Below are 56,986 nucleotides of genomic sequence, written 5' to 3'. Positions count from 1 at the left end.
GGTGACGGCAGCGGCGCTGCGGGCGGTCATCAGCGGCAGCGGGTCGAAGGGGGCGACCGGGTCGTGGCGCAGCCGCCGGGCGTAGTCGGCCTCGGCGGCCAGGGCGTCGGCGAGCGCGTCACGCTGGGCGCCCCATCTCCGTACCGGAAAGAGGACGATCAGCGCCGCCTGGACCACGCCGCCGACCAGGATCATCCCGGCATGGGCGGCGGCGTCCGCCACGGAGGTCGGCAGGGTGATCGTCACCAGCATGATCGCGACGTTGGACGAGGCGATGATCCCGCCGGTCGGCCCCGCCGCCCAGGCCAGGCCGGCGAGGAACGTCCAGGCGCCGAGCAGGCAGAGGAAGAGGACGGGCTGCGAGGCGGAGACGTAACCGACGAACGTCGACACGGCGAGGCTGGCGCCGGAGACCAGCGCGAGCACGGGACGCGGACGCCAGCTGCGCTGGAAGGTGGCGATGGCCGCCTGGAAGGCGCCGAACGCCGAACTCGCCGCGATCTCCGGACCGAAGAGGACCAGGCTCGTGCCGACGACGAGGGCGAGACCGGCCGCACCGCGGAAGGCGATGAGCGGTTCGAGTCTCTGCCGCTCGATCTCCAGCCCCGAGCGGGCGGTCTCCTTCAGCGCCCGGAGCCAGCTCATGGGCCGAGCCTAGCCCGGAACATGGGCAAATCAGACTTACGCCATGATTTCGCCGTCACGCGGGCCGCTGCGGGAGCCGCCCGCGCCACCTACGCGGGCCCGGTCGGCGGCCTCGGTGCCGTGGTTCCAGCCATCCAGGTCGGTGGCGCCACGGACGCGGGTGGTGGTGGTCCGGGGGAACATCCGCTCGGCGGTCTCGGTGACGGCGACGTCCCGGGCGGCGAGGACGGGGAGCAGTCCGGAGGTGCCTCCAGCCGTGCCCGTGCCCGCGCCCGTTTCCGCAGCCGCCGTGGCCCGCTCTGTGGTGTCGGCCAGCCGGGAGCCGAGCCGCTGCGCGTACGCCATCAGGAACGACTGGCGGAAGGTCTTGGTCCGCTTACGGCCGGAGGCCCGCTGTCCGGCCTCCGCCCGGGTCATCGCGGCCGTGCCCTGGACGAGGAGGGAGGTGAAGAGCAGTTCCACGGCCTCCAGGTCAGGTTCGAAGCCGACGACCGTGCTGAAGCCGAGGTCGCCGTTCCACACGGCCTGGCAGCGGTTGGCGGAGGAGACGGCGTCGAGCAGGATCGCCTTCGCGCTCTCGTACGGCGGTTCCACCCCGATCCGGCAGGCTCCGGGCGTCTCGGTGCTGTGGCCGCGGGCGGCGATGAGGGCCTCGTCGATGCTGTGCCGGGCCATCAGCTCCTGCGCCTTGGCCGTCAGCGCCTCGGCCTCCTCCGGAAAGCCGGTCGCCTCCGCCTTCGCCAGCAGCGCCCGGATCCGGGTGAGCATGCGGGGTTCGTCGGGGGCGGGCGGCCGGTGGAGGTGGCCGGCGGCGGTGCCGGGCGCCGGGCCGACGGGCTCGATGGCGGGGAGCCGGAGCAGCAGCCGGTAGAGCTCCAGGAGGTCGGAGGCGTAACTGAAACGGTCGGGCTTGTTGCGCGGTACAGGTAGGGCCCCTGGCAGCTCGGCGAGCTGGGCGCGCCAGCGGGGCGGCAGCTGCGCGTACCGGGCGGTCTCGGCGGCGATCAGCGTGGCCGCCAGCACCGCCCGCCGCTCGTCCAGCTCCAGCCGCACGAACCGGACCAGGTCGGCGGGGTGCCAGCCGCGCTCCCAGGCCCGGGTCACGAACTCCTCGCCGCGCCGGTGCAGGTCGTCGTCCGCGTCGGGGGCGGCGGCGAGCAGGGAGGCCCCGGTGTCCAGGGCCGCGTCGCCCTCCGCGTACAGCGCCGCCGCGCATGCCTGGTCGATCACCGGTTCCATCCGACCAGGGTAGGCGGGTGGCCGGGTCGCCGTTTCGGCGTGGGCCCGGGGTCGCGGCCGGTGTCAGTGGCGGGTGCCAGACTCGCCTCCATGACCGGACGGTGGGCGGTGGCGGCGGTGGAAGGGGGCGGGGCGCTGCTCGCTCCGCTCGGGCGGGACGGTGCGGCCGCCGGGCCCGTCCTGGCCGAGCCCGATCTCGTGGCGGCCGTCCGCTCCCGGCCCGAGGTGGAGCGCTGGGTCTGGCGGTCCACCGCCGAGCTCTACCCCCGGCTGCTCGCCGCCGGGGTCCGCGTCGAGCGGTGTTACGACATCGAGTGCGCCGAGCTCCTGCTGCTCGGCCACGCGGGCCGGCTCGGCGAGCCCCGGTCCGCCGCCGCCGCGCTGGCCCGGCTGGAGAACGCGCCCGTACCGCCGGATCCGCCCGCCCGCTCCGCCGAACCCGGCTCGCAGTCCTCGCTCTTCGAGCCGCAGTCGGGCCCCGAGGTCCCGTTCGAAGGGCTGCTGCGGGTCTACGCGGACCAGGTGCGCCGCCACGACACGGCCCAACACCCGGACCGGATGCGGCTGCTGACCGCGTCGGAGTCGGCCGGGATGCTCGTCGCGGCGGAGATGCACCGGGCCGGGCTGCCCTGGCGGGCCGATGTCCACCGGGAGGTGCTGCACGGGCTGCTGGGCGAGCGGTACGCGGGCGGCGGCGAGCCCCGCAGACTCGCCGAGCTGGCGGAGGAGGTGTCGGCGGCCTTCGGCAGACGGGTCCGCCCGGACCTGCCGGCCGATGTGGTGAAGGCGTTCGCGCAGGCCGGGATCGCGGTGAAGTCGACCCGGCGGTGGGAGCTGGCGGAGCTGGACCACCCGGCGGTCGAGCCGCTGATCGCGTACAAGAAGCTCTACCGGATCTGGACGGCCCACGGCTGGAGCTGGCTCCAGGACTGGGTGCGCGAGGGCCGCTTCCGCCCGGAGTACCAGCCGGGCGGCACGGTCAGCGGCCGCTGGACGACCAACGGCGGCGGTGCCCTCCAGATCCCCAAGGTCATCCGGCAGGCCGTCGTCGCCGACGCGGGGTGGCGGCTGGTCGTCGCGGACGCCGACCAGATGGAGCCGCGGGTGCTGGCGGCGATCTCCCGCGACCGGGGTCTGATGGAGGTGGCCGGTCATGACGGCGACCTCTACAAGGCCCTCTCCGACAAGGCGTTCCACGGTGACCGCGAGCACGCGAAGCTGGCGCTGCTCGGCGCGGTCTACGGCCAGACCTCCGGCGACGGCCTGAAGAACCTGGCCGCCCTGCGCCGCCGCTTCCCGCTCGCCGTCGCCTATGTGGACGACGCGGCGCGGGCCGGTGAGGAGGGCCGGACGGTGCGGACCTGGCTGGGCCGCACCAGCCCGCCGGTGGCGCTGGCGGGCCAGGACGAGGAGGCGGGCCTTCCACAGGAGGGCGGCGAGAGCGCGTCCGACGGCGGCCTGTCCCGGGCCAGGGGCCGCTTCACCCGGAACTTCGTGGTCCAGGGCAGCGCCGCCGACTGGGCGCTCCTCCTCCTCGCCGCGCTGCGCCGCACCCTCCACGAACAGGGGCTCCGCGCCGAGCTGGTCTTCTTCCAGCACGACGAGGTGGTCGTGCACTGCCCGGCCGAGGAGGCCGACGCCGTGACCGAGGCGATCCGGGCGGCCGGCGAGCTGGCCGGCCGCATCGCCTTCGGAGAGACGCCGGTGCGGTTCCCGTTCACCACGGCGGTGGTGGAGCGGTACTCGGACGCGAAGTGACCGGGCCCACCGCCGGACCCACGGCCAGGCCCACCCACGGAACCCACCGCCGGGCACACGGCCGAAAGCGCCCCGTTCACGCGCCGGACGGCGTGAACGGGGCGCGGGGCGGTGATGCGCCTCTCGCTGCTGCCGTCGCTACCCGCGTTCCCACAGCGCGGGGACGTTCGGCGGCTCCCAGCCCCTCGTGGACTGATGTGCCTGCCGGCAGCGGTAGGCGACCCCGCCGTAGGTGACGCGGTCTCCCGCGCGGTAGGAGGTTCCGGGCGTCCAGGCGGAGCCCGGCGGGTCGGTCGGTGGAACGGTGGGCGGATCGGTCGGGCCGGGCGACTGGGCGACGTCCAGCACGAAGTCGAAGGTGCCCTGGCGCCCGTTGCCGACGGTACGGACGTTCATCAGCAGCTCCGGGTCGAACAGCGCGTCGGTGTTGTTGCGCGGCTCGCCCGGGAAGTACAGCTGCGTGGTGAGGATGCGGCCTCCGGGGGCCTGGGCCTTCACATGGATGTGGCGGGTCCGCCCCGGATAGAGCCCCGGCACGATGGTGGTGAGCGTGAACGACCCGTCGGCGCCGGTGAACTGGTGCCCCCGGAAGGCGTACTGGGCCATGTCGTAGGACCCGTTGGTGTCCGCCTGCCAGAAGTCGAGCAGCGCTCCGGAGATCGGCCGGCAGGCCCGGCCGAAGACGTAGCCGCTCACGGTGAGCGGGACGCCCGGGGTGCCGGACGTCACCAGGCTGGTGCGCCGCGGGGAGTTGGGCTTGAAGTACGGGCCCTCCATCTGCGGCGGTGTCGTGTCGTCGCCGTCGTCGCACTGCGGGGTGGGGGCCAGGAGAGCGCCCCCGCCCGACGACGCGGCGTCCCGGGCGAGCGCGACGCCTCCTCCGGCGAGCAGAGGAGCCGCGCCCGCGACGATCGCGGCCTTCAGGAGGCCTTTGCGGCTGATCCGCCGCGGATCGGCCGACGTCGCGTCAGAGGTTCCGACCTCGTCGGAAGCGTTCGGCTCGTGGGGGGTTGCGTTGTCCATTTGTGGGGTCATGACGGTTTCCTCGGAGTCCTCGGTGCGGGGAGGCGGAGAGGTTCAGGAGGTTCGGTGACGCCGGGCCGGTGGGGTGAAGGCCGCCGGAGCGGCGGTCAGACGCGCTGCCAGAGGGCCGGGACGGCCGCCGGGGTCCAGCCGGCCTGGGCCGTGTGCCCCTGGAGGCAGCGGTAGGTGGCCCCGCCGTACGTCACGGTGGCGCCGACGGCGTAGGTCGTGCCCGCCGCCCAGGTGCCGCCCGGCTGGTCGGTGGGCGGCGGGGTGGTGGGCGGAGTGGTCGGCGGAGTGCCGCCGCTGGTGACGAGCGTCAGCCCGTAGGCCTGGAGCGCCGGGAGGAGCGGCTGGAAGTACGTCGTACCGCCGGAGGAGCAGTTGCCGGAGCCGCCGGAGGTGACGCCCTGCGCCTGGCTGCCGGAGATGTACGCGCCGCCGGAGTCGCCCGGCTCCGCGCAGACGCTGGTGCGGGTCACCCCGGAGATGGTGCCCTCCGGGTAGGTGACGCTGGTGTTGAGCTGCTGGATCGTGCCGCAGTGCCAGCCGGTGGTGGAGCCGGAGCGGCAGACCGAGGCGCCGACGACGGACGGGGTGGAGCCGGTGACGGTCACATCGCCGCGGCCGTACCCGTTGACCAGGGGCTTCGGCACCCAGTTGGCGTTGGTGGCGACCCAGGCGTAGTCACGGCCCGGGAAGGTCGAGCCCTGGAAGGTGCCCTGGGCCTGCTGGTTGACGCCGTTGGTGGTGGTGCCCACCCGGCCGCAGTGGCCGGCGGTGACGAAGCCGTTCTGGGTGGAGCCGCGCGTCACGGAGAAGCCGACGGAACAGCGGCCGCCGCCGCCCATGTAGTACGCGTCGCCGCCCCGGATGTCCGCGAGGGCGCGGGGCCGCTCGGTGGAGCGGGCCACGGTGACCAGTTGGCCGCCGACCCCGGCGGCCTTCACGAACGCCTCGGCGGCCGAGGTGCTCGCGCCGTTCACGACGACCCGGTTGGCCGCGACGTCGACGTACCAGACGGGCACGTTCTTCGGGGCCTTGGCCAGCGCCGCCTTGTCGAGGGCGTCCTTGGCCGCTTCGAGGCGGTCCAGGCTGTGGCCGACGACCTCGGCCGTGGCGCCCGCCCTCGTGATGAGGGCGGCCTCGGAGGCGTCGGTCGTGGAGACGGTCAGGTCCGCCGTGTCCCCGCTGACCCGGGCCCCGGCGAAGCTGGTGCCGAGGGACTTCTCCAGGCCTGCGGCGATGGCGGCGGCGCGGTACTCGCCGGCTATCCGGGTCTTGGCAGCATCGGCGTCGAGGCCGAGGTCGCGTTCCATGGCGGCCAGCAGGCCGGGTGAGAGGCTGTCCGCGGAGACGGCCGGGGCGGTGGTGCCCGGCGGGCCGGCGGACGCCACTGAAGTCAGTCCCGCGAGGGCGAGCGCACCCATGGCCACCGTGGCGGTCGCGGTGGTGAGCACGCGTCTGCGGAGCTTGGTTTTCTCCACGTAACTCTCCTTGTTTCAGGGGGGTGTCCGGGTCCGGTGGGGGGTTGGTCCGGACCAGGGAACTGCCGACACCGTAGCCGCGCCCGGAGCCGGCGCAGGAGATCCCGTTCGCCCCCTCCTCCCGCGTTATGGGGCCTGGTAGGCGTCCGCGCGCGAAGCCGCCCGGCGTCTCCCCTTCACCGGTACGCCCGGGTAGGTTCGGCGCCATGCACACAGGGCAACTGCTGGGCTCGGGACGCACCGCCGACGTATACGAACTCGACGGCTCCTGGGTCCTTCGCCGCTACCGCGACCGCGCCGGCACCACGGAGGAGCTGGCCGTGATGTCGTACGTCCGCGCCTTCGGGTATCCGGTGCCGCGCATCGGCCCGCCCGCCGACGGGGCCCGCCCGACCGACCTGGTGCTCCAGCGGCTGTCCGGCCCGACCATGGCCGAGGCCCTGCTGGCCGGGGACCTGGACGCCGCAGAGGGAGGCGCGCTGCTGGCCCGGCTACTGCGCGACCTGCATGCGATCCCGCCCCGGATCTCGGCCGATCCGCGGGACCGCATCCTCCATCTCGACCTGCATCCGCAGAACGTGATGCTGACGGAGCGGGGTCCGGTGGTGATCGACTGGTCCACCGCAGAGGAGGGCCCGCCCGGTTTCGACCGGGCGATGTCGGCGCTGACGCTGGCCCGGGTGGCGCTCGACCCGGAGTTCCCGGCGCCGGAGGCGGAAGCCCGTGCGCTGCTGGCCGCGCTCCTGGCGGAGCTGGCCGCCGACGGCGGCACCGAACCCGCCGACCTGGCCCGCGCCCGGACCCGCCAGCACGAGAACCCGCTCCTGACGGCCCCCGAACGCGGCTGCCTGGACGCGGCGGTGGAGATGGTGCGGGGCTGCGCGCCCTGACGGACACGCCGGCTGACTGACCGGCGCGCGGCTCCGGCCGTGCGCTTGACAGGCATTCCCCCAGAACACCATGATTCCATTAATTGACTAATGGAATCGAGGCGAGGCGCGTGGCAGACACGAGCACTCCGAACGGAACCGCGGGCAGCTGGGCCCTGGAAGCCCGCGGCCTGGGCAAGCGTTATCTCGGCAACTGGGCGCTACGCGACTGCTCCTTCCGCATCCCGGCCGGACGCATCTGCGGACTGGTCGGCCCGAACGGTGCGGGCAAGAGCACCCTGCTGGGCCTGGCGACCCGTCAGGTGCAGCGCACCACAGGTGAGTTGCGGATCTTCGGCGTCCCCGTCGACGACCCCGCCGTGTTGCCGAGGTTCGCCTTCCTCGGCCAGGACAAGCCGCTGTTCAAGCGGTTCACCGTGGCCGACACCCTGCGGATGGGCGCCGAACTCAACCCCGGCTGGGACGCGGCGGCGGCCGAGCGGATCGTGCGCTCGGGCAACGTGTCGGCGCACGCCCGGATCGGCACGCTCTCCGGCGGCCAGCGCACCCGCGTCGCCTTCGCGCTCGCCTTCGGCAAGCGCCCCGACCTGCTGCTCCTGGACGAGCCGATGTCCGACCTGGACCCGCTGGCCCGCGACGAGATGAGCACGCTGCTGATGGCGGAGGCCGTCGAGCGCGGCACCACGGTGGTGATGTCCTCCCACATGCTGACCGAGCTGGAGGACATGTGCGACTACCTCCTGGTCGTCGCGGAGGGCCGGATCCGGATGGCCGGGGACGCCGACGCGCTCGTACCCGCCCACACCCTGGTGACGGGCGTGACCCGGGACGGCGCCCTGCCGGCCGGGCTGGACCGGCACACCGTGGTCGAATCCCGCGTCCAGGGACGGCAGTTCCAGGCGATGATCCGGCCGAAGGGGCCGCTGCCCGCCGACTGGGAGAGCGTCGAGCCCTCCCTGGAGGAAGTCCTGCTCGCCCATCTCCGCTCCCCGGACGCACCCTCGCTCTATACCCAGGGCGCCCGCGTCGACGCCGAAGGGACCCAGGCCGCATGAGCACCACCACCACCAACCTCACCGAGGCCCCCACCGGACTCCGGCCCCGGCGCCGCCTGCTGCGCGGGCTGCCCTGGCTCATCGTGCGCCAGCACCGCACCGCGCTGGCCTGTGTCCTCGGCATCGCCGTGCTCGGCACGCTCTGGATCGTGTACCAGCGCTTCGAGACGGTCCAGCTCCTCGACGCGCGCGGCTGGCCGGAGAAGGAGGTCCGGTACTCGGTCGAGGAAAGCCGGGGCTTCGACTACATCTCCTCCCTCCTCTCGGGCCTCCCGTTGATCCTCGCCGTCTTCGTCGGCGCCCCGCTGATCGCGGGCGACCGGGAGAACGGCACCGCTCAGCTGGTCACCACCCAGTCCGTGACCCGCCGCCAGTGGCTGATCGCCAAGCTGGGCTTCGCCTACACCCTGGCCCTGGTCTGCGGCCTGATGCTCTCGGCCGCGTTCACCTGGTGGTGGCGGCCGCACCGCTCCCTCTTCTTCACCAAGTGGGTCGAGGGCCCCCTCTTCGACAACACGGGGCCGGTTTTGCCCGCGATGCTGCTCTTCATGACCGCCGCGGGCATCACCATCGGCGTCCTGCTGCGCCGTCTGGTGCCCGCCATGGCGGTGGCGCTCGCCTTCACCGCCGTCTCCTCGTACGCCTGGGACGAGATCCGGATCCGGCTCGGCTCCACCCAGATGTTCACCTACCCGATGGACAGCGAGCTCCCGGCCCGCTTCGACGAGGCGTACGAGGTCGACCGCTGGGTCGGCAACGCCAAGGGCGATCTCTTCGGCTGGGGCACCTGCGCCGAGGCCACCGACGAGGCGCAGAACGCGTGCATCGCGAAGCACGGCATCATCAACGACGTCATCGAGTACCTCGACTACGACCAGATGGCGACGATGCAGTGGACCGCGGCAGGCCTCCTGCTCGCCGGGACGGCGCTCCTCACGGGGTTCGTCCTGTGGCGGGTCTCGCGCCGACCGCTGTAGGGGCGGTGCGCATCCCCTACGTAAAGTGTCGGCAAACGAGCGGAAGGTGAAGTCGGTGGTCGTGTTCCGCATCGACCGGCGCAGCGGGGTTTCGACGTACCTCCAGATCGTCCGTCAGGTCGAGCAGGCGCTGCGCATGGGAGCGCTGGAGGAGGGCGACCGGCTGCCCACCGCCGCGCAGGTCGCCGCCACGACCAAGGTCAATCCGAACACCACGCTGAAGGCCTACCGCGAACTGGAACGGGCCGGTCTCGCCGAGGTGCGCCAGGGAGCCGGCACGTTCATCACCCGCACCCTCGCCCAGCCCCAGTCCGGCCCCGACTCCCCGCTCCGCGCGTCCCTGGCAGCGTGGATGGACGAGGCCCGGACGGAGGGGCTCACGGGCGAGGACGTGACGGCCCTGTTCCGCTCGGCGTTCGAGGTGGCGTACCCGGACGAGGCGGCGGGCTGAGGTCCTGCCGCGGCCCTGTCGTCCGGTCGGCTCAGGCGCGGTGGCAGCGGTAGCCGCTGCCGGGGGCCGGGGCCGGGGTGATCGACAGGTTCAACTGACCTCCGGCAGACGTACGTTCCAGGCGCAGCCGACCGGAACCTGCGCCCCGCCGCGTGGAGCGCACCAGCTCACCGGGCCCCATTCGCCCGCCTGTTGGCCGGCCGCCACCGGCACACTCCACGGTCGGCCGGAGAGCCCGCGCCCCACCGCCTTCACACACGCCTCCTGGACCGTGAAGATCCAGGCGAACTCGCGTCGGCGCCGCGCCTCCGGCAGGCCGGCGAGCGCCTCGGCGTCGGCCGGCGAACAGCACAGGCGCAGCAGCCGGCCGGAGGCGTGGGAAGGGATCTGCACATCGACGCCGACGTCACGGTCCCGGCCGACCGCCGCCGCGACCCAGCCGGAGGAGTGCGAGAGGCTCACGCCCAGGTCCGGCCGGTCCGGCAGGTACGGGCGGCCGCCCGGATCCGCGGCGACCGCCCCGCCCTCCAGGTCCTCGCCCAGCTCCCGCAGCAAGGCGCGCAGCAGCGTCCGCGCGGCGGCGTACTCCTCCCCCCGCCACGGCGGCAGCCGCGACACGGCCGCCCGGTCCCGCGCGGCGACGGGCAGCGCGTCCAGCACCTCCGTACTCCGGCCGACCACGTAGTGCACGCCGTCGGCGGCCGTACGCCGGCGGAGCGGCCGCCCGGGCCGGATCGCGCTCAGAGCCGGTCCGGCACCCGCCGCAGCTCGCGGATCGGGCGGGCGACGAGGAGCGAGGAGGCGGTGAGGAAGGAGACCACGACGCCGACCATGAGCACCGTCTTGGTCGAGAACAGGCCGACCGCCGGGCCGGCCAGCGCGCTGCCGATCGGGTACATGCCGACGGAGCCCGCGACCTCGTACGCGTGGATGCGGTTGAGCATCTCGCCCGGCACCTGGGTCTGCACGCTGGTGGACCACATGACGCCCCAGACGCCGATCCCGGTCCCGACCGCGACCTGTGCCGCGATGAGCATCCAGACCGGCCAGCCGAGCACGATGCCGAGCGGGTAGAGCGGGTACGCCATCATCGCCACCGCGCCTGCGGCGAGCGGCCGTTCGGGCTTGTAGCGGATGGCGAGCAGCCCGCCGATGATGGTTCCGGCACCCAGCGCCGCGTTGACCAGACCGAAGGCGCGCGCGCCGTGCTCCGGCACGATCACCCCTGCCGCCAGGGAGAGTTGGGGGCCCCAGGCGAGCACCGCGTAGAACATCCAGATCACGATGACGCCCCACAGCCAGCTGCGGGACCAGAACTCCCGCCAGCCGACGGCCAGGTTGTGCCACATGGACTCACCGGCCGGCGGTGCGGGCACCACGCCGAGCTTGAGCGCGAACAGGCAGATGGCGCTGGTGCCGTAGGCGATGGCGGAGATCACCATGACCCAGCCGGTGGAGCCGAACCCGACCAGCGTTCCGGCCAGCGCCGGGCCGCCGAGCCCGGTGATCGCCTCCGACGTGCGCAGGATGCCGTTGGCGCCCTGCACGTCCCGGGAGACCAGCGGGACGGTGGAGGCGGCACCAGGCTGGAAGAGCGCGTTGGCGGTACCGGCGACCACCAGCAGCGCGTACAGCTGCCAGAGATGGTCGATGCCGTGGATGAAGAGGAGGGCCAGCAGGACGTGCGCGACCAGGTTGGCCAGGTCGGCGAGGATCATCATCCGGCGCGCGGTGAACCGGTCGGCGAGCACGCCGCCGAAGAGCACCAGACCGGCGAACGGGGCGACCAGGAAGGCCATCGAGTAGCCCGCGGTCTCCAGGCCGTACCCGTCGATGAGCAGACCGGCGGCGACCGCGACCGGCAGCATGGCCCAGCTGAGCAGCCCCGCGCTGCGGCCGACGAAGTAGAACTTGAAGTTGCGGGACCAGATCGCCGGCTCTCCCGCCGACGGGCCGCCGCCGGACCCGCCCGGGCCGTCGGAACCGCCCGGGCCGTCCTTCGGCGGTACCGGTGGCGGAGGCGGTTCCGCCGCGGCGTGCTCTGCCAAGCGCTCTTCCATAGCCGTTCAGATCCTTCGGTCGGTGATCGGTGACTTCGCGGGGGGTGTTCAGGCGGCGTCGGGCGGCGCCGCCAGCTCCCCGACCGTGACCAGCTCCAGGCCGCGTTCCAGCAGGCCCTCGACGATCGACGGGAGCGCCTGTACGGTCTGCGCCCGGTCGCCGGCGCCCTCGTGCATCAGGACCACCGAGCCCGGCCCGGCGCTCTCCAGGACGGTCGCGGCGATCTGCTCGGGCCCCGGCCTCGACCAGTCGCGGGCGTCGACGTCCCACATGGTCAGCGTGGTCGGGTAGCCGTCCAAGGCGGCCAGCACCTCGGGGGTCAGGGCCCCGTACGGCGGCCGGAACCACACCGGGGCCCCGCCGCCCACCCGGTCCAACTCCTCGGCCGTGCGGTCCAGTTGCTCGCGCAGCTCCGCCGGTGTGAGGTCGGGCAGGTACGGGTGCGACCAGGAGTGGTTGCCGAGCTCGTGTCCGGCCGCGGCGATCCGGCGTACCTCGTCGGGCAGCGCCGCGACATGGTGGCCGACGCAGAAGAACGTGGCCCGGGCCCCGTACCGCTCCAGGATCTCCACCACCTGGCGGGTGAAGACCGGGTCGGGCCCGTCGTCGAAGGTGAGCGCCACCCGCGGGTCGTCCCGGCGGCCGTGGTCGAAGCAGCCTCCGGCCGCCGTCAGCGCCGCCCGGGCCGGCTCACCGCGCTCCACACCCGCGAAGAACTCCTCGGCGCGCCCGGTCAGCGTGCCGCCCTCCGCGGTGACCCGGGCCAGCGCGCCGGGCGCGGTCCTGGCCTGCTCCGCGAGCTGTACGGCGGTGACGGAGCCGAAACCCGGGCGCGGCGGCAGCAGCCACGGGTCCGCGCGGTACACCTCCAGGCCGGCCGCCGTCATCGGGCCGTCGAGCAGCCCGTTGGTGGAGTCCAGGACGACCGCCGGAGCCTCCTGCCCGTCACCCAACTCACCCAGCCAGCCGATGAGTTCGGCGACCTGACCGCCGCTCCAGCCGCTCGGGGAGACCACCTGGCGTCCCGCGTCGTCCAGGACCTCGACCCGGTAGCCCGTCTCCGTCCAGGCGATGCCCGCGTACCGCTTGCTCATCGGCCCTCCAGCGCGATCGCCTTGTCCACGATCAGCCGCTCGGCGCCGCGCAGGAACTCCTCCATGCCGGTGCGGCTGATGACGGCCGGGTCGGCGGTCATGGCGAGGTCCAGCGCGCCCGGCGCGGTCAGCGCGTCCACCGCGATGGAGACGTTCCTGCGCGGCAGGAACTCGGTCGGCCAGGTCAGCTCGGTCCGGCCGGTCAGCTCGCTCAGCGGCACGCCCGGCCGCTCCACCGTGTCGAACGGCGTGACGGCCGGGTCGCGGGTGTCGTTCCACCAGTACGAGTGGTCGGCGGCCGCCTCCTTCTCGATCAGCGCCGCTACCTCACGGTCCAGTGCCCACTTGTCGTACGCGGCGTTGCGGAACGCGGTGAACGCGACGGACCGGGTCCGCCGCACCGCGTCCTCGAAGTCCCGGCCGGCGTCGGTGAGCCGGAACAGCGCCTCCTGCGCCACCGTGGAGACGGCCGCGGCGGCGGCCGGCTGGAACCGGTTGCCGACCACCACCTGGAAGAGCACCTCATCGCTCCCGGACGACAGGGCCAGCTGGTGCGAGACCGCGCCCAGCAGCACGACGGCGTCGCTCACCCCGAGCGCCTCGGCCACCTGTCCGACGGCCACCGCCAGCGCGGGCGAGCGCAGCAGCGCGTTGGGGAAGCGGCGGTCCGGGTCACCGGCGAGTTCCGGCGCGGCGGGGACGCCGAAGATCCGCCGGGGGCCGGCCGTCAGCTGCTCGGTCCAGTAGCGGCGGGCCGCCTCGTCCCGGCGGCGGCCGAGCGGAGAGGCCTGGACCTCCGCGGCCTCCAGCGGCTGGGTGGCGGACCGGGAGGCGCGGAGCGAGGCGGCGGTGGCGCCGGCCTGGACGGACTCCAGGTCGCGGAGGAGCCGGCCGAGGCCCCAGTAGTCCATCCCGGTGTGCGCGCCGACCAGCACCAGCCGGTGGACCAGGCCCTCGCTCTCCACCAGGCCGACCCGCAGCGGCCACTCCCGCGTGTGGTCGAAGGCGCGGCCGCCCAGCTCCTTCAGCAGGGCGGCGCCGGCCTCCGGGGCCCGCTCGGCCGTGCCCGTACGGACCACCTCCACCGGAAGCTCGCCGCTGCCGTCCACGACCTGCTCCAGGCCGTCCTCCCCCTGGGGAAGGAACCGGGTGTGCAGGCTGTCGTGGAGCAGGAGCAGCTCCGTGAGGTCCGCGAGGACGCGGTCGGCCGGGCGGGGTGGCGAGACGGCGAGTTCGACGGGCAGGTTGTAGCGGGGCGCGTCGTCGCCGAGCCGGGAGACGACCCCCCAGATCGCCCGCTGCCCCCAGGTCGCCGGGCCGCTCCCGGCTCTCGCGGAGTCCAGCCTGATGGTCCGGTCCTCGGCCGTCGTCATCGTGTTCCCGCCTTCCTTTCCGTTGCCTCGTCCGATGTCTGTGTCCGTGGTGGCGCTCTGCGGTGACCGGGCCGGACGGCCCCGCCCTAGGGCCTGGCGAAGACCGCCACGTGGCTGCGGCCGGAGCGCGGGTCCGTGTCGCACAGCACGATCCGCCGGTACGCGCGCCGCCACTCCTGCCAGTGGTCGGCCAGCTCCAGCCAGAGGCTGGTGCAGTAGCCGCCCGGCGCCACCCGGTGCACCGCGCCGTGCGCCGGGACGTCCTCGGTGACCCAGGGCCCGAGGACCAGCAGCGTCCCGTCCTCCCCCGGCTCCCGCCCCAGGGCGGCCGCCGCCGAACCGGCCGCGTGCGCCCGGACGAACCCGAGCCCCTCGCCGCCTGCGGACCCGAGCACCAGCGCGGCGGCCGAGTCGGTCAGCGGGACCTCCCGCGGCAGCGGGAACGGTGTCGGCAGGGTCGTCTGCTCCAGCACCGCGATCACCACCTCCGCCGCCCGGCCCGAGCGGTGGTACGCCGAGGCGATCCGCAGCGCGGTGAAGGGCGCGGCCAGACCCTGCTGGCCGATCGCGAAGTTCACGGCCCGGCCGCCGAGTCGCTCGGTCAGGTGCGGTGCGACGGCGGTGAACGGCACCACGTCCGGCAGCGCGTGCGCGACGATCGCCAGCTCCGGCCGGCTGCGGCCGACGGCCTCGTCGGCGACGAGCAGGTCGACGAGGTCGCGGTGGTGGACGTGCGGGCCGCGGCTCAGCAGCTCCTCGTCCGGCTTCTCGCCGAACGGCGTGAGCAGATCACGGAAGTAGTCGAGCGCGGCCGGAACACCTTCCGGTGTCCGTCCCTGCGGCGACCGCACCGAGGCGGCGGCCCGTACGGTGAGCGCGCTCATGACGCCTCCTCCACGGCGCGGCTCACGACGCGCTCTCCAGGGACGCGGCTCACGGCACGCCCTCCACGGACGCGACTCATGACGCCTCCTCCTCCGCGCGGATCGCGGCCTCGATGTAGTCGGCGAAAGACCCGAGCGTCCGCAGGTCGTCGATGTCGAGCCCCTCCGGGTCGACCGAGATCCCGGTCGCCTCCTCGACGCTCATCAGCATCCCGAGGACGGCGATGGAGGTCAGCTGCAGCTCGTCGAAGAGCGCGGTCTGTTCGGTCAGCCCGCTCACCGGCCGCTCCAGCACCTCCCCGATCGCCTTCTCGATGGTCAGCAGAAGTTCCCGACGCTCCATCAGGCACCGCCTCCCGCACGGTGGGTGATCACCATCGCGCCGAAGGTGGCGCCCAGGCCGACGGAGACCAGCAGATAGTGGGCACCGTCGACCAGGCGCCCTTCGTCCCGCAGCGTGGTGTAGTTGACGAAGACGTCCGAGGCGTAGGTGTGGCTGAAGCGCGGGACGTTGTCCAGGAAGACCTTCTCCGGCGCCACCTCCAGCTCCTTGATGGTCTGCCGCCAGGCCAGCTTGTTGACGTTGTGCGGGATCACCAGGTCGACCTCGTCGAGCGTCAACCCGGCATCCGCCAGGGCCTCGTGGATGACATCGGCGATCCGTCGGCCGTACTGCTCGCCGAACTCGGTGTTCTGCTCGGGGGTCAGCTCCAGCCACTGCGCGTACTCGCCGAGCGTCCGGATGGCGAAGGACCGGACCACATCGCCTTCGCCGTCCAGCGTGATCAGGCAGGAGGCGGCGGCGTCCGCCATGATCGAGGTGTTGGGGATGTGCTGGACCATCGGTGAGTACGCCTGCTCGCCGGTGACCATGAGGGCGTACGCGCCCTCCTCCCCCTCCGCGCGCAGCAGCTCACCGAGCACCTCGATGGCGCCGAGACTGCTGACGCACGCCTGGTGGCTGAAGCCGAAGGCCTCGGCCTCGGGCAGCCCGAGGTCCTCGCCGACCACCTGCGCGATGTCCACGTCGGGCGGGGCGACGGCCTGGGTGGTGTGCGCGTACGCCAGGTAGTCGACCCGGCCGCCCTCGGGCAGGGCGGCCAAGGCGTTGCGGGCGGCGGGCCGCAGCAGGTCCAGGAGCGGGAGTTCGGGGTCGAAGCGAAGGGTGTCCAGGCCGTAGAACTTCCGGAACACGCCGAGCTGGGCCCGGTGCAGCCCGAGCCGCTCGCCCAGCTCCTCGATCCGTACGCTGCGCTCGGGCACGTACGACTCGATCCGCTCCAGCGTGATCCGCCGGTGGCCGGCCGGCCGGCCGGTGGTCGCGTGCGCCATCAGTCCGTCACGACCTCGGCGCGGATCAGCCACAGCCGGTTGGCGCCCCGGCGGCCCCGCGGCTGCACCTCGTACGGCCACCGGCTCTCGCCCGCACCGGTCTGGCCGGGCTCGCGCAGGTCGGTGGTCTTCCAGCCGTGCGCGGTCAGGAACTCCTCGGGCTCGTCGGTGCCGAAGACCCACGGTGTGCCGTCGGCGGCGAGCGCGTCCAGGAAGCGCTTGGAGAACGGGCTGCGCAGCATGGCGCGCCCGAGGACGTCGAAGGCCAGGTGGCTGCCGGGGGCCGAGGCGGAGGCGAGCAGCCGCAGCAGCCCGCCGGCCTGCTCCTCGGTGAGGAAGAAGGTGAGCCCTTCCGCGACCCACAGCGTCGGCCGGTCGCGGTCGAACCCGGCCGCCCCCAGCTCCGGCAGCCACTCGGTGGTCAGGTCGGCGGAGACCTCGCGCCGGTCGGTGCGCGGCTCGGCCCCGAGCGCGTCGAGCCGGCGGCGCTTCTCGGCGATCAGCGCGGCGTGGTCGACCTCGTAGAGCTCGGTGCCGTCCGGCCAGTCGAGCCGGAACGCCCGCGTGTCCATACCGGCGGCGATCAGCACCACCTGCTGGATTCCGCTGCCGGCGACGACCTCCTTGATCGTGTCGTCCAGGAACCGGGTCCGGATGGAGATGAACGGGATCACGCCGCCGCCGACGTACCGCTCGATCAGTTCGAAGCCCCGGGGCGCGGCCAGGTCGCGGGCGAGCGGGTCGGTGAAGAGCGCGTCCTCCCGCTCGGACTCCTGTGCGCGGGCCGCGGCCATCCACTGGGCGGTGTACGAGACTGCATCCATGGTGAAGACCCCTCCTCGGGATCGGGCGAAACCGCGGGGATCAGGCGAAGAACGCCTTCTCGATGGTCGCGAGCGTCTGGAAGTCCTCGATGTCGATGGAGTCGAAGTCGATCTCGACGCCCGCCGCGTCCTCGATGGTGTAGACGAGCTCGACGAAGGCCAGCGAGTCGACCAGCCGGCTCTCGATGAGGTCGACGTCGGCGGCGAGTTCGGTGCGCTCGGGGTGGCGGCCGAGGATCCAGTCCCGGACCTTGTCGATACCTGCGGAACTCATGGCATTCCCTTCGAAGTCAGTGATCCAGCGGGATGAGGCGGTCGAGCGGTGGTGTTCGCGAGGTGGTGGCCGCCGCGACGGCGATCGCGAAGCCGCCGTCGTGGCTGATGCTGATGTCGATGGGGCCGAGTCCGGCGTGCTGCGCCAACTCGGCCGCCACGCCCGAGAGCCGGACACCGGGCCGGCCGCCGGGTCCGCGCAGGACCTCGATGCCCTGCCAGGGGACCGGGCGCCCGACCGCGCCGAGGAGCTTGAAGACGGCCTCCTTGGCGGCCAGCCGTCCGGCGATCCCGGCCCGGTCCGGCTCCCCGTCCGGGGTCCGGGACGCGGCCAGCTCACCGGCGGAGAGGAACCGGCCGAGCACCGGCCCGGCGGCGGGGCCGAGCAGTTCGCCGACCCGGGCGAGCGGGACGAGGTCGACGCCGATGAGGGGATGGCTCACGACGGTGGCGCGGCGGCGGGTGCCTGCGTGCCCTGTGCGGCCGTGCGTACGGCGTCGAGCGCGGCGTCGAGGTCCCCGTCGAAGTGCTCGGTCAGCACGGCGAGCCAGCGCTCCAGCCCGAACGCCGCACAGGAGGTGTAGGCGTGCTCGCCGGATTCCAGCCGGATCGAGCACCGCTCGCCGAAGAAGTTGCGGTGGGTGTTGACCGAGGCGATGGCGAGATCGCCGTACTGGAACTCGTACTTGACCGGGCTCAGCTTCTGCATCAGCGCCCGTCCGCTGTCGTTCTGGAAGAACGGGTCGCCGGCGGCCTCCCGGCCCAGCTCGATGCCGAGCGCGGCGGCGAAGGACTGGATCCGTCCGGTGAAGCGGGCCAGCACCTCCTGCGTGTGGTCGAAGCTGCCGAGCGCCACGATCTCGCGCATCTGGAAGCTGGCGAGGCGGCGCAGTCCGCTGTAGTGGTCCTCGTTGCGGAAGCAGCGGTTGACCAGGGTCACCAGCGAGTCGTCCGCGACCTGGCCGCCCTCGTGGAAGAGATACGCGCCGTAGCAGGTGGCGTGCGGCAGCCCGTACCGCGCCTCGGTCACGGCACCGGGACCGAACCGCCCTTCCACCGGCTTGAACTGATCCTCCGTCAGCTTCAGCGATCCCGCCACCCAGGCGAGGTGGGGGAAGTTGGTGTAGACGTCGAACTTCTCCAGGTCGGTCACCGGGAAGAGCGGCGGGGCGCTGATCTCCTCGGCGCCGTCCGCCAGGCCCCAGCCGGTGAAGACCCGGTCGAGCTCCTTGACGAGCGCGGTGGCCCGCGGGCCGAGGATGGCGAGGGCCTGCTCCCCGTCGCTGCCGGTCAGCCGGGTCGCTCGGGTCGATCGGGTCGATCCGGTCACCGTCATCGGATGAGTCCCGTCTTCTCCAGGAACTTGGCGGTCTTACGGAAGGTGCGCAGCTCGGCCTCGGCGCGTGCGGGCGAATCCAGGAGGGCCCGGCGCAGCTCGTGCGGGCGCTCGATGCCGGCGTCCCGGTAGACCTGGGGGTGGTAGAGGGATTCGAAGCTGTGCCTCATGTAGCGGCGCAGGTACGTGGAGACCTCGTCCAGCTCCTGCTCGGTGGCGGTCCGCTTCAGGTCCTGGTGGAGCAGGTTGACCAGTTCGCGGCCGAAGGCGATGTGCCGGGACTCGTCCTGGTGGTGGATCCGGTTGATACCGCGGATCGTCTCGTGCAGCCGCTCGTCCTCGGCCATCGCCGAGTTGAAGTGGTCCACCAGCTCCTCGAAGATCAGGATGCGGGCGAAGACCAGCAGGCTCTGGACCTTGTCAGAGGGCGCGGCCGTCTCGGCGCCGCCGGCGGGCTGCCGGTAGATCTTCTTGCCGTAGCGGAGGCAGAATTCGGCGAAGAACCACATGTGCTCGTTCTCCTCACCGATGAAATGGTGGAAGAACTCCGACGGCGTTTCGAAACCGGCGGTGTGGATACGGTTGACGACCTCGACGAGCAGTTCCCGGATGCCGTGGACATTGAGGCTGTAGAAATTGATGCTCTCGTGCTTGGACAGCCGGTGGAGCTGCTCGGGGCTGAGCTTCTCGGCCCATTCCGTGCCGTACGTGGTGGTGAGCTCGGGGCTCATCCACCACATGTCTTCTGGGAGCTCGTCCGGCCACTCGAAGAGCCGGTACGGGTTGTAGTAGTCGTCGATCGACTTGGTGGCGAGCCGGTCCAGGATTCCCCGAAACCGGTCGTTCCGGTCGATCACTTCGCTGACCATCGAGTGATTCCTCCGTTCGCTTCGAGGGCTCTTTGCTGAATCCAGATTAGGAATCCCGGCACGGGTTCCTCAATGCCCGGAACCGGCTGCCGATTTCGGCCAGTGGGCCTTTCGGTTCTGGTCAGGGATTTCCCTCGTGGAGGTGCTGGATGACCGGATCCGGCTGCCGTTTCCGGACAGCCGGTGAAGGTCGGCAAGACACCCCCTAGGTCCGGGCGTCGAGCTCCGCGCGGAGGGTGGCGTTCTCCTGCTCCAGCCGGGCCAGCCGCTCGTGGAGCGGGGCCAGCGCCTCGGAGACCTCGCGCTGACTGAAGCGCGGCGTGATGTGGTTGGGGCAGTTCCAGGCGTACGCCTCGACCCGGACGGTCATGATCTGTTCGACCCGGCCCTCGGTACGCGGCGACTCCAGCCGCTCGGCGAGCGCGAGGTCCTCGTCGACGGGTACGGCGGTGGCGTGGCCGAACACCTTGAGGCGGGCCTGCCGGGCGTGGTCGATGAAGAAGAGCGCGACCCGGTCGTCGCCGCGGACGTTGCCGGTGGTGACGTACTGCCGGTTGCCCCGGACGTCCAGGAAGGCGAGCGTGTACGGGTCCAGCACATGGACGAACCCCTGCGGCCCGCCCTTGAACTGGATGTACGGCCAGCCTGTCTCACCCACGCTGGCGAAGAGGAAGCCGTCGAGGCTCCGGATGAAGTCGGCCGACCGCGCGTCCAGCGGATCGGGCTCCTCGGCCTGCTCCCGCAGCCGCCGTCCGGCCGCCGAGGCACTGCCCATCTCCTCCTGGACCTGTCGTACCGCCGTGGTCTGCGCGAGTTGGTTGAAGCGGCTCATAAGGCACTCCCCAGGGCCAGGTCGACCAGGCCGGTACGGGCGGCCAGCACGCCGGCCTGGAAGCGGCTGCTGGCGGACAGGTCCTGCATGATCGTGGCGACATGGCGGCGCAGCGTCCGCTCGGACATGCCCACCCGGCGGGCGATGACCTCGTCCTTGGCGCCGGAGGCCAGCAGCGAGAGCAGGGTGGCCTTGAGCTCCTCCATGGTCCCGGCGTAACCGGCCGCACCGGAGTCGAAGTCGACGGCGGACTCCCAGACGCGGGCGTGCAGCCCGGCCAGGAAGGCCGCGACCGTACTGTCGTAGACGACGGCGATCTCGCCGTCCTCGCCGTCGGTCCCGGACGGGATGAAGGCGGTCTTCCGGTCGAAGACCAGGAAGCGGTCGCTCATCTCCTTGGTGGTGCGCACCTTCCCGCCGGCGGGAAGGAGTTCGCGGAGGTGTGCGCGGGTGCCCGAGTCGCCGCGGGCGGTGTGGGGGTAGAGGATCCGCCCGTGCGCGCCGCGCCGGAGCGCCTCCAGCACCAGCGGTCGGGCCAGGCGCAGTTCCCGGGTCTCGCGGGCCACGCAGGGCTGCATGACGAGGACCTCGGTGGTGCAGCTCTGCGCGGCCTCCAGCAGCCGCAGCTCGATCTCGTCCTGGTCGCCGGTGATCACCACCGGTTCGGCGCGGGTTCGGGACTGCCTCTCGAACGCCGCCGCGAAGGCGCTCAACTGCCCCTGGAATCCGGCGAGCCGGTGACGGCTGTCGAGGATCTCCCGCTCCAGCGGGACCAGCAGCTCCATCTGCGCCGCCTCCGGAGCGACCGCCACCAGCCCCTGCGCCCGGCCCTCCGCCGTTTTGACCAGCCGCAGTTCGCGCAGCACACCGACCGCCCGCTCGGCGTACGCGGGCGGGGCGCCGAGCTCCTCGGCGATCCGTGACGGGTCGAACGGGCCGCGCCCGAGCGCCCGTTCATAGAACGCGACGGCGAACTCGTCGATTTCATCCGGCCATGAGCCTTCCGGCCGTGAGCCTTCCTGACCGGGGGCCGGTGCCACGAATTGCATCGTTACCTCATTCTCAGCGCGCGGATGATGGCGGCCTGGCCGAAGGAGAGGGGCCCGGAACGCGCCCCGCACGGAGGGCGGCGCGGGCCACCGTCGAGCTGTGGCAACGCGCCACCTCATGAGTCGGCACGGGTACTGGCCTTGCGGTGCTGTGCGTTCGGTGGTGTGCGTTCGGTGCGTGCACTGCTGTGCGTGCGGTTCGGTGCGGCCACAGTACGGTCACGGGCTGGTCGGTCTCCTACAGCCGGACCAGAGCCCCAGAAGCCCACCAGAAGCGCGGCCCGGCCCGAACAGACCCACCCTGAGCTGGACTTACCCCGACCGCTGCCGACGGGCTCACAGGGACCGGCAGAACTGGTCCAACTGCCGGAGTAGTTGTCCTGCCGCCGGAGCCCGGGGCAGGACATGATCACGGCGTCCGGTCCGGAGGCGGCGCGGACCTCAGTGGCTCAGCCCGAGCCCGACCACGCCCTCGGGCGTCCCCGACGCGCCGCCATGGCAGGTGAGTTCGCGATGCGGCGAGGGTCGGTCGCCGGGCGGCCGGACCGTACCGTCCTCCCGACGCGCCGCCCCGATCCGGCGCAGCGCCAGCGCCTGTCCGTCCGCCCACTCCGCCTGCCGCGCGAGCTCCAGCGCGCTGCCGAACAGCTCCACGGCCTGCGCCCGGTCCGCCAGCAGCCAGAGGCACTCGGCCCGCCGCAGCTGGGCGGCGGCCTGGGCGCGCGGTTCACCGTCCGCCACCGCGGCGAACAGCCCGGCGGTCGCGACCTTGAGGCACTCACCCATGTACATCCCCACCGAGAGGAAGCCGTGCAGGCTCTCCGCCAACCGCCAGGCGAGGGTGGTGAATCCGGCGGCGGCGGCCTGCTGGACGGCGCCCGCCAGGTTCTCGCGCTCGCCGTCCAGCCACTCCGAGGCCTCTCCGTGGTCCGAGAAGACCAGCGCGGCCGAGGCCGCGTCCCCGGTGGGCGGACCGGCGGCGGGCTCCGCCGGGTAGAGCAGCCGGGCCGCCGCGTCGGCGTGGTAGAGGTACCACTCGAAGAGCCGCTGCCGGGCCGCGTGCGCCTCCTGGGCGCCGGCCAGCTCACGGGCGTAGGAGCGGACGAGGTCGTGCAGCCCGAAGCGGCCGGCGCCCCGTTCCCGTACCAGGTGGGCGTCGGTGAGGGTCACCAGCAGTCCGGCGGCCGCGGCGGAGGTGGTGTCGGCCAGGGCCGCGGCACCGTTGGCGGAGACGTCCGGGCCGGGCATGAGGCCCAGGAGGCGGAACATCCGGCGGGCCTCGGCGGGGAGCGCGAGGTAGGAGAGGTCGAAGGCGGCCCGTACCGTCGAGCGCCGGTCGCCTTCGACGCGCAGCCGGCTGAGCATGTCGTCCCCGGCCAGTTCGGCGCAGTAGCCGGCGATGCCGGTGTCGCGGGCGACCAGGTTGGCACCGGCGATCCGGATGGCCAGCGGCAGCCCGCCGCAGACGCGCACCAGCCGGCGGGCCGCCTCCTCCTCTGCGGAGGCGACGCACTCGCCGACGATGCTGCCGAGCAGCCGGCGGGCCTCGTCCGGGTCGAGGACGTCCAGGGCGAGCTGGCGGGCGCCGTCGTTCGCGACGAGCCCCGCGAGCCGGCTGCGGCTGGTGATCACCACCGCGCAGCCCCGGGCGCCCGGGATGAGCGGTCTGACCTGCTCGGCGTCGCGCGCGTTGTCCAGCACGATGAGCATCTGGCGGTCGGCGAGGAGCGTACGGTACAGCGCGGCGGCCTCGTCCTCGTCGGCGGGCAGCCGGCCGGGCGGTGCGCCGAGCGCGCGGAGGAACTGCGCCAGGACGTCGCCGGGGCGCAGGGCCGGCAGCGGGGAGTGGCCGCGCAGGTCGACGAAGAGCTGTCCGTCCGCGAAGTGTTCGCGCCGGGCGTGCGCCCAGTACTTGGCCAGGGCGGTCTTGCCGACGCCGGGCGCGCCGACCACCGCCATCACGTGGGAGCGGCGGTCCGGGTCGGGCGAGACGAGGGCGTCCAGGTCACGCATCTGCCGCAGCCGTCCGACGTACGAGCCGGACATGGCGGGCAGTTGGGCCGGGAGCGGTCCGGTGGCGGCGGTGCGGCCGGCCAGGGCGGGGAGGTCCGGGTGCTGGGCGCGGGGCAGTTGCTGGCGCAGCACGCGCAGGTGGGCGTCGCGGACCTCGGCGCTGGGGGCGATGCCGAGCTCCTTGTCGAGCCGGTCGCGCAGCCGGCTGAAGACGTTGAGCGCGGCGGCCTGTTCGCCGCAGCTGCCGAGGGTGAGGATCAGCCGGGCGTGCAGGCCCTCGTGGAGGGGTTCGGTGTTGACCATGGACCAGAGCACGGGGACGGCTTCCTCGGGCCGGCGCAGGAGCAGCGCGGTGTCGGCGTGCAGCAGCACGGCCTTGACCCGCCGTTCGTTGACGACGACGGCGGCCGGGTGCTGGCGCAGCACCGGATCGGCGTCCGCGAGCACGGGACCGCGCCACCACCGCAGCGCCTGGGTGAGCGACTCGTACGCGGCCTGGGGGTCGGGCGCGCGGTGGAGGCGCTCCGCCTGGGCCAGCAGCTCGTCGAAGTGGCCGAGGTCGGTCTGGCTCCGGGACGCCTGGAGGAGGTAGCCGGTGGGCGTGCGGACGACGGTGGGCGCGGGCGCGTTGCGCGGCCCGCCGGGGTCCAGGAGGCGGCGGACCTGGCTGACATAGGTGTGGATCAGGCTCTGGTGGGAGCTGGGCGGCCCGGCCGGCCAGAGGGTGTCGGTGATCTCGCGCTGGGTGGAGGGCTCGGGGTGCTTGAGCGCGAGCAGCCCGAGGAGCCGGCGCAGCATCGGACTGGTGACGGGGACGGGCGCCCGGCCGCGCTGGAGGGCGAGCGGCCCGAGGATCAGCAGCCGCGGCCGGGCGGCGCCGCGCGGTGGCCCGGTACGGGTGACGGCCAGCAGCTCCGCCAGCTCACCCCCGCTCAACTCCAGCACTTCGGCGAGCCGTTGAAGCGTACGGGCCTGCGGCCGCTGCACCCGCCCCCGCTCGATGTCCCGCAGCGCCCGTGTACTGATCCCGGCCCGTAAAGCAGCCGCCTCCTGACTCAGCCCGGTCCGCCGCCGGTACGTCTGAAGCCGATGCCCGAACGCCCCCTGCTCCCCCACCGGCCCACCCGGGGACAGCACCTCGGCCGACGTCCGCTCTGACATGGCATCCCCCTCGTCCGATGACCGCCCCCGCCGATCACGGCCCACGGCGCCGTTGCGGGCCGTGCACGGCCGACTCTCCGGAGGCTTCGCCGCGGATCAGTTTGGACTAGACCAATGGGTCAGGCAAGGGGGCATCCGGAGGGCGGAAGGGGGCTCCCCAGGGACGGGCCGTACGGGGCCCCGTACGGCCGCCGCACCCCCGTACAGACGTCGGACCGCACGGACATGACGCTCCGTCCGGTCAGTGCCCGCCCGGCTGAAGTCCCCCCGGCTGGAGCCCCGCGTCGCGAGCGAGGAGGGCGGCCTGGACGCGGTTGTCGCAGTCGAGCTTGGCGAGGATGCGGCTGACGTACGTCTTCACCGTGGCCTCACTCATGTGCAGCCGCCGCCCCGCGTCCGCGTTGGAGAGCCCCTCTCCGAGCAGCGCCAGCACCTCGCGCTCCCGGGTGGAGAGCCCGTCGAGCCGGCGCCGCGCGGCCTCCCCGCGGGTGGTGGCCCCGGTGGAGGAGAGCGCGTCCACAACATGCCGAGTGGCCGCGGGTGAGAGATACGCGTTGCCCGCCACCGCGGCCCGCACCGCCTGGATCAGCTCGCCGGGCGCGGAGTCCTTCAGCAGGAACCCCGCACCGCCGTGGCCGAGCGTCCGCAGAACGTTGTCCCGCTCGCCGAAGGTGGTGAGGATCAGGACCCGTACCTTCGGCGCGGTACGGCCGAGCTCGACCAGCGCCGTCAGCCCGTCCATCACCGGCATCTGGATGTCCAGCAGCGCCACGTCGACCCCGCCGCCCCGGGCCTTCTCCACCGCCTCGCGGCCGTCCCCGGCCTCGGCGACCACCTCGATGTCGTCGGCCGAGGTGAGGATCGCTCTGATGCCGGCCCTGATGAGCGGCTCGTCGTCGGCGACCAGGACCCGGATCACACAGCCTCCTGCGCGGTGTCGGTCATGACGTTGTCAAGGAGAACGGACGGAGTGGCCCCGCCATCATGCCCTGTACGGACCGGCCCGCCGCACGGAGCCCGGCATCACTTCGCCTTGTACGTCTCCTTGGAAACCAACTTCCCGTCCCGGAAGCAGAACCGGAAGACGGTGAGCTCGTCTACCCCTTGATCGTCCTCGGAGGTGAAGTGTCGGCACGTCGCTCCCTCGGGCAGCTCGGGCCCCTGGTCCGCCAGGTCCGAGGTGAGCCACGAGTCCTCCGCGGGGAGCCTGGCCTGGATGTCCGCCTCGGCGTCCCCGACCTTCGCCTCCTCGTAGACGCTCGGCGAGATGTCCGCCTTCTTCACCTCCTCCGTCATGACGCCCACCCCCCAGACCGCCAGGCCGACCACGCCCGCGACGAGGACGACGGCGGTGACGGCGCAGCCGATGGCGACGTTCTTCCTGGTACTCATGATGGTGGTGAACTCCCTCTGTGGATCGGCCCCGTCGATGACCGTTCCACCGTCGCCCACCGCCCCCGGGCGCCACTGCCCCCGAACGTCGCGAGCCGGTACGACGGAGGTCGCGCCGTACGGCCCCGCGCCCCGTCCGCCCTTCCCCGCCCCGTGCGCCCCGAGGTTCCCCGTCCGGCCCTCCGCCCCGCTTCCCGCCTCGCTCTCCTCCCCGTACGGCAGCATCCCCGCGATCCGGAAGCCGCCGTCCTCGGTAGGCCCGGTGTGCACCATGCCGCCGACCCGGCCGACCCGCTCGCGCAGCCCTTTCAGCCCCTGGCCGCCGCTGATCTCCGGCGGCACCTCGGGCGCTCCGCCCGGTACGGGCCCGTTGGCGACCTCCACGACCAGGCTGTCCGGTTCGTACCGCAGGGCAAGGCGTATCGGGGCGCCCGGCGCGTGCTTGTGGGCGTTGGTCAGCCCCTCCTGGACGATGCGGTACGCCTCGTGGTCGGCGGCGGGCGCCAACGGCCGCCGGACACCGCTCCGGTCCAGCGACACCGCCGTGCCCGCGCCCCGGGACGACTCGACCAGGCCGTCGATGGCGGCGGTGGTACGGGGCACGTACGTCACCGAGGCACCGCCGCCCACCGGCTGCTGCTGGCCCCTGGTCCTCCCCGTACCCCCGGCGGGAAAGCCCCCCTGACTCCCCTGGTGAGACTGGTACTCCTGGTACTGCTGCTCGCCCTGTCGCTCCCGGTACTCCGCCTCGTCGTGGAGCACCCCCACCGCCGCCCGCAGCTCCGCCATCGCGGTGACGGAGGCATCCCGGAGGATTCCTACGGCCTCCCGCTGGTTCCCGGTCAGCTCCGGGTCGACCTGGAGGGCGCCCGCGTGCACGGAGATCAGGGCGAGCTGGTGGCCGAGGCTGTCGTGCATGTCATGGGCGATGCGGTTGCGCTCCAGCAACCGGGCCTCACGGGCCACCATCGCCTGCTCGCGCTGGAGTTGCTGATTGTTCTGCCACAACGCGTCGACCAGTCGCCGCCGTTGGTCCCGGTAGCGGCTGACGAGGGCCGGCACCACGGCCAGGGTCAGGAATGTCACGACGTTCCACCCGAGGGTGACGGCCAGCACGGGCGCGGCCCCGGAGGTGATGTCGTCGTACAGGCCCGGGACGGTGTGGAGCACACCCGCGGCCCCGAACGCGGCGGCCACCCGCCAGGGTTCCGTGATCCGCCGCCCCGCCGACCATGCGGCGCAGACCAGCAGCACGGAGGCCATGACGTTCCACCCCCCGGCCAGCGGGGCGGAGAGGATCAGGACGGTCGCGGGCAGTGCGTGGCGCGCGGGTGCCAGCAGCGCCATCGCCCCGGCGAGGAGGACGGTCCATGCCCCGAACGTGCCCATCCACGCGCCGATGCCCGCGGCGAGCCCGGCGAGGGTGACGGCGAGGACCGCCTCCCCGACGATACGGGCGGGGCTCCAGAGCACACCGCCGGTCAACCGCCGCCGAAGGCCCCGAAGGGCGAGCCCTGCGGACCGTACCCGTCGGTCTCCCACACCCGTACCCGCCCTCACACCCACATCCACTTCCCTGTCCGCATACACCGGGCCGACGGTAGGACCCCCGGAAGAACGCGCGCATCGGCCGAGCGTCGTGCCACCGTACGACGAAAGTTGACACCTTTCGTCGCCCGGGATCGCGACTTCCGGAGACTGACCCGAGCCGGTCGTGCGGCCGACCATGGACGGACCGAAACGGGGACACGGGGACAACGGGAGATGCCACATGGACAGCACGGGCACGGAGTCGAGTACCGGAACGGGCACGGAGAAGGACAAGGCCGCCTTCAGCCTCACCAAGGCCACCCCCGCCCCAACTCCGGCCCCCGCACCCGCGGAAGCACCGGACATCCAGTCCCACGACACCTTCGTCATCAAGAAGAAACTGAGCCTCACGGCAGGCGAGTACATGGTGAGCGTGGCCCGGCCGGACGGCTCCGAGGGCGAGCCCGTCGCCTACGCACGCGAGAAGCGGCTGTCGCTCAGGGGGCAGGTGACCGTCTACACGGACGCGTCCAGGAAGTCCGTCCTCGCCGCCTTCAAGGGCCGCGACCACGAAGTGGGCTACATGTACGACGTGCGGGACGCTTCGGGCCAGTCCTTCGGGTCGTTCTACGAGGACGCGGGCGCGTCTTTCCTCCGCAGGACATGGCAGGTGCGGCAGCCGGGGACGATGAAGCTGACCGGCCGCGAGCGCAGCCGGGTGGTGGCCTTCGTCCGGTTCGTCTGGGAGTTCATCCCTTATCTCGAGTACGTGCCGTTCATCTGGCCGTACCGCTTCACGTACACCGAGAGCGGCAAGCCGCTGATGACCGTCACCAAGAAGCTGGGGCTGCACACCCGGTACGTACTGGAGATCCTCGCGCCCGATGTCGACCGCCGCCTCGCCATCGCACACACACTGGCCCTGGACGCCCTGGAAGCGGACTGACCCGCAGAACGTATTTTGGCCATGCCGAGAAACAGGACCTCCTTCGCGCTGCTCACAAAGCCGGAGGCTCGCGGAAGCGCGCCGGCGACCTCCAGCCCCTCGGAGGTCACCGGCGGGGGCCTCGACGATGACGACAATCTGCCGGCCTTCGTCGCGGTGGGCGCCTCCACCTCCAGCCCCCTTGGACGGCCACCCGCTTGTCCACCGGTCGGCCACCGGCGGCTGCTGCGAGGCCCGGAACGGCATCGCGACCGCACAAGGAGTCTTCGAGATAAACACAAAGGCCGAGGTCAGACAACATCTGACCTGGGCCTCCACGGGGCCGCCTTCGGGATTCGAACCCGAGACCTACGCATTACGAGAGCGCGCAAGATCGTGACGGTAGATGCCAAGCCGTGGCACTGGGTCCTGTTTTTGCTGGTCAGCGGCGTGAGATCGAGAGGCACGTGCTCGTCCGGTCCGGCCCGTGCCAACCTGTCCGCTCACGCACGGCTCACGCACGCTGGACATTTCACCGGTTCGCCGCTGAAGATCTGGAGCATCCGGGCTCTCGTCGTTCTGTAGCGTTCCCGCTCGGAGAACTGGGATGATGGCACCCCACAGCACGCGACCAGGATGGGAGGCAGCGGATGGCGTACTCGACCCGCATGGCTGCCGCCCTCTCGGGAGCGACAGTCGGACAACTGCGCACGTGGAGACAAGACCGCGGCAACGGGCCGGTACTTCAGCCCGGGCTGGCAGCCAGGCCGGCCCTGTACTCCTTCCGGGACGTACTCGCGCTGCGTGCGTTCGCCCACCTTCGCCAGGACGTGTCACTCCAGAAGATTCGCGTAGCCCTGGCCACCCTGAGAAGGATCGGGGAGGTCGAGCACCTGTCCAGTTACTCCCTGGTAGCCGAGGGCGACTCGATCGTCCTTGCAGGTCATGATGACCACGGCACCGATCTGGTCAAACGTCCTGGGCAACGGGTGATCGCCACCATGGCCGACATCCTCGAAGAGTTCGCTCCCCGAGCCGGCGTCGTCGTCCCCCACCTTCTCCAGCCGAAGCAGCACGTCACTGTCGACCCCGAAACTCAGGGCGGGCAGCCCGTGATTACGGGCACAAGGACCCCTTTCGACTCCGTCGCGGAGTTGATCGAGGACGGCATCCCCCCTGAGGAGATCGCCGACTACTACCCCGGCGTCACCGCTGACGCAGCACGTGACGCTGCTTCCTTCGCGCTCTACGTGGACAGCTACAGCACGGGAGCGCGCGCTGCCTGATGCGGATCCTCGTCGACGAGAACGTCCCCGTGCAGGTGCTGGAGATGCTCAGACGAATCCTGCCCGGGCATGAGGTAACGCACGTCAGCGAGATCAAATGGGCGGGCAAGAAGGATCTCGCGCTTCTCCCCGATGCTGCAAAAAAGGGCTTCGACATTTTCCTGACCAGGGACGCTCGACAGCTGGAGGATCCGTCGGAGACGGAGGCCATCAAGAAGTCGGGAATGCACCACATCCGCTTCAGCCAGGCACACAAGGGCATGGCCGGTCTGGGCCTGTCTATGGGCGCGGTGGTAGCGGCCATGCCCTTGATCGTCGGCGAGCTCAACGAAGCAGCCGCTCAGCAGCTGATCCACATATAAGGCTTGAACCCGTTGAGCAAGCACCGCTTCGAGCGTGTGGACCCGTCCCTCTTCCCGCCGTCCTACTGGCCACGCTAGAGAAGGGATGCCTCCTTCCGCATGCCTCGATGTGTGGGACAGCCCTGGCGCCCACTCAACTCGAGGCTGGGCGGGTGATCCTTCGTCTCTTCTCCGCCCTGAGTGCGGAGAAGAGACGAAGGATCGAAGGGCCGGCGGTTTCAGCCGAGCAGTTCGGTAACTAGTTGATCAAGCTCCTCCGCGTCGGGAGAGCTGAGGAGGAAGTCGCGCAGGGTGCGGCGGATCTGGATGTAGCTCTTGCCGTCCTCGAACTTCAGCTCCGCGATCCGCTGATACTCGGCCTGGCCGAGCTCCGCGATGCGTGCATGACTTTCGTCGGCCGGGTCGAAGGCCGGGATCGGCAGCTCCCATACGGCCTTATCAATGTCTCGCTCGTCCTTACCGTAAGACATGAGAGGGCGTACGGCGTCGGTACTGTACGAAGAGTTCAGTACCGCGAGCAGGTACGTACCCTCCTGGCGGGTTGCGACGGTTCCCCAGTACAGCTTGTGGTCGATGATCGCGTTCGAGTCCTCCACAAGCGCGGCGGTGACATACATGCCAGCCTTTCCATACACAACCCGTAGGGGTGCGCCGGGGAGCTGATCGGTCAGGCCCCTACGAAAGTTGAGTCTCTCAGCCAGCGTGAGCCGCTCACTTGAGCGGTTGTCATCCCAGAGCCGTTCTGCGTCGCGCCACCAATTCGCCAGGTCGGGGTACCGGTCCAGGTGGTCATGTTCACCGTCCATGAGTGTTTTTGTCCCCTCGATAGGCAGGACGACCTTGTTGGCACCCATAATCCGGTAGGGAACGACGTGCTCACCGAGCAGGACGGGGCGGACAAACTGCTTCTCGACTGATCCCTCGCGGTCGGGAAGCCCCTTCCAGGGCTTCTTCTCCAGAGTGCTGCGCTGTGAGCGGACCGAGACTCGACCGCCGCCGAGCCCGAGGGGATTGGCAGCTTGTTCATTGACGAAGAAAAGCACCCTGGGGACGACGGTAGCCCCTTGACCGAAGCGGTCCCGGTACGGAGAGTTAATCAGCCCCTCCTTGGGATAGCGGAGCTCACCGGGCTTACGCGTGATCCAGCCCTTGGCCCGCTCCCAATTCGCAGCGCTCCTAGCGATCTTCCCGGTCCAGATCTCGGTCTCCTTGGACAGTGCGACGGCGCTGTTGCCGCGCTGGCCGATGGCGAGGGAGCGGCGGCGGCCGAAGACGACTGCAGCAGCCCGGGGGAAGAAGTGCGGACGCAGCCGTCGCAAGTCCCAGGAGCCAGTGAAGTTGACCTTGACGGGGTGGTCGGGATCCGTCCATTCCCCACTGCGAAAACCGGTCCAGTAGGGGCGATCTAGAACGGGGTTGGGGACTACAAAGGCGAAAGAACCGCCCTCGCGCAGGTACTGCTGAACAGCGCGAGCGATGAAGAGGCCAGACAGGTCCTGATGGGTAGCGACCTCAAAGCCCTTCCACAGGCCGCGGGCCTGCATCATGTCCTTGAAAGTCGTCTGCATGTCGCTCGGCATGTGCCGGTAGGACAGCCAAGGCGGATTGCCAACGAGGACGTCAACACGGTTCTCGGCGCGCGACAGCCACATGGGGCGGGCCAGGTTGCGAACGTAATAGGACCAAATGTGGTTGCGACCCTCGTCGACCAGGTCACACAGGACACGGAAGTTGTCCGTCAGCTCCTCCTGGTCGTCCGAGCTGGAGACCCCATGTCGGTTGAAGAGAGCGCTGAGAGGGGGCAGCTTGCCCTTAGCCCGGTGCGGATCGGCTGCCTTGTCAGCGAGCTCGTTGATAATCGCATCAAAGCGGTTAGCATCCTGCAACAAGGCTTCGGAGAAGCGAAGTTCGTTGGTGAAGAGTTGGTTGCCCGCACCGGTCTGGATGACGAGGTGACCGTGGTCGATGAGGTCAGTGCGCTGGTCCCACTGGAGACTGTCACCCAAGTAGACAGGCACGCTTATCGGGCCGCGCTCCTCGGAGGTGAGTGTCTCGCGTCCGATGGCAAGGAGGTAGGTAACGCGGGCAAGGGCCACGGCGACGGGGTGGAGATCGATGCCGGCAACATGGTCATGGAGCCCGTCCAGCGCCTCTCGCAGTGACAATCCATGGTCCCGTGCAGCCGCCAGGTAGCGGCGAACGCCGTGGAAGAGGAACGTGCCGGAACCACACGACGGGTCCATGATCCGCAGATTCAGCGGATCGGGGACAGCTTCGGTCACCGTCGCTTCCGCCAGCCAGTCCGGCGTGTAGTACTCCCCCTGCTTCTTACGGGTCTCCGCGGCGATCACCGACTCGTACAGAACCTTCAGCACATCGTGCTCGACCCTTGACCAGTCGAAGCCAGCGAGGCGACGGGACAGGTCTTGAACAAAACCCTCGCCGCCCTCGATCTCCAACGGCCAGCCGAAGAAGTCCGACTCGACCACACCCGAGATCCGCGCCTGCGTGAACAGTTGGCCGTTGACCAGCGAGGCAGGAGGGGTGTCCTTCACATCGATCCCCATCACCGCGTGCGCGATGATCGAGGCGGTATTCACCAAGAGCGTGTGCTCGATGAACAGATCGTCGCTGTCTTCGAATTGGGCTCCCAGGGCGCTGCGCAGCAGCCGCGACCACAGGTCCCTCTTGAGCTGAACTGTCGGCAGACTCTTGTTCTTCTCGTACAGCGCGGCCAAGACCGCCTTGTCGATGGAGTGGGCGACGCTGTCCGCTCCAAGGCGGGTTGCAATGGCATCTGGCGTAGGTACCGCGCCCTCGGACGTTGCCAGGACACCTTCGAGCCACCGGACCAAGTCCAGCGACTTGACGTTACGCTCCCGCGCATCGAATTGGTTGACCTCGTTCAGCTCATTATTGACCAGCGTGTAAGCGCGCCAGTCAGCGCCATCGGTGAGGATGCCGACGTGCCGCCGCTCGCGCTGCTCTGTACGGGCCCGCACGTACTTCGCCAGCTGCGCGACCGCGTCCTTGCGGATCTTTGGGCGGCTGATGTCCTTCTTGACCTCTATGACGGTCGCGCCCATCTCGATATCAATGCGGTGACCGGTACCGCCGCCCACCTGCGCTTCCAACACAGGGGTCAGGAGATCATGCTCGCCAAGATTGAGATCCGCATCGAGCAGGAACTGGCGGATGTCCGCCTGCAGTGTCGCTTCAGCGCGGACAGCCTTGCGCTCGATGACCCGCTTGAACACAGTTTCAAGCGCGGTGGGCGAGGGAGGTACGGAGAGCGTCACGGCGAGAGCTCCAAGAGCATCAAGGTCTGCGGGTAAGCGGGGGGACGTCTGGTCCCGTCGACCATTGTCGTGCAGGTGCGCCTGCTGGCACAGCCCCACTCGCGTGCCGCAGCGTCACCCTAGTCTCATAACAGGCCATACCGGTCCATCAGGCTTCAAACCGCTGAGACTCGTTATCGATAGGCATGAGCGAGAGGCACCCTGGACACGAACCACGATATGGATGACAAGTTCGGCAAGTTGGCGATGGAACTAGCGCAAACCGAACTCAGCGGTCCGCTTCCACGACGGTGGGCACATACACAAGGAGTGGCTCAGCGTGCGATTGAAGTGCGTCAGGCCCTCGGCGTAGACGCTGGCCTGCTCCTTGCTGCCGCCACGCTTCATGACGTCGGGTACGCACCCCGGCTCGCTGCGACCGGATTCCATCCACTGGACGGGGCTCGGTTCCTCCGTGACGAGCATGGGGCCGACAAGCGGCTGGTGCGGCTGGTCGCAAACCACTCGTTTGCGCTCCTTGAGGCAGAGGAGCGCGGGTTGCACGAGGAGCTGGCGGCGGAGTTCCCATTGCCGGAGGAGCCGCTGCTGGTGGACGCCCTCGTGTACTGCGACATGACCACCACGCCCGACGGCGACCGAACCACCGCGCAGGACCGGGTCGCGGAGATCCGCAGCCGCTACGGGGACGACAGCGTGGTCGGGCGGTTCATCCGCCGGGCGGCTCCGGAGATCTTTGCCTCCGTGGAGCGGGTGGAAGCCGCCCTTGCTGCTCAGCCGAGGTAGGGGTAGGTGCCGGCCAGGTAGTCCCCGATCTGCTGGCGCATGCTCGGGTGGATGTCGTACTGGTCGAGGTCGGCCGGCTGGACGAAGCGGACGCCGTCGGCCTCGTCGTTGATCGTGGGCACTCCTCCGACGGGTCGGCCGATGTAGGTGTTCTCGTACTGCTGGCGGATCTCGCCGTCGGTGTACGCAACGATGTGGTTCGGGTTGGTGTAGACGCCGAGGAACCCGGTGAGCTCCGCGATGATCCCGGTCTCCTCCAAGCACTCGCGCACCGCACACTCGGCCGCGGTCTCACCGATGTCCTGGGCTCCGCCGGGGAGTGCCCACTGGCCGGTGTCGCGGCGACGCTGGAGGAGGATGGCGCCCGTCTCGTCGGCGACGAGCAGGTTACTGGCCGGGATGAGGGTGTTCGCCTTCGGAGCAGAGGGATCGTTGTAGTACTCAGTCCTCCCCATGGTCGGCGGTCCTCTCCTGGTCGGGTGCCCATTGCCTCGCGGCGGCCCAGACGGCGTCGAAGCTTTCAGCGTAGTTGTCGAACCACCCTGTATCGCCTGCCCTCTTGAGGTGCAGGACGGGGTTGGCGCTGGCCGGTTGGCCCCAGATGTGCGGGTTGACGAGCAAGTTGTCGTCGTAGCGGAATATGGACGTGTAGAGGGTGGTGTCGTGGAGTCGTACGCCGCACCCGGCCTCGCCCAGCAGCGGGCGGTAGTACGTCAGTGAGGCGCGGATCTTGGCGGCGAGGGTGTCGCCGATTCCCTCCTCGCGCCCCCGTACGGCGACTGCCTGCCCGTCGGGGTCGCCGAAGCACAGGCGAACCCGCACGCCGTCGGCGGCGCGCTCGGAGAGCATCTTGGCGACGTGGGGGTTGGACTGGGCGAAGAAGGTGCCGGAGAAGACGAGGACGCCGATCTCGTGCCGCGCCTCTCGCAGCAGTGCGAGCCATACGTCCCGGGGCACGCTGGCTCGGTTCTGGTAGGTGCCGACCAGCTCGGTGCCTAACCCGTCCCGCGGCCGGCCTGGACGCTTGGACGGCTCGGGCCAGAGAAAGGTCTCTTCGACGCGCAGGTGTCGCGCGACGCGGAAGCGGTGCCGTGCATGAGGAATCCGTCCGCCCAGCCATCGGCTGACCGTCTTGGGATCCACCTCGCAGATCTCGGCGAGTGCATCGGGCGAGACGCCGCGTTGGCCGAGCACGGTGCGCAGTCGGTTGTTCACAGCTGCCATCGAATCGGCACGGCACGTGATCGCGCAAGGACGTTTTGGGACGCAGTCCGTTGTAGTGACACCTCGCGGACTGCCTACTCTGGTGGCATGGAGCTCTTCGTCCTGTGGGACATCGACCACACCCTCATCGAGAACGCGGGGGTCAGCAAGGAGATCTACGCCGCTGCCTTTCGTGCCCTCTCAGGTCGCGAGCCCACGGAGCCGGCGCGAACTGAGGGGCGTACGGATCGACTGATCATGCGCGACATGTTCGCCCGCGAAGGGCTGCCCGTGCCCGACTGGCACCTCATCGAAGCAGCACTCGCCCAGGCAGGGGAAGCGCGCCTGGAGGAGCTGCGCAGGCGCGGGACCGCCCTGCCCGGTGTGCACAACGCCCTGAAAGCCGCCTCGGCTCAGACTGGTTGGGTCTCCTCAGTCCTCACCGGCAATGTCGCCGCCAACGCCCGTGTGAAGCTTGCCGCGTTCGGGCTCGACTCCCTCCTTGATCTACCGGCCGGCGCCTACGGAGCGGACGCGGAGCTCCGCCCCCACCTGGTCGCTGTCGCCCGCGAGCGCGCACAGCGGCTTCATGGTGTTCCGGCCGACGTTCCCACCGTCCTCGTGGGGGACACCCCTCGTGACGTGGAAGCGGCTCTGACCACAGGTTCCGGCGTCCTCGCTGTCGCCTCCGGCATCCACACCCAGGAGGAACTGACCGGCGCCGGAGCCGTCGACGTCCTGCCCGACCTGTCGGACACAAAGCGTGTACTCGGCATCCTGGAGTCCTTCGCAGGTCGCTGAAAACGTCCCAGGACGTCCTTGGACCGTCCCCGAACGCGGTGTCGAGGTCCCCGAGCAGAAGGCCACTATCAGGCTCCCACCAGGCAACCAGCCGAAGGAGTCGACGTGATCGAGGAAGTCACCGGGATCAAGAAGATCCGCATGCTGTACCTGCAGCTGCTCTACCGCTGCAACTTCACGTGCCTGCACTGCTTCCACGGCAAGCGGCTCCAGTACGCCGACGCATTCACCGTCGACGAAGCCGCGGATCTCCTCACCCTGATGCGGGACGAGTACGGCACCGAGGCCGTGACCCTGCTCGGTGGAGAGCCCTTCGTCCACCGGGACCTCGCGCAGGTCGTCCGCCATGCCAAGGAGGAACTGGGACTGCGCGTCGAGATCTGCACCAACGGGTACCGGATCGAGCGCCGTCTGACCGAGATCGCCTCCTCCCTGGACCTGCTCAGGGTTTCGCTGGAGGGCGTCGGGTCGACCAACGACGGCATCCGAAAGCAGGGCAGCTACAAGAGCGCCCTGGAGGCGCTCGGTCTGGCTCGGGATCTCGGCGTTCCGACCGGTGCGACCATGACCGTCACCTCGCGGAACATCGCCGAAGTCCTGCCCCTCGGAAGGGCCTTGGCGGAACTCGGGGTCCGGCAGCTCAAGCTCCATCACCTGCGGCCGGTCGGCAACGCCGCCGACCACCCCGAACTGCTGGTCACCTCCCCTTCCGCCTACGGGCGGCTCCGGGACGAGCTGGCGTCAGCCGATCTGCCCTTGGAGGTGATCGTCGACGAGGACCTCTCCGAGGACGGTGCCCCGCAGGTGTGCGCGCCCTCCGAAGGTCCTCGCGAAATCGACCGCATCGAGGTCGACCCGCGCGGTGCGCTGACCATGTCCTGCAAGGCCGTGGGCAAGGACGCACACGCCTTCTGGTACGAGAAGGCGGCAGGACGCATCGTCCACAAGCCCTCGTCCGTCGACGAACTCACCCTCGCGGTACCGGACGTGGTGTACGGCCGTGCCTGATCACCCACGCTTCGAGAGCCTGGAGGGGTTACGCGGCACCGGCAAATCCACCCTGGCGCCCATGCTCGCCGCCGCCCGACAGGCCGTCCTCGTCGCTACCGTCCCGCTGCCCTACCAGCCGCTCAGACAGGCGCTGGACGAGCGGACGAATGTAGAGGCACGGATGTGCTTCTACCTCTCGGGCCTGTTCACCGCGGCCGAGGAGATCCAGCACCACCTCGACGCCGGCGTCCCGGTCGTCGTCGAGAGCTACTTCGCCCGGTGCCTCACCACTCACCGGGCCCTGGGGGCACAGCTCGGTATCACCCTGCCGAGCTGGCTGCCGACACCCGCTACCTACCACCTCGTCTGCGACGACGACGAGAGACAACGTCGACTCGCTGGGCGGAACAAGCCGGTGTCGCGGTGGGACTCACTGATCGAGACCGCTACGGACCGGGTGACGGACGCCTACGCCTCGTTCCCGATGCATCGCGTCGACACCACAGGGCGCAGCCCCGACGAGGTCCTCCGAGTGATCATGGATACCGATACGCAAGGAGCGCACCCCCATGCAGACTCAGAGCCTGTGGGAGCACACCCTCACGTTCTTCCCGCAGTTCCTCGCCACGTTGCGGGAACGTGTCGCCCCTGACGCCACCGTCGCGGTGGTCGGCGCGAGCGACGGCAAGTTCGTCCTGCCCCTCGCCGCCGCCGGCTACCGCGTCGTCGCCATCGAACGCGACGCGGTCGCCCTCCACGGGGGCGACGTCCACCTCCCGGGTGACAGCCAGGCCCACGCGTTGGGACTGATCGATCGCCTGAAGCTCGAAGAACTCCACGAACGCGTAGAGGTTGTTGAGGACGATTTCCTGAACGGCGAGCCCCTGGGCCTGCAGTGCGACGCGGTCCGGACGAGCTGCTCGTGGCACTACAGTGCCAACCACCACCGCCCGCTCGGCGAGTTCGTCGACCGTATGCAGCGCCTGGTTCGCCCAGGCGGCATCTTCGGCGCGGAGTTCATGATGCCCGTCGAAAGACGCCACCACATGATCGAGCACTACACCTCCCCGGAACGCCTTCACCCCCACTTCATCGGCGACTGGGAGGTCCTGCTCACCCTGCGCACCACTGAGTTCACGGAGCGCGCCCACATCGGCCAGCTACACGACCACACCCACCGCATGGGCCTCCTGCTCGCGGCCCGGACGTCCACCCTCACCGACCACTTCTGAGAGAAGACCCCGTGAAGCACGAATACGAGGCGAAGTTCCTGGCCGTCGACGTCGCCGACCTCCAGAACAAACTGAGCGCGCTCAATGCGGTCCAGGCATTCCCCCGCACGCTCCTCACCCGCAAGATCTTCGAGAACGACTCCCTCGACGGCGGAGCCTGGATCCGTCTGCGGGACGAGGGCACCCGCTCGACGCTCACGCTCAAGCAGGTAACCGACGCCACGACGATCGACGGCACCAAAGAGATCGAAACCGAGGTCACCGACCTGCACGCCATGGCCGACATCCTGCGCCGGGTCGGCCTCACCGAGGTCCGGTACCAGGAGAACTACCGCGAGGAATGGCGCCTGGGCGAGGTCGCCTTCGACTTCGACACCTGGCCGGACCTCCCCACCTTCCTGGAGATCGAAGGACCCGACGAGGCATCGGTGCGCCAGGCCGCCGCCCTGCTGGACCTCGACTACTCCGAAGCCCGGTTCGGCAGCGTCGACGAGATCTACAAGAGCGAGTCCAACCGCGACATCCTCTCCGAACCCACGCTCCTGTTCTCCGAAACCGAGAAGCAGAAGGAAGCCTTTCTCACCGCCCAGGACCGTTGATCGCGGAGGGAGACGAGCGATGCTGACGGAAGTCGCCCTACAGCACAGGGTGATCCCCGGGATCGCCAAGTTCGCCCGGGGAGGACTGCCCTCACCGGCGGCCACCGACGACGGCAACGAGTGGGTCGACGGCCCCCGCTGGCTCTACTGCGGGCGGCTGTGGACGCGCGTCCTGTGGATCGGCCCCGCCAGAGTCGCCGGGGCCCAGGCCCCGATGTACGCGTGCGGCGCCTGCATCGGCGCGCTGCAGGAACGGGTCTGGCAATCCTTCTTCAACGAGAACCGCCCCGCCGGCTTCACTCGGCCGAGCGAATCCGCCGAGGTGGGGCAGTAGGCATCTGGCAGGACAACCGGCAAGCATCGGGGCCAGGGCAGGCTCTTCCGCCGTAATTAAGCCACCGCCCCGGTCACGCTGGCGCCCGCCGGTGAGGTCAAGCCTGGCGCTGAGTGTGGGGCGCTCACGCATCGCTCACGCAAGCAACGTGACGGCAACTCGGCCGCATGACCCGCCGTGCCCCGAGCAAGAGAAAACCCCAGGTCACGAGCTACGTGACCTGGGGTTCTTCTGGGGCCGCCTTCGGGATTCGAACCCGAGACCTACGCATTACGAGTGCGTTGCTCTGGCCAACTGAGCTAAGGCGGCACGCCCTGTCGCACTATGGTGCGATCAGCAGCGGGGCCAAGTCTACACAGTTTCCGGGGGTGCTCCGTACACGGTGGGCCCGGAGGCGTTCGGCCTGGTCAGAGCGGGTCGGGGGTGGTCAGGTGCACTTCTTGGCGTTGGTGGGCGGGGTGCCGTCCAGGAGGTACGTGTTGATCGCCGTGTCGATGCAGTCGCTGCCGCGGCCGTACGCCGTGTGGCCGTCGCCGTCGTAGGTGAGCAGGGTGCCGGAGTCGAGCTGGGCCGCCAGGGCCTCGGACCACTTGTACGGGGTGGCCGGGTCGCGGGTGGTGCCGACCACGACGATCGGGTCCGCGCCCTTCGCCTCGGTGCGGTGGGGGGTGCCGGTGGCCTTGGTGGGCCAGTACGCGCAGTTCAGGGAGGCCCAGGCGAAGCCCCGGCCGAAGACCGGGGAGGCCTGCTCGAAGTCCGGGACCGCCTTCTCCACCGCGTCGGGGCCGTCGAAGGCGGGCGGGAGGTCGAGGCAGTTCACGGCGGCGTTGGCGAACATCAGGTTCGCGTACTTTCCGTCCGGGCCGCGCTCGTAGTAGCTGTCCGCCAGCGAGAGGAGGCCGGAGCCGTCACTGCGCTGGGCGCCCGTCAGCGCCTCGCGGAGCTGGGGCCAGGCCGCCTCGTCGTACATCGCCGCGATCACCCCGGTCGTCGCCAGGGACTCGCCGAGCTTGCGGTCCTCGTCACCGCTCGGGATCGGCTTGGCGTCCAGGTCCTTGAAGAGTTGCTTCAGGCTCGTCGCCGCGTCCGCCGTGGACGTGGTGCCCAGCGGGCAGTCCGGCTGCTTGACGCAGTCTGCGGCGAAGGACTGGAACGCCCCCTCGAAGCCCGCCGTCTGGTCGCGGTTCATGTCGATCGCCTTGAGGGACGGGTCCATCGCGCCGTCCAGCACCAGGCGGCCGGCCCGGTCCGGGAAGAGGTCCGCGTACGTGGCGCCCAGGAACGTTCCGTACGAGGCACCGACGTAGTGGAGCTTCTCGTCGCCGAGCAGGGCGCGCAGCACGTCCATGTCGCGGGCCGTGTCGACCGTGGAGACGTACGGGAGGATCTCGCCGCTCCGCTTCTCGCAGCCCGCGGCGAACTTCTCGAAGGCGGCGGTGAGCTTTCGGACCTCCGCCTCGTCGTCCGGTGTCTGGTCGACCTGGGTGTAGGCGTCCATCTCCTTGCCCGTCAGGCAGTCCACCGGTTCGCTGCGGGCCACGCCGCGCGGGTCGATGGCCACCATGTCGTAGCGGGCGCGCACCGGGGCCGGGTAGCCGAGTGCCGCGTACCCCTGGAGATAGCCGATCGCGGAGCCGCCGGGGCCGCCCGGATTCACCAGGAGCGAACCGATCCGCTCGCCGGGGCCGGTGGCCTTCTTACGGGAGACGGCGAGGTCGATGTCGCCGTCATCCGGCTTGTCGTAGTCCTTCGGCGCCTTCATCGTCGCGCACTCGAACCCCTCCACCCCGCAGTCGCGCCAGCTCAGCTTCTGCCCGTAGTACGCGTCCAGCCCGGCCGGGGCCGCTGTGCCGGTGGCGGAGGCGTTCGGCGACGAGCCGCCGCCGCTGCAGCCGGAGATGAGCAGACCGGCTGTGCCGATCCCGATGGCGAAGGTGCGAAGCAGGCGCCTGGTATCCATCCTGGGAGCGTATCCGGCGGGTGACGAGTCGTCCGATTCCCTGCTCAATCGGGTGAAGGAGGCCGGCCGGGAGAACCCCTCAGCCCGCTCTCAGCGACACCGTCATCGCCTCCACCGCCAGCAGCGGCGCCACATTCCGGTCCATCGCCTGCCGGCACGCGATCACCGCCTCGATCCTGCGCAGCGTCTGGGCCGGCGTGGACGACTCCGCGATCCGGTCCAACGAGTCCTGCACGTCCACATTGGCGATGGCGATCCGCGAACCGAGCTGGAGCGCCAGCACATCGCGGTAGAAGCCGGTGAGCTCGGTGAGCGCCAGGTCCAGGCTGTCGCGCTGCGTCCGCGTCTTGCGGCGCTTCTGCTTGTCCTCCAGCTCCTTCATCGCCCCCGCCGTGCCGCGCGGCATCCGGCCCCCCGCCACTCCGCCAAGCGCCGCCTTGAGGTCCTCGGTCTCCTTGGCGTCCACCTCCTCCGCCATCTGCTTGGCGTCGTCGGTGGCCGTGTCGATCAGCTCCTGGGCCGCCTTGAGACAGCCGCCGACATCCGCGACCCGCAGCGGAACCTTCAGCACCGCCGCCCGCCGCTCCCGCGCCCGCTCGTCCGTGGCCAGGCGGCGCGCGCGGCCGATGTGCCCCTGAGTGGCCCGCGCCGCGGCGTGCGCCCGGTCCGGATCGACCCCGTCGCGGCGGATCAGGACGTCCGCCACGGCCTCCACCGGCGGCGTGCCGAGAGTGAGGTGGCGGCAGCGGGAACGGATCGTCGGCAGCACGTCTTCGAGCGAAGGCGCGCACAGCATCCACACCGTGCGCGGCGCGGGCTCCTCGACCGCCTTGAGCAGCACGTTGCCCGCGCCCTCGGTCAGCCGGTCGGCGTCCTCCATCACGATGACCTGCCACCGGCCGACCGCCGGGGAGAGCTGGGCGCGTCGGACCAGGTCGCGGGTCTCCTTCACCCCGATGGAGAGCAGGTCCGTGCGGATCACCTGGACGTCGGCGTGCGTACCGATCAGGCTCGTGTGGCAGCCGTCGCAGAACCCGCAGCCGGGCTCGCCGCCCAGCGCCCGGTCCGGGCTCGTGCACTGGAGCGCGGCGGCGAAGGCCCGGGCGGCGGTGGACCGTCCGGAACCCGGTGGTCCGGTGAAGAGCCAAGCGTGGGTCATCTTCGAGCCCTGCGCCTCGGCGTCTGCCGCCTTACCGTCCGAGACCGCCGTGACCAGCGCGTCGGCGTCCTTGGCGGCGGCGGCGAGCTGCTCCCTCACCCGGTCCTGCCCGACCAGGTCGTCCCATACGGTCACCGGTCCCCGCCCTTCCTGTCGCGCGATTCCCTCGTCGGATTCCATTGTGGGGGACGGCACTGACAAGTCCGGCCCGCCCGCCCCTCACGGGCGGACGGGCCGGACTCGAGAACACGTACGGATCAGCCGCGCGGCCGGCGTCCCCGGCCCCTCGGCTCCTCGTCGTCGTGCCCGCCGAGCAGCTCGTCCGCCAGCGTCGGCAGGTCGTCCAGCGGGGTCTCCTCGGCCCAGTCCGGACGCGGGCGCTTGCGGCGGGCGCGGGAGTCGTCGGCCCGGCCCGCCGCCCCCGGGTCCTCGACCTGCGGCAGCTCCCGGGTGCGCTCGTTCTCGCTCTCGGCCGGCGGGGTCGCCGGGCCCTCGTCCCGGAAGTAGCCCTTGGGCACCCGGTCGGAGGGCTGATCACCGCGTACGGGCGGCAGCACGGCCGTCTCGTCGGCGGCCCGGGCGTCGCGAGCGTTCCCAGCACCCCGGGCGCCCTGCGCGTCACGAGGGGCGTCACGCCCAGGCCTCTCGTCCGTGATCCGCGGCAGCATCGCCGTCTCGTCATCTCCGGAAGATCCCGAACCCGAAGCGGAACCGGAAGCGGAACCGGAACCCGGTCCCTCCGGCCGCGCCGCCGGCACCGGCTGCGTGATCTCGTTCGGGTTCACGATCGGCGTGGGCACCGTCAGCTCGTTCTCCGGAACGGTCGGCCCGTGCCCCTCAGACCGCGAGGACGCCTCAGGCTGTGAGTCACGGGACTCACGGGAAGTCCGCTCAGCCTCCGCGCGAGCCGCCTCCGTACGGGCAGCCGCCTCGGCCTCAGCCCGCCGCCGCGCCTCCTCGGCCCGTACCAGCGCCTCCTCCGCCTTCCGCTGCTTCTCCAGCCGGAGCGCCTCGGCCTCCTTGCGCAGCCGCGCCTCCTCCTCGGCCTGCTTGCGGAGGCGTTCCTGCTCGGCCTCGCGGGCCCGCTCCTCGGCCTCCAGCCGGCGGCGGTCCTCCTCGGCGCGGCGGCGGGCCTCCTCGGCGCGCTGCCGGGCCTCCTCCGCCTGGCGCTCGGCCTCACGGCGGCGGGCCTCCTCCAGTTCGCGCTGCTTGCGCTCCTCCTCCTCGGCGCGCAGCCGGGCGAGCTGCTCCTGGCGCTCCTTCTCCAGGCGCTCCTCCTCGGCCTTGCGGGCGGCCTCTTCCTCCGCCTTGCGCCGTGCCTCCTCCTCGGCCTTGCGCCGGGCCTCCTCGATGGCCTCGATCTCGGCCTCGGAGAGCGGAAGGAGCCGGTCGAGCCGGTGGCGTACGACCGTGGTGATCGCCTCGGGCTCCTGCCCGGCGTCCACCACCAGATAGCGCGTCGGGTCGGCGGCGGCCAGGGTCAGGAACCCGGACCGTACGCGCTCGTGGAACTCCGCCGGCTCCGACTCCAGCCGGTCCGGCGCCTCCGTGAACCGCTCCCGTGCGGTCTGCGGGTCGACGTCCAGCAGCACCGTCAGATGCGGTACGAGGCCACTCGTCGCCCACCGCGAGATCCGGGCGATCTCGGTCGGCGCCAGGTCGCGGCCCGCGCCCTGGTAGGCGACGGACGAGTCGATGTACCGGTCCGAGATGACGATCGCACCGCGCTCCAGCGCCGGGCGGACCACGGAGTCGACGTGCTCGGCGCGGTCGGCCGCGTACAGCAGCGCCTCTGCGCGGTTGGAGAGGCCGGCGGAGGAGACGTCCAGCAGGATCGACCGCAGCCGCTTGCCGACCGGTGTGGCCCCGGGCTCGCGGGTCACGACGACCTCGTGGCCCTTGGAGCGGATCCAGTCGGCGAGCGCCTCGACCTGGGTGGACTTGCCCGCCCCGTCGCCGCCCTCCAGCGCAAGGAAGAAGCCGGTGGCCGCCGGGGCGACCGCCGGGTCGCCGCCGCGCAGCGCCTCGCGCAGGTCGCGGCGGAGCGGTACGCCCGCTCGGTCGTCGGTCTTCGCGACCACGATGGCGGCCAGCGGCAGCAGCAGCGCGCCGATCAGCATCAGCGTGAAGGCCGCACCGCCGTGGGCGAAGACGAAGTCACCGGAGGCGGAGGCCAGCCGGTGCTGCCCGATCGCGGCGGCGAGCAGCGGGCCCGCGACCGCGCCGAGCGCGACGAGCACCCGGACGAGCGCCTGGAGGTGCTCGGTGGTCCGGGCCTGCCGGGCGGCCTCGGTCTCCTGGTCGATGATCGCGTGCCCGATGCCGGCGGCGACCCCGGCCGCGTAACCGGCGATCAGCGCGATCCCGAGCCCGGTCGCCGTGTCCGGCACCAGGCCGAGCGCCAGCAGTGCGAGGCCCGTGACGGCGGTGGCCAGCGCGAGCAGCCGGCGCCGCGACAGCGCGGGCAGCACCTTCTGCGCCGTACGGATACCGAGGGCGGTACCGCCGGTCAGCGCGAGGATCAGCAGCGCGTACGTGGCGGGTCCGCCGCCGAGGTCGTAGGCGTGCAGGACCGATACGGCGGCGGCCGCGGCGATCGCTCCGGCGACGGCCGCGCAGACGGCGACGGTCAGCGGAAGCGCGCCGGTGCGGCCCTTGTCGGGGCCGCTGCCGGTGGTGGGGCGGCGCAGGCCTTCCAGGGGCGAGCGCGGCCGGGGGGTCTGGGTACCGGGCAGTTCGAGGAAGTACAGGATCGAGATGGAGGCCGAGAACAGACCCGCCGCCACGTACGAAGCCAGCGCCGCCTGGTGGAAGGAGAACCACTCCAGGCCGGTGCCGAGGAGGTTGCCGATCAGCGTGGCGACCAGCAGGACCACCGCGGCGGCGGGGACGGCGAGGAAGTTCGTACGCAGCGACAGCCTGCGCAGGGCGTCGAGATGGTCGGGAAGCGGACGGACGGCCGCTCCCTCGAGTGGCGGGGCCGGCAGCAGCGCCGGGGCGGCGCTCTCCTTGGCCACCGACCACAGGCGCTCGGCGGCGCCGGTCACGAAGACGGTGATGAGGATCATCATGAGCGCCTTGTCCGGCACCCAGTCGATCCACAGCGGGGCGATGATCAGCAGGGCGAGCCGCAGCGCGTCCGTCCCGATCATCAGCCATCGCCGGTCGAGTTTTCCGCCGGGCGCGGTGAGCGACGTCAAAGGCCCCAGGAGTACGGCTCCGAAGAGCACGGTGGACAGGATGCGGGCGCCGAACACGGCGGCGACGGCGAAGGCCGCCCCGCGGTATCCGGCCCCGAATGAGCCCTCCAGGACCGCTGCTTGCAGCGACAACAGCACCAGCACGAGAAGGGCGAGTGCATCGCCGATACCGCCGACGAGCTGGGCGCTCCACAACCGCTTCAGCGGGGGAACACGCAACAGGGCCCGTACGGCGCGCTCGCGTGAGTCTGCGGCAAGTGTGTCGGAGGTGGGGCTCACGACCGTTGGCTGCTCGGCTCGCGTCATCCGCCCAGCCTATCGGCAGCGGTGCGGTGACTGTCGGCCCGTCCGAACATATGGCCGCGGATGATTTCCGGCCGACTCGCTCACGGGCCCTTGACGCACCGCTGTCCAGCACCTCTATAGGGCGCGTGCTCTTGATGCAGCGCTGCCCGGCACCTCTACAAGGCGCGTGCCCTGACGCAGCGCTGTCCAGCACCTCTATAAGGCGCGTGCCCTTGACGCAGCGCTGCCCGGCACCTCTACAGGGCAGGTGCCGGGCAGCATCACACGATCACGGAAGCGGTCAGTCCTCAGAGGAGGAGGCCGAGGAAGCAGACGCGGAAGCCGTCTTCTTCGCCGTCGTCGTCTTCTTGGCGGCCGTCGCCTTCTTGGTGGTCGTCGTCTTCTTCGCGGCGGTCTTCTTGGCGGCCGTGGCGGTCTTGGTGGCCGTCGTCTTCTTGGCGGCCGTCTTCTTGGCCGTCGCCTTCTTCGCCGGGGCCTTCTTCGCCGTCTTCTTCTTGGCGGGTCCCTTGGCGCGCTTCTCGGCGAGCAGCTCGTAACCGCGCTCCGGTGTGATCTCCTCGACGCTGTCGCCGGTCCGCAGGGTGGCGTTGGTCTCGCCGTCGGTGACGTACGCGCCGAAGCGGCCGTCCTTCACCACGACCGGCGCACCGCTCACGGGGTCGGTGCCCAGCTCCTTCAGCGGCGGCTTGGCGGCGGCCCGGCCGCGCTGCTTGGGCTGGGCGTAGATCGCGAGGGCCTCTTCGAGGGTGATGTCGAAGAGCTGGTCCTCGGAGGTCAGCGACCGGGAGTCGGTGCCCTTCTTCAGATACGGGCCGTACCGGCCGTTCTGCGCGGTGATCTCCACACCCTCGGCGTCGGTGCCGACGACGCGCGGCAGCGACATCAGCTTGAGGGCGTCGGCGAGCGTGACCGTGTCCAGGGACATGGTCTTGAAGAGCGAGGCGGTCCGCGGCTTCACCGCGTTCTTGCCGGTCTTCGGCGTCCCTTCAGGCAGCACCTCGGTGACGTACGGGCCGTAGCGGCCGTCCTTGGCGATGATCTGGTTGCCGCTGACCGGGTCCGTACCCAGCTCGAAGTCGCCGCTCGGCTTGGCCAGCAGCTCCTCCGCCAGCTCGACCGTCAGCTCGTCGGGCGCCAGGTCCTCCGGCACGTCGGCGCGCTGGTGGCCCTCGGCGTCCTTCTCGCCCCGCTCGATGTACGGGCCGTAGCGGCCGACGCGGAGCTTGATGTCGTTGCCGACCGGGAAGGAGGAGATCTCCCGGGCGTCGATCGCGCCGAGGTCGGTGACCAGCTCTTTCAGGCCACCGAGGTGGTCGCCGTCGCCGTTGCCCGCGTCGGAGGCGGAGCCCACACCGGCCGGGTCGTCACCGGAACCGGTCGTTCCGAAGTAGAAGCGCTTCAGCCACGGCACGGACTGGGCCTCGCCGCGCGCGATGCGGTCGAGGTCGTCCTCCATGCGGGCGGTGAAGTCGTAGTCGACGAGCCGGCCGAAGTGCTTCTCCAGCAGGTTGACCACGGCGAAGGAGAGGAAGGACGGGACGAGCGCGGTGCCCTTCTTGAAGACGTAACCGCGATCCAGGATGGTCCCGATGATCGAGGCGTACGTCGAGGGGCGGCCGATCTCGCGCTCTTCCAGCTCCTTGACCAGCGAGGCCTCGGTGTAGCGGGCCGGCGGCTTGGTGGCGTGGCCGTCGACCGTGATCTCGTCGGCGGACAGCGCGTCGCCCTCGGCGACCTGCGGCAGCCGGCGCTCGCGGTCGTCCAGCTCGGCGTTCGGGTCGTCGGCGCCTTCGACGTACGCCTTCATGAAGCCGTGGAAGGTGATCGTCTTGCCGGAGGCGGAGAACTCGGCGTCCCGGCCGTCGCTCGCCCGGCCGCCGATCTTGACGGTGACCGAGTTGCCGGTCGCGTCCTTCATCTGGGAGGCGACGGTCCGCTTCCAGATCAGCTCGTAGAGCCGGAACTGGTCGCCGGTGAGGCCGGTCTCGGCAGGCGTGCGGAAGCGGTCGCCGGAGGGGCGGATCGCCTCGTGCGCCTCCTGCGCGTTCTTGACCTTGCCGGCGTACGTACGCGGCTTGTCGGGCAGGTAGTTCGCGCCGTACAACTGCGTGACCTGGGCCCGGGCCGCGGCGACCGCGGTGTCCGAGAGGGTCGTGGAGTCCGTACGCATATAGGTGATGAAGCCGTTCTCATACAGCTTCTGCGCCACCTGCATGGTCGCCTTCGCGCCGAAGCCCAGCTTGCGGCTCGCCTCTTGCTGGAGGGTCGTCGTACGGAACGGGGCGTACGGGGAGCGTCGGTACGGCTTCGACTCGACGGACCGGACCGAGAAGGAGGAGTCGGTGAGCGCGGCGGCGAGCGCGCGGGCGTTCGCCTCGTCCAGGTGGAGCGTCTGGGCGGAGCCGGCCTTGAGCTGACCGTCCGGGCCGAAGTCGCGGCCCTGGGCGATACGGCGGCCGTCGACCGCGCTGAGGCGGGCGGTGAGGGTCGACGGGTCGGAGGCGTCACCGGTACGGCCGGTGGCGAACTTTCCGGTCAGGTCCCAGTACTCGGCGGAGCGGAAGGCGATGCGCTCGCGCTCCCGCTCGACGACGAGGCGGGTGGCGACGGACTGGACGCGGCCCGCCGACAGCTTCGGCATGACCTTCTTCCACAGGACCGGCGAGACCTCGTAGCCGTAGAGGCGGTCGAGGATACGGCGGGTCTCCTGGGCGTCGACCATGCGCTGGTTGAGCTCGCGCGGGTTGGCGACGGCGGCGCGGATCGCGTCCTTGGTGATCTCGTGGAAGACCATCCGGTGGACCGGGACCTTGGGCCGCAGGACTTCCTGGAGGTGCCACGCGATGGCTTCGCCCTCGCGGTCCTCATCGGTGGCGAGGAAGAGTTCGTCGGACTCGGCCAGCAGCTGCTTGAGCTTCCTGACCTGGGCCTTCTTGTCGGCGTTGACCACGTAGATGGGCTGGAAGTCGTTCTCGACGTCCACGCCGAGGCGGCGCACCTCGCCGGTGTACTCGTCCGGGACCTCGGCCGCGCCGTTCGGGAGGTCGCGGATGTGCCCGACGCTCGCCTCGACGACGTATCCGGGGCCGAGATAGCCCTTGATCGTCTTCGCCTTGGCAGGCGACTCGACGATGACGAGTCGGCGGCCGCCCTGTGCGGTCTCGCTGGTCGGGGACAACTTCGCTCTTCTCTCCGGTCGACACTCGATGGGCATCCGGGCAGCGTCGTGACGCTGCCCGCGGTGCTGTCGCTGCGGAGTGTGACGGTACAACCCGCCCCCGTGTCAAACGGCAAAAGCCCGCAACGGCCACTCGAACGGTAACCCGACTTCCGCCATTCCTGCCGCCCGGACCGTCGGGTCCGGGCGGCGCGAAGGCCTGACGTTCGGACATCCGGAGGTGGTCGCGGTGCCCGGCCGGCAGCCCCCTGACCCGGGCGCGGCCCCGGCGGGAGCGAGGATCAGACGAGGGTGAAGCACCACACGCCGAGGACCAGGAAAACTACGCCGAAAAGTGTCGTGAGTGCGGTGGAGGCGACGGGGCTCACACCGTGCAGCACCGGCGCGCGGTGCAGGGCGCGCGCCCCGGTCCAGACGAGGAGCGCGGCGCCGAACAGCGTGAAGGCCGTGCCGGCGAAGACTGCTGCGACGCTCTCCATGTCGTACTCCTCGACCCTGTTCGTACCGCTCGCGCATGTTCGTACCGCTCGATCATGGGGAGGCTGCCAGCCCGGGGCGACGCCGACACGAACCCCGGGTGAACAGCGTGCACCCACGGGGAGTACCGAGCCCGTCACATGACGTCAGGAATCGCCCGGCGGCGGCTGCCCCGCTCGAAGACGGCCGGCAGCGCCACGGCGAGCAGCGCGTATCCGGCGCCGACGAGCAGTTCCGCGCCGAGCAGCGCACGGTCGGGACCGCCACCCGTGGTCGGCGCGCGGGCGGCCTCCATGGCGTGGGTGAGCGGCAGCGCGTCGCCGGCCGCCCGCATCCAGTCGGACAGCTCCGCGTGCGGCACATTGGCGCCGGCGAGCAGGAGCAGTACGGATCCGGCCACGTTGGAGATCAGGAACACGTCACGGAAGCGGAGCCCGAGCGCGCCGAGCGCCAGCCCGAACGCCGAGCACCCGGCGTCGGCCGCCGCCAGCACCACGGCGAGCCCCGGCAGAGCCGCGAGCGGAATCCGCAGACCGAGTAGGAGAGAGGCGGCGGTGAGGGTGAAGGCACTGATCAGGAGGCCGTTGAGGACATAGGGAAGAGCTCGGCCGGTCCAGAGCGGAGTCCGGTGGCGGGGACTGAGGAGGACAGCGCCGAGGGTGCCGTGGCGGCGTTCGTTGGAGATCGCCGTCGTGCCGCCGTAGAAGCAGGCGGTGGAGGAGGCGAGGACCGCGTTGCCCAGCAGGTAGAAGTGATCGTCGGCCACCTGGAGCTCCCGTCCGAGGAAGACGAAGAAGAGGAGCTGGAGCAGCGGACCGACCAGCAGCGCGCCGATGAACATGGGCGGCGTCGTCCAGTTGAACAGCGCGCGGTACGAGATGGGTCCGCCGACGACGACCGGGCGCAGGGTGCCGAGGGCGGCCGGGGCTGTGGGTGTGGCGGTCCTGCGGCGGCTCCTGATCATCAGGCGAGCGAGAGGGTGGCGGCGGCGCGGGCACGGCGTTCGACCCGTCCGAGGACGAGCACGGCGAGCAGCGCGAACGGCGCGCCTAGGGGGTGTCTTGCCGGTCAGGCCGGATCAGGGAGCGGGGTCCGGTGCCGTGCGTCGCAAGGCGGAGGAGAGAGTCGGATGGGGTCTCCCCTGCTCGAACAGAGTTGAGAGCTTGGGCAAGAAGCGTCGGCGAGTGACGACAACGCCGCGAGGTGCGGTGCCAGGGCACGCGAGCCCGGCATGATCGACCAGGACACCCCCTAACGCCGCGAGCGTGCGTGCCAGACGCCGCCCGGCAGGCGGCAGTTTGACGACAGGGCTTAGGGCCAGGGCCTCGGCCATCGGCACCAGCACCCCGGCCCGGTCCGTCCCGCCGGAGGTCGCCGCGTGCACGGCCCGCGACCCCCAGGTGGTCGGCAGCGCCCAGGAGACCGGAAACGTCCACTCCGGCAGCACGGTGAGGGTCTGGGGGGAGCCGCGCTCCTCGGCCGCCGCGCCCCGGGCAGCGCGCGGATCCGGTCGAGGTGATCGGCGCCCGCTCCGTACGCCTCGGTCTCCAGGATGTCGCGTTCCTGGACGCGGGACTTGAGGTGGCCGGGAGTGCCGGGCGCCCGGATCGTACCGCCCGCGAGCACCGCGATCCGGTCGCACAGTTCGTCGGCCTCGGCCATGTAGTGGGTGGTGAGGAGCACGGTGGTGCCGTCAGCCCGGAGATCGGCCACCGTACGGCGCAGATCGCGGGCGGCGACCGGGCCGACGCCGATGGAGGGCTCGTCGAGGAAGAGGACGGCGGGCCGGTGGAGCAGGCCGCGGGCGGTGTGGAGGCGCTGCCGCATACCGCGCGAGTAGTCCTCCACCCGCTCCTTCTCCCGGCCCAGCAGACCGATCAGCTCCAGGAGTTCGGCGATCCGGCGCCGCTGGTCGCGCGGTTCGACGCCGTGGAGCTCGGCGATGTAGCGGAGGTTGTCGAGCGCGGTGAGCCGGTCGTACAGGCCCCGGTCGCCGCCGAAGACGTACCCGACCCGGCGTCGTACGGCGACGGGTTCACGCGCCACGTCGTGGCCGAGCACGCGGGCGGTGCCGGAGGCGGGCAGCAGGAGGGTGTTGAGCATCTTGATGGTGGTGGTCCTGCCCGCGCCGTTGGGCCCGAGCAGGCCGAAGAGCTCGCCTCGCGCCACCTGGAGGTCGATGCCTCGCACGGCCTCGGTCTCGGTGGTGCGCGGCCGCAGGAGTCCGGTGCGGGTGGTGTAGGTACGGCGGAGGCCGAACGCCTCGATGGCGGGCGGGGCTTCGGTGACAGGCATGGCGGTGACGCTGGGAGCGCGAGCCGCGCCGGGCCATCGATTCGGGCGGTCCCGAATCGACCCCCGGCACCCGCCTCAGGTCAGGACACCGTCCCCCTGAACCCGCCTCGGGCCTGGAAGGAGACAGCGAGGACCTCGGGGTCGTCGGTGGAGTAGAGCCGGCAGCCCTCGGCGAAGACGAGCGGGATCAGCAGCAGCCGCCGCTCACCGGCCCGGTAGTCGGCCCCGGTGGCCCGGACGCTCTCCAGCTCGGCGTCGACGGACGCGGCACCGACCGGCCGGGGCAGCAGGAAGTCCGGAAGCTGTACGGCCCGTGGGTCAGCAGCCGCAGCGGCCGCGTCCGCGCGTCGCCCCGCAGCACCTCGCGGGCCCGGACGACCCATTCCCCGTACGGCCACGAGGGCATCCGGCCCGGGCCCGCCAGGTGCAGGCTGCAGAACGCGTCCCACAGCGGGCTGACGGCGATCCGGGTGGCCCGGAGCGAGGCCTCGTCCAGCTCGATCCGGATCGCGCCGCCCTCACCCGAGGCCCTCCCCCGGAGCAGTCCCCTCAACGGCCCCCGGCACCGGCTCCAGGAAGCCCTCCTCGACCAGCAGCCGGATCGCCTGCGGGGTGCGGTCGCGCAGGAGCACCGGGTCCTCCGCCATCAGCTGCGCGATGGCGTCCAGGATCCGCCCGGCGGGCAGCGACCCGTCGCACACCCCGGCGAACCCGGCGGCCACCGCGTCCACCTTGGTCGCCCGCATCATCCCGCGGTGCTGGCGCAGCACCACATGCTCAGGATCCTCCGCACCGGGCAGGCCCACCTGCTCCTGCACGACCTCTGCGGCGAGCGTGAAGTGCCCGGCGAGCAGCGCCGCGTCGTCCTGGTCGCGCAGGTAGTCCTGGCGGGCGAAGTGCTCCTCGACGGCCCGGCCGAGCGGCTGCTGCACGGCGTGCGGCCACTCCTCGACGACGATCGACGGATTCCCGGCGGCCGCGGCGGCGGAGCGGCGCAGCGTGATCCAGCCGAAGCCGACGGAGGTGGTGCCGCGCGCCTCGAACTCGTCGAGCCACGCCTCGTACCGCTCGGCGTACGCGGCCGGGTCACTGCGGTGGTCGCCGCTGTCGCGCAGCCACAGCTCGGCGTACTGCGTGACGTCCTGGACCTCGCGCTGCACGATCCAGGCGTCGCACCCGGCGGGCACCCAGGACCGCAGCCGGTCCTGCCACTCCTCGCCTTCCACGTGCTGCCAGTTGGCGAGGAACTGGGCGTATCCGCCGTCGTTCAGATGATTGCCCGCCTGCTGGACCAGGGTGCGGCAGAGGTCGTCGCCGCCCATGCCGCCGTCCCGATAGGTGAGGCGGGCGCCGGGCGAGATGACGAAGGGCGGGTTGGAGACGATCAGGTCGAAGGTCTCCGTGCCGACCGGCTCGAAGAGGGAGCCCTCGCGGAGGTCGGCGGGGGCGGCGCCGGAGAGGGCGAGGGTGAGCCGGGTGAACTCCAGGGCGCGGGGGTTCAGGTCCGTGGCGGTGACCCGGGTGGCGTGCTGGGCGGCGTGCAGCGCCTGGATGCCGGACCCCGTACCGAGGTCGAGGGCCGAGGCGAGCGGCGTACGCACGGTGATAGAGGCGAGGGTGGTGGAGGCCCCGCCGACGCCGAGGACGACGCCCTCCTCGCGCGAGCCGATCCCGCCCGCACCGCCGACCGCGCAGCCGAGGTCGGAGACGATGAACCAGTCCTCGCCGTCCGGACCGCCGTACGGCCGCACGTCGACGGTGGCGCGGACCTGGCCGTCCTCGGTGCTCACCCAGCCGTCCCGGACGCACTCCTCCAGCGGCAGGGCCGCGCGGGCCTGCTCCTCGGGGACGGGCCGCTGGAGCAGGAACAGCCGCACCAGCGTGTCGAGCGGCGACACGCCCCGGGTGGCGCGCAGGGCGGGCACGGTCTCGCTGCGGGCGAGCGCGGCGTAGGCGGCCGCGCCGAGCCGGTCGAGGAGGCCGTCGGCGGTGAAAGCCGCGGCGAGCAGAGCCCCGCGGAGGCCGGCGGTGTGGTCGGGTGCGGGAAGGCTGGTCTCACTCACCCGACCATTGTGGCCGGTCCCACTGACAACGGCAGCGGCCCGGACACCCACCGAGTGTCCGGGCCGCCCGGCCGAGGCCGTTCCCGCGAAGCCACCGAAGCCGTTCGGCGGAGCCACGGAGACCGTTCCCCCGAAGCCGCCGAAGCCGTTCCGGCGAAGCCGCCGTACGGGAAGGGCTACGCCTTCTTCTCCTCCGAAGCCGACGCGGAGGGCGTCACCGCAGCCGCGTCCGGCGCCGCGGAGCCGCCGGGGCTGGCCGGCCCGGTCGAAGCCTTCAGCTTCTGGCAGCCCTTCTGCTTCGACATCGCGGAGCCGAGCTCACCGGACTCCAGCTTCTTCAGCGCCTGGTCACCGTTCTTGCTGATCTTGTCCAGCTCGACGGCGATGTCCTTGAGACCGTCGGCGAACTTCGCCTGGTCCTTGGTCTCGATGGCGTCGACCTTGGTCTTCAGGGCCGCGTAGGCCGCCGAGGCCTCGTCGAGCTCCTTCACGGCATCCTTCTGCATGGTCTCGCCGTCGTCGACCGGCGGCGGACCGGCCGATTCCACGGCCTTGCCCAGCGCCTTGTACGCGTCGGAGATCTGCTGGAAGGCAAGCGAGTCGGCCTTCTGGACATCGACGGGCTTGCTGTTGTCCGAGGTCTGCTGCTGGATGGAGGCGTTGGCGTTGGTGATCTTCTGCAGCTGGGGCTGGAACTGGTCGCAGACGTTCTTGGCCCAGTCGTTCACCTTGTCGTCGCTGTCATCGCTGCAGCCCGACAGCGTCAGTACGAGTACCGCACCGCCGGACAGTGCGGCTGCAAGCTTCTTGTTCACCGGTTTGGGTCCCTTCCAAGGCTCTCGGCCCCGGAACTTACACGCCAAGAGGGCTCCATCCGGGTGCCGGTCATCCGATGCACACCCTTTTGAAGCCATTTGCACCAAGAGAAGTGAGGGAGATGCCACTCGGCAGGAGATTCCGACACCCGTACGGTCACTCACCGGAACGACGGGATCAGATCTCCGGCTCCCGCAGAGGGACACGGGCGGGCGGTACGCCAACGCGCACCGTCCGCCCGCGGAGTGACGACAGGTCACCTGGGAGCGCGACTCAAGGGTGTGTCCCGCCCTGATCCGCCGGACACGCCCTAAGGAGCCGCTGCGGGGTCCGGTGACGGCAGCGACGGACCGCCGCCGCCCGGCGCACCGCTGTCGTCATCGCCGACGGCGATGCCGCGCCGCTTGGAGACGTACACCGCGCCGACGATGACCGCGATGGCGAAGACCGCCACCAGTGCCCGGATCCAGGGGTTGGCGTCCGGCCCGTAGCTGAACTGCACCACCGCCGGGGCGATGAGCAGCGCGACCAGGTTCATCACCTTCAGGAGCGGGTTGATCGCCGGGCCCGCGGTGTCCTTGAACGGGTCGCCGACCGTGTCGCCGATCACGGTCGCGGCATGCGAGTCGCTGCCCTTGCCGCCGTAATGCCCGTCCTCGACCAGCTTCTTGGCGTTGTCCCAGGCCCCGCCGGAGTTGGCGAGGAAGACGGCCATCAGGGTGCCGGTGGCGATGGCGCCCGCGAGGTACGAGCCGAGCGCGCCGACGCCGAGGGTGAACCCGACCGCGATCGGCGCCAGGACGGCGAGGAGGCCGGGCGTGGCCAGCTCGCGGAGGGCGTCCTTGGTGCAGATGTCGACGACCCGGCCGTACTCCGGCTTCTCCGTGTAGTTCATGATCCCGGGGTGCTCGCGGAACTGCCGCCGCACCTCGTGGACCACGGCTCCGGCGGACCGGGAGACCGCGTTGATGGCGAGCCCGGAGAACAGGAAGACGACCGCCGCACCGAGGACCAGGCCGACGAGGTTGTTGGGCTGCGAGATATCCAGGCTCAGCCCGAGATCCCCCGCGCCGGCGCCCACGTCGGCGACGGCCGTGGCGATGGCGTCGCGGTACGAACCGAAGAGCGCGGCCGCCGCGAGGACGGCGGTGGCGATGGCGATGCCCTTGGTGATGGCCTTGGTCGTGTTGCCGACGGCGTCCAGGTCGGTGAGCACCTGAGCGCCGGCGCCGGTGACGTCCCCGGACATCTCGGCGATGCCCTGGGCGTTGTCGGAGACCGGCCCGAAGGTGTCCATGGCCACGATGACCCCGACGGTGGTGAGCAGCCCGGTCCCGGCGAGCGCCACCGCGAAGAGGGCCAGCATGATCGACGTACCGCCCAGCAGGAACGCCCCGTAGACGCCGAGGCCGATCAGCAGCGCGGTGTAGACGGCCGACTCCAGGCCGATGGAGATTCCGGCCAGCACCACGGTCGCCGGGCCGGTCAGCGAGGACTTCCCGATGTCCTGGACGGGACGGCGCTCGGTCTCGGTGAAGTAGCCGGTGAGCTGCTGGATCAGCGCGGCCAGCACGATGCCGATGGCCACGGCGACCAGGGCGAAGACGCGCGGGTCGCCGCCGTGCGCGGTGATCGCCTCGTCGGTGACCCCGGTCAGCTCGGCGTACGAGGACGGCAGATAGGCGAAGGCGGCCACGGCCACCAGGACGAGCGAGACGACCGCGGAGATGAAGAACCCCCGGTTGATCGCGGTCATCCCGCTGCGGTCGGCGCGGCGGGGAGCGACGGCGAAGATCCCGATCATCGCGGTGACCACACCGATCGCCGGAACCATCAGCGGGAAGGCCAGGCCGGAGTCGCCGAAGGCGGCCATGCCGAGGATGAGGGCGGCGACGAGCGTCACGGCGTACGACTCGAAGAGGTCGGCGGCCATGCCCGCGCAGTCACCGACGTTGTCGCCCACGTTGTCGGCGATGGTGGCGGCGTTGCGCGGGTCGTCCTCCGGAATGCCCTGCTCCACCTTGCCGACGAGGTCGGCGCCCACATCGGCGGCCTTGGTGAAGATCCCGCCGCCGACCCTCATGAACATGGCGATCAGCGCCGCACCGAGGCCGAAGCCCTCCAGCACCTTGGGCGCGTCGGCCGCGTAGACGAGCACCACACAGGAGGC

The 56,986-nt window shown here is 71.1% G+C and carries 49 protein-coding genes, 2 tRNA genes and 1 pseudogene (2 of these 52 running past the window's edge); 15 read left to right on the top strand and 37 right to left on the bottom strand.

Annotated elements, in window-relative coordinates; genetic code table 11:
* A protein-coding gene (locus tag ACIRR8_RS12000; RefSeq protein WP_404062342.1) for an FUSC family protein crosses the window boundary here: on the bottom strand, positions 1-645 show its start. The gene continues 1,482 nt to the left of window position 1, outside the view; only the first 645 of its 2,127 coding nucleotides appear in the window; it begins with the start codon at positions 643-645; its stop codon lies beyond the left edge, outside the window.
* Between the two features lie 36 nt (positions 646-681).
* Entirely contained in the window at positions 682-1,884 is a 1,203-nt protein-coding gene (locus ACIRR8_RS11995; RefSeq protein WP_404062339.1) for a DUF2786 domain-containing protein, read from the bottom strand.
* 90 nt (positions 1,885-1,974) lie between these two features.
* Between ACIRR8_RS11995 and ACIRR8_RS11990 the strand changes: the two genes are divergently transcribed.
* Positions 1,975-3,642, top strand: a complete 1,668-nt coding sequence (locus ACIRR8_RS11990) for a bifunctional 3'-5' exonuclease/DNA polymerase (RefSeq protein ID WP_404062336.1) — start codon at positions 1,975-1,977, stop codon at positions 3,640-3,642.
* A gap of 138 nt (positions 3,643-3,780) precedes the next feature.
* On the opposite strand, the gene ACIRR8_RS11985 is transcribed toward ACIRR8_RS11990, so the two are convergent.
* Together ACIRR8_RS11985 and ACIRR8_RS11980 are read right to left on the bottom strand one after the other, a co-directional pair.
* Positions 3,781-4,665: a carbohydrate-binding protein gene (locus tag ACIRR8_RS11985; RefSeq protein WP_404062333.1), complete on the bottom strand. Its 885-nt coding sequence runs from the start codon at positions 4,663-4,665 to the stop codon at positions 3,781-3,783.
* A gap of 107 nt (positions 4,666-4,772) precedes the next feature.
* Positions 4,773-6,152: a carbohydrate-binding protein gene (locus tag ACIRR8_RS11980; RefSeq protein WP_404062330.1), complete on the bottom strand. Its 1,380-nt coding sequence runs from the start codon at positions 6,150-6,152 to the stop codon at positions 4,773-4,775.
* A 206-nt stretch (positions 6,153-6,358) separates the two neighbouring features.
* Between ACIRR8_RS11980 and ACIRR8_RS11975 the strand changes: the two genes are divergently transcribed.
* From ACIRR8_RS11975 to ACIRR8_RS11960, 4 genes are all read left to right on the top strand, one after another.
* Positions 6,359-7,042 (top strand): phosphotransferase, encoded by a 684-nt coding sequence (locus tag ACIRR8_RS11975; RefSeq protein WP_404062327.1) that lies wholly within the window; start codon positions 6,359-6,361, stop codon positions 7,040-7,042.
* A gap of 110 nt (positions 7,043-7,152) precedes the next feature.
* A complete protein-coding gene (locus ACIRR8_RS11970) occupies positions 7,153-8,097 on the top strand; it encodes an ABC transporter ATP-binding protein (RefSeq protein ID WP_404062325.1) in 945 nt (314 codons plus the stop codon).
* Entirely contained in the window at positions 8,094-9,074 is a 981-nt protein-coding gene (locus ACIRR8_RS11965; RefSeq protein ID WP_404062322.1) for an ABC transporter permease, read from the top strand. Before ACIRR8_RS11970 ends, ACIRR8_RS11965 begins: the two co-directional genes overlap by 4 nt.
* Before the next feature lie 46 nt (positions 9,075-9,120).
* On the top strand, positions 9,121-9,525 hold the full coding sequence (locus ACIRR8_RS11960; RefSeq protein ID WP_404062594.1) for a GntR family transcriptional regulator: 405 nt from the start codon (positions 9,121-9,123) through the stop codon (positions 9,523-9,525).
* A gap of 90 nt (positions 9,526-9,615) precedes the next feature.
* Here the strand turns inward: ACIRR8_RS11960 and ACIRR8_RS11955 are convergent, their stop codons facing one another.
* The 17 genes from ACIRR8_RS11955 to ACIRR8_RS11875 all read right to left on the bottom strand — a co-directional run bounded on the left by ACIRR8_RS11955 (position 9,616) and on the right by ACIRR8_RS11875 (position 27,491).
* Positions 9,616-10,215: a 4'-phosphopantetheinyl transferase family protein gene (locus tag ACIRR8_RS11955; protein WP_404062320.1), complete on the bottom strand. Its 600-nt coding sequence runs from the start codon at positions 10,213-10,215 to the stop codon at positions 9,616-9,618.
* A 50-nt stretch (positions 10,216-10,265) separates the two neighbouring features.
* A complete protein-coding gene (locus ACIRR8_RS11950; RefSeq protein WP_404062317.1) occupies positions 10,266-11,585 on the bottom strand; it encodes an MFS transporter in 1,320 nt (439 codons plus the stop codon).
* A 48-nt stretch (positions 11,586-11,633) separates the two neighbouring features.
* Positions 11,634-12,680, bottom strand: a complete 1,047-nt coding sequence (locus ACIRR8_RS11945; RefSeq protein ID WP_404062314.1) for a polysaccharide deacetylase family protein — start codon at positions 12,678-12,680, stop codon at positions 11,634-11,636.
* The gene (locus tag ACIRR8_RS11940) at positions 12,677-14,053 is read right to left on the bottom strand and encodes a condensation domain-containing protein (protein WP_404062312.1); all 1,377 of its coding nucleotides are present in this window, start codon (positions 14,051-14,053) and stop codon (positions 12,677-12,679) included. The genes ACIRR8_RS11945 and ACIRR8_RS11940 overlap by 4 nt, the downstream gene beginning before the upstream one ends.
* 86 nt (positions 14,054-14,139) lie before the next feature.
* Entirely contained in the window at positions 14,140-14,937 is a 798-nt protein-coding gene (locus ACIRR8_RS11935) for a hypothetical protein (protein WP_404062309.1), read from the bottom strand.
* 76 nt (positions 14,938-15,013) lie between these two features.
* Positions 15,014-15,280: an acyl carrier protein gene (locus ACIRR8_RS11930; RefSeq protein WP_404062307.1), complete on the bottom strand. Its 267-nt coding sequence runs from the start codon at positions 15,278-15,280 to the stop codon at positions 15,014-15,016.
* Positions 15,280-16,269, bottom strand: coding sequence for a 3-oxoacyl-[acyl-carrier-protein] synthase III C-terminal domain-containing protein (locus ACIRR8_RS11925; RefSeq protein WP_404062304.1), 990 nt, complete (start codon positions 16,267-16,269; stop codon positions 15,280-15,282). Before ACIRR8_RS11925 ends, ACIRR8_RS11930 begins: the two co-directional genes overlap by 1 nt.
* Complete coding sequence (locus ACIRR8_RS11920; protein WP_404062301.1) at positions 16,269-17,093, bottom strand: SAM-dependent methyltransferase; 825 nt, start codon at positions 17,091-17,093, stop codon at positions 16,269-16,271. Before ACIRR8_RS11920 ends, ACIRR8_RS11925 begins: the two co-directional genes overlap by 1 nt.
* Positions 17,094-17,133: 40 nt before the next feature.
* A complete protein-coding gene (locus ACIRR8_RS11915; protein ID WP_404062298.1) occupies positions 17,134-17,367 on the bottom strand; it encodes a phosphopantetheine-binding protein in 234 nt (77 codons plus the stop codon).
* Between the two features lie 16 nt (positions 17,368-17,383).
* Complete coding sequence (locus ACIRR8_RS11910) at positions 17,384-17,809, bottom strand: holo-ACP synthase (protein WP_404062295.1); 426 nt, start codon at positions 17,807-17,809, stop codon at positions 17,384-17,386.
* Positions 17,806-18,702 (bottom strand): hypothetical protein, encoded by an 897-nt coding sequence (locus ACIRR8_RS11905; protein WP_404062292.1) that lies wholly within the window; start codon positions 18,700-18,702, stop codon positions 17,806-17,808. The genes ACIRR8_RS11910 and ACIRR8_RS11905 overlap by 4 nt, the downstream gene beginning before the upstream one ends.
* Complete coding sequence (locus ACIRR8_RS11900; protein ID WP_404062290.1) at positions 18,699-19,571, bottom strand: diiron oxygenase; 873 nt, start codon at positions 19,569-19,571, stop codon at positions 18,699-18,701. The genes ACIRR8_RS11905 and ACIRR8_RS11900 overlap by 4 nt, the downstream gene beginning before the upstream one ends.
* A gap of 205 nt (positions 19,572-19,776) precedes the next feature.
* Positions 19,777-20,403: a pyridoxamine 5'-phosphate oxidase family protein gene (locus ACIRR8_RS11895; protein WP_404062287.1), complete on the bottom strand. Its 627-nt coding sequence runs from the start codon at positions 20,401-20,403 to the stop codon at positions 19,777-19,779.
* Entirely contained in the window at positions 20,400-21,452 is a 1,053-nt protein-coding gene (locus ACIRR8_RS11890; protein WP_404062285.1) for a LuxR C-terminal-related transcriptional regulator, read from the bottom strand. The genes ACIRR8_RS11895 and ACIRR8_RS11890 overlap by 4 nt, the downstream gene beginning before the upstream one ends.
* A 441-nt stretch (positions 21,453-21,893) precedes the next feature.
* Entirely contained in the window at positions 21,894-24,626 is a 2,733-nt protein-coding gene (locus ACIRR8_RS11885) for a BTAD domain-containing putative transcriptional regulator (protein ID WP_404062283.1), read from the bottom strand.
* Between the two features lie 241 nt (positions 24,627-24,867).
* Entirely contained in the window at positions 24,868-25,545 is a 678-nt protein-coding gene (locus ACIRR8_RS11880) for a response regulator (protein ID WP_404062281.1), read from the bottom strand.
* A gap of 104 nt (positions 25,546-25,649) precedes the next feature.
* A complete protein-coding gene (locus tag ACIRR8_RS11875; protein ID WP_404062279.1) occupies positions 25,650-27,491 on the bottom strand; it encodes a sensor histidine kinase in 1,842 nt (613 codons plus the stop codon).
* A 298-nt stretch (positions 27,492-27,789) separates the two neighbouring features.
* Between ACIRR8_RS11875 and ACIRR8_RS11870 the strand changes: the two genes are divergently transcribed.
* Positions 27,790-28,494 (top strand): hypothetical protein, encoded by a 705-nt coding sequence (locus ACIRR8_RS11870; protein ID WP_404062277.1) that lies wholly within the window; start codon positions 27,790-27,792, stop codon positions 28,492-28,494.
* 320 nt (positions 28,495-28,814) lie between these two features.
* Here ACIRR8_RS11870 and ACIRR8_RS11865 read toward each other — a convergent pair.
* Positions 28,815-28,923 (bottom strand) — tRNA-Ser (locus ACIRR8_RS11865).
* A 200-nt stretch (positions 28,924-29,123) separates the two neighbouring features.
* Here ACIRR8_RS11865 and ACIRR8_RS11860 point away from each other — a divergent pair.
* Both ACIRR8_RS11860 and ACIRR8_RS11855 read left to right on the top strand, forming a co-directional pair.
* Positions 29,124-29,759 carry a DUF433 domain-containing protein gene (locus ACIRR8_RS11860; RefSeq protein ID WP_404062275.1) on the top strand — a complete coding sequence of 212 codons (636 nt, stop codon included), beginning with the start codon at positions 29,124-29,126 and terminating at the stop codon, positions 29,757-29,759.
* Entirely contained in the window at positions 29,759-30,121 is a 363-nt protein-coding gene (locus ACIRR8_RS11855; protein ID WP_404062273.1) for a DUF5615 family PIN-like protein, read from the top strand. Before ACIRR8_RS11860 ends, ACIRR8_RS11855 begins: the two co-directional genes overlap by 1 nt.
* Before the next feature lie 218 nt (positions 30,122-30,339).
* Here the strand turns inward: ACIRR8_RS11855 and ACIRR8_RS11850 are convergent, their stop codons facing one another.
* Positions 30,340-33,420, bottom strand: a complete 3,081-nt coding sequence (locus tag ACIRR8_RS11850; RefSeq protein ID WP_404062269.1) for an Eco57I restriction-modification methylase domain-containing protein — start codon at positions 33,418-33,420, stop codon at positions 30,340-30,342.
* 219 nt (positions 33,421-33,639) lie between these two features.
* Here ACIRR8_RS11850 and ACIRR8_RS11845 point away from each other — a divergent pair, with 219 nt between their 5' ends.
* Positions 33,640-34,203 carry an HD domain-containing protein gene (locus ACIRR8_RS11845; protein ID WP_404062266.1) on the top strand — a complete coding sequence of 188 codons (564 nt, stop codon included), beginning with the start codon at positions 33,640-33,642 and terminating at the stop codon, positions 34,201-34,203.
* On the opposite strand, the gene ACIRR8_RS11840 is transcribed toward ACIRR8_RS11845, so the two are convergent.
* Entirely contained in the window at positions 34,191-34,658 is a 468-nt protein-coding gene (locus ACIRR8_RS11840) for an NUDIX hydrolase (protein WP_018489396.1), read from the bottom strand. The genes ACIRR8_RS11845 and ACIRR8_RS11840 overlap by 13 nt on opposite strands.
* Positions 34,645-35,418 carry an XRE family transcriptional regulator gene (locus ACIRR8_RS11835; RefSeq protein ID WP_404062264.1) on the bottom strand — a complete coding sequence of 258 codons (774 nt, stop codon included), beginning with the start codon at positions 35,416-35,418 and terminating at the stop codon, positions 34,645-34,647. The genes ACIRR8_RS11840 and ACIRR8_RS11835 overlap by 14 nt, the downstream gene beginning before the upstream one ends.
* A 96-nt stretch (positions 35,419-35,514) precedes the next feature.
* Here ACIRR8_RS11835 and ACIRR8_RS11830 point away from each other — a divergent pair, with 96 nt between their 5' ends.
* The 6 genes from ACIRR8_RS11830 to ACIRR8_RS11805 all read left to right on the top strand — a co-directional run bounded on the left by ACIRR8_RS11830 (position 35,515) and on the right by ACIRR8_RS11805 (position 39,362).
* A complete protein-coding gene (locus ACIRR8_RS11830) occupies positions 35,515-36,207 on the top strand; it encodes an HAD family hydrolase (protein WP_404062261.1) in 693 nt (230 codons plus the stop codon).
* Positions 36,208-36,312: 105 nt separating this feature from the next.
* Complete coding sequence (locus tag ACIRR8_RS11825) at positions 36,313-37,215, top strand: radical SAM protein (RefSeq protein ID WP_404062259.1); 903 nt, start codon at positions 36,313-36,315, stop codon at positions 37,213-37,215.
* A 61-nt stretch (positions 37,216-37,276) separates the two neighbouring features.
* Entirely contained in the window at positions 37,277-37,849 is a 573-nt protein-coding gene (locus ACIRR8_RS11820) for a hypothetical protein (protein ID WP_100455499.1), read from the top strand.
* On the top strand, positions 37,767-38,429 hold the full coding sequence (locus ACIRR8_RS11815; RefSeq protein ID WP_404062256.1) for a class I SAM-dependent methyltransferase: 663 nt from the start codon (positions 37,767-37,769) through the stop codon (positions 38,427-38,429). The genes ACIRR8_RS11820 and ACIRR8_RS11815 overlap by 83 nt, the downstream gene beginning before the upstream one ends.
* Positions 38,430-38,440: 11 nt before the next feature.
* Positions 38,441-39,028 (top strand): class IV adenylate cyclase, encoded by a 588-nt coding sequence (locus tag ACIRR8_RS11810; protein WP_404062253.1) that lies wholly within the window; start codon positions 38,441-38,443, stop codon positions 39,026-39,028.
* Between the two features lie 19 nt (positions 39,029-39,047).
* A complete protein-coding gene (locus ACIRR8_RS11805; RefSeq protein WP_404062251.1) occupies positions 39,048-39,362 on the top strand; it encodes a hypothetical protein in 315 nt (104 codons plus the stop codon).
* Positions 39,363-39,594: 232 nt separating this feature from the next.
* Here the strand turns inward: ACIRR8_RS11805 and ACIRR8_RS11800 are convergent.
* The 12 genes and pseudogenes from ACIRR8_RS11800 to ACIRR8_RS11745 form a co-directional block, all read right to left on the bottom strand.
* Positions 39,595-39,671 (bottom strand) — tRNA-Thr (locus tag ACIRR8_RS11800).
* A gap of 118 nt (positions 39,672-39,789) precedes the next feature.
* A complete protein-coding gene (locus ACIRR8_RS11795) occupies positions 39,790-41,322 on the bottom strand; it encodes an alpha/beta hydrolase (RefSeq protein ID WP_404062248.1) in 1,533 nt (510 codons plus the stop codon).
* A 79-nt stretch (positions 41,323-41,401) separates the two neighbouring features.
* Complete coding sequence (locus tag ACIRR8_RS11790) at positions 41,402-42,616, bottom strand: DNA polymerase III subunit delta' (protein ID WP_404062245.1); 1,215 nt, start codon at positions 42,614-42,616, stop codon at positions 41,402-41,404.
* Positions 42,617-42,738: 122 nt separating this feature from the next.
* Positions 42,739-45,987: a dTMP kinase gene (tmk, locus tag ACIRR8_RS11785; protein ID WP_404062242.1), complete on the bottom strand. Its 3,249-nt coding sequence runs from the start codon at positions 45,985-45,987 to the stop codon at positions 42,739-42,741.
* 280 nt (positions 45,988-46,267) lie between these two features.
* Positions 46,268-49,165, bottom strand: coding sequence for a type I DNA topoisomerase (gene topA / locus ACIRR8_RS11780; protein WP_404062239.1), 2,898 nt, complete (start codon positions 49,163-49,165; stop codon positions 46,268-46,270).
* A 281-nt stretch (positions 49,166-49,446) separates the two neighbouring features.
* The gene (locus tag ACIRR8_RS11775) at positions 49,447-49,644 is read right to left on the bottom strand and encodes a hypothetical protein (protein WP_356755658.1); all 198 of its coding nucleotides are present in this window, start codon (positions 49,642-49,644) and stop codon (positions 49,447-49,449) included.
* Positions 49,645-49,778: 134 nt separating this feature from the next.
* Positions 49,779-50,606, bottom strand: coding sequence for an ABC transporter permease (locus ACIRR8_RS11770; protein WP_404062236.1), 828 nt, complete (start codon positions 50,604-50,606; stop codon positions 49,779-49,781).
* Positions 50,607-51,077: 471 nt separating this feature from the next.
* Positions 51,078-51,937 (bottom strand): annotated as a pseudogene (locus tag ACIRR8_RS11765) (ABC transporter ATP-binding protein); the annotation flags it as partial.
* A gap of 80 nt (positions 51,938-52,017) precedes the next feature.
* Positions 52,018-52,335 carry a hypothetical protein gene (locus tag ACIRR8_RS11760; RefSeq protein WP_404062234.1) on the bottom strand — a complete coding sequence of 106 codons (318 nt, stop codon included), beginning with the start codon at positions 52,333-52,335 and terminating at the stop codon, positions 52,018-52,020.
* 120 nt (positions 52,336-52,455) lie between these two features.
* Positions 52,456-54,000, bottom strand: coding sequence for a methyltransferase (locus ACIRR8_RS11755; RefSeq protein WP_404062231.1), 1,545 nt, complete (start codon positions 53,998-54,000; stop codon positions 52,456-52,458).
* Positions 54,001-54,176: 176 nt separating this feature from the next.
* Complete coding sequence (locus ACIRR8_RS11750; protein ID WP_404062229.1) at positions 54,177-54,815, bottom strand: small secreted protein; 639 nt, start codon at positions 54,813-54,815, stop codon at positions 54,177-54,179.
* A 311-nt stretch (positions 54,816-55,126) separates the two neighbouring features.
* On the bottom strand, positions 55,127-56,986 hold the 3' portion of the coding sequence (locus ACIRR8_RS11745) for a sodium-translocating pyrophosphatase (protein ID WP_404062226.1). The gene runs 594 nt beyond the window's last position; only the last 1,860 of its 2,454 coding nucleotides appear in the window; its start codon lies off the right edge, out of view; the stop codon is at positions 55,127-55,129.

This window comes from Streptomyces sp. NPDC101178 (assembly GCF_044767965.1).
GTDB lineage: Bacteria > Actinomycetota > Actinomycetes > Streptomycetales > Streptomycetaceae > Streptomyces.
This window is presented reverse-complemented; position numbering and strand designations above follow the sequence as displayed.

Excerpts from the sequence above, each read along its gene's own strand:
- ACIRR8_RS11930 (WP_404062307.1), bottom strand. The coding sequence starts at position 15,280 with ATGGAGCGTCGGGAACTTCTGCTGACCATCGAGAAGGCGATCGGGGAG.
- ACIRR8_RS11985 (WP_404062333.1), bottom strand. The coding sequence starts at position 4,665 with ATGGACAACGCAACCCCCCACGAGCCGAACGCTTCCGACGAGGTCGGA.
- ACIRR8_RS11905 (WP_404062292.1), bottom strand. The coding sequence starts at position 18,702 with ATGACGGTGACCGGATCGACCCGATCGACCCGAGCGACCCGGCTGACC.
- tmk (WP_404062242.1), bottom strand. The coding sequence starts at position 45,987 with ATGACGCGAGCCGAGCAGCCAACGGTCGTGAGCCCCACCTCCGACACA.
- ACIRR8_RS11940 (WP_404062312.1), bottom strand. The coding sequence starts at position 14,053 with ATGACGACGGCCGAGGACCGGACCATCAGGCTGGACTCCGCGAGAGCC.
- ACIRR8_RS11885 (WP_404062283.1), bottom strand. The coding sequence starts at position 24,626 with ATGTCAGAGCGGACGTCGGCCGAGGTGCTGTCCCCGGGTGGGCCGGTG.
- ACIRR8_RS11990 (WP_404062336.1), top strand. The coding sequence starts at position 1,975 with ATGACCGGACGGTGGGCGGTGGCGGCGGTGGAAGGGGGCGGGGCGCTG.
- ACIRR8_RS11805 (WP_404062251.1), top strand. The coding sequence starts at position 39,048 with ATGCTGACGGAAGTCGCCCTACAGCACAGGGTGATCCCCGGGATCGCC.
- ACIRR8_RS11770 (WP_404062236.1), bottom strand. The coding sequence starts at position 50,606 with ATGATCAGGAGCCGCCGCAGGACCGCCACACCCACAGCCCCGGCCGCC.
- ACIRR8_RS11950 (WP_404062317.1), bottom strand. The coding sequence starts at position 11,585 with ATGGAAGAGCGCTTGGCAGAGCACGCCGCGGCGGAACCGCCTCCGCCA.
- ACIRR8_RS11830 (WP_404062261.1), top strand. The coding sequence starts at position 35,515 with ATGGAGCTCTTCGTCCTGTGGGACATCGACCACACCCTCATCGAGAAC.
- ACIRR8_RS11900 (WP_404062290.1), bottom strand. The coding sequence starts at position 19,571 with ATGGTCAGCGAAGTGATCGACCGGAACGACCGGTTTCGGGGAATCCTG.
- ACIRR8_RS11795 (WP_404062248.1), bottom strand. The coding sequence starts at position 41,322 with ATGGATACCAGGCGCCTGCTTCGCACCTTCGCCATCGGGATCGGCACA.
- ACIRR8_RS11935 (WP_404062309.1), bottom strand. The coding sequence starts at position 14,937 with ATGAGCGCGCTCACCGTACGGGCCGCCGCCTCGGTGCGGTCGCCGCAG.
- ACIRR8_RS11920 (WP_404062301.1), bottom strand. The coding sequence starts at position 17,093 with ATGGATGCAGTCTCGTACACCGCCCAGTGGATGGCCGCGGCCCGCGCA.
- ACIRR8_RS11870 (WP_404062277.1), top strand. The coding sequence starts at position 27,790 with ATGGACAGCACGGGCACGGAGTCGAGTACCGGAACGGGCACGGAGAAG.
- ACIRR8_RS11995 (WP_404062339.1), bottom strand. The coding sequence starts at position 1,884 with ATGGAACCGGTGATCGACCAGGCATGCGCGGCGGCGCTGTACGCGGAG.
- ACIRR8_RS11925 (WP_404062304.1), bottom strand. The coding sequence starts at position 16,269 with ATGGCGCACGCGACCACCGGCCGGCCGGCCGGCCACCGGCGGATCACG.
- ACIRR8_RS11840 (WP_018489396.1), bottom strand. The coding sequence starts at position 34,658 with ATGGGGAGGACTGAGTACTACAACGATCCCTCTGCTCCGAAGGCGAAC.
- ACIRR8_RS11945 (WP_404062314.1), bottom strand. The coding sequence starts at position 12,680 with ATGAGCAAGCGGTACGCGGGCATCGCCTGGACGGAGACGGGCTACCGG.
- ACIRR8_RS11775 (WP_356755658.1), bottom strand. The coding sequence starts at position 49,644 with ATGGAGAGCGTCGCAGCAGTCTTCGCCGGCACGGCCTTCACGCTGTTC.
- ACIRR8_RS11815 (WP_404062256.1), top strand. The coding sequence starts at position 37,767 with ATGCAGACTCAGAGCCTGTGGGAGCACACCCTCACGTTCTTCCCGCAG.
- ACIRR8_RS11965 (WP_404062322.1), top strand. The coding sequence starts at position 8,094 with ATGAGCACCACCACCACCAACCTCACCGAGGCCCCCACCGGACTCCGG.
- ACIRR8_RS11915 (WP_404062298.1), bottom strand. The coding sequence starts at position 17,367 with ATGAGTTCCGCAGGTATCGACAAGGTCCGGGACTGGATCCTCGGCCGC.
- ACIRR8_RS11975 (WP_404062327.1), top strand. The coding sequence starts at position 6,359 with ATGCACACAGGGCAACTGCTGGGCTCGGGACGCACCGCCGACGTATAC.
- ACIRR8_RS11855 (WP_404062273.1), top strand. The coding sequence starts at position 29,759 with ATGCGGATCCTCGTCGACGAGAACGTCCCCGTGCAGGTGCTGGAGATG.
- ACIRR8_RS11860 (WP_404062275.1), top strand. The coding sequence starts at position 29,124 with ATGGCGTACTCGACCCGCATGGCTGCCGCCCTCTCGGGAGCGACAGTC.
- ACIRR8_RS11890 (WP_404062285.1), bottom strand. The coding sequence starts at position 21,452 with ATGCAATTCGTGGCACCGGCCCCCGGTCAGGAAGGCTCACGGCCGGAA.
- ACIRR8_RS11895 (WP_404062287.1), bottom strand. The coding sequence starts at position 20,403 with ATGAGCCGCTTCAACCAACTCGCGCAGACCACGGCGGTACGACAGGTC.
- ACIRR8_RS11820 (WP_100455499.1), top strand. The coding sequence starts at position 37,277 with ATGCTCGCCGCCGCCCGACAGGCCGTCCTCGTCGCTACCGTCCCGCTG.
- ACIRR8_RS11845 (WP_404062266.1), top strand. The coding sequence starts at position 33,640 with ATGGATGACAAGTTCGGCAAGTTGGCGATGGAACTAGCGCAAACCGAA.